At 61.9% G+C, this 57,451-nt stretch carries 55 protein-coding genes and 1 pseudogene (2 of these 56 cut by a window edge); 22 read left to right on the forward strand and 34 right to left on the reverse strand.

The window, feature by feature from the left end; translation table 11 throughout:
* The 3 genes from J2887_RS13015 to J2887_RS13025 all read right to left on the reverse strand — a co-directional run.
* A protein-coding gene (locus J2887_RS13015) for a histidine kinase (RefSeq protein ID WP_227171547.1) crosses the window boundary here: on the reverse strand, window positions 1-206 show its start. 682 nt of this gene lie to the left of the window's left edge; only the first 206 of its 888 coding nucleotides appear in the window; its start codon is at window positions 204-206; its stop codon lies beyond the left edge, outside the window.
* 4 nt (window positions 207-210) lie between these two features.
* Window positions 211-789: a 1,6-anhydro-N-acetylmuramyl-L-alanine amidase AmpD gene (gene ampD, locus J2887_RS13020; RefSeq protein WP_227171548.1), complete on the reverse strand. Its 579-nt coding sequence runs from the start codon at window positions 787-789 to the stop codon at window positions 211-213.
* Window positions 790-915: 126 nt separating this feature from the next.
* The gene (locus J2887_RS13025) at window positions 916-3,315 is read right to left on the reverse strand and encodes a DUF1631 domain-containing protein (protein ID WP_227171549.1); all 2,400 of its coding nucleotides are present in this window, start codon (window positions 3,313-3,315) and stop codon (window positions 916-918) included.
* Window positions 3,316-3,683: 368 nt separating this feature from the next.
* Here J2887_RS13025 and nadC point away from each other — a divergent pair, with 368 nt between their 5' ends.
* Both nadC and J2887_RS13035 read left to right on the forward strand, forming a co-directional pair.
* The gene (gene nadC / locus J2887_RS13030) at window positions 3,684-4,562 is read left to right on the forward strand and encodes a carboxylating nicotinate-nucleotide diphosphorylase (protein ID WP_227171550.1); all 879 of its coding nucleotides are present in this window, start codon (window positions 3,684-3,686) and stop codon (window positions 4,560-4,562) included.
* 106 nt (window positions 4,563-4,668) lie between these two features.
* Window positions 4,669-7,419: an EAL domain-containing protein gene (locus J2887_RS13035; protein WP_227171551.1), complete on the forward strand. Its 2,751-nt coding sequence runs from the start codon at window positions 4,669-4,671 to the stop codon at window positions 7,417-7,419.
* A 39-nt stretch (window positions 7,420-7,458) separates the two neighbouring features.
* Here the strand turns inward: J2887_RS13035 and J2887_RS13040 are convergent, their stop codons facing one another.
* From J2887_RS13040 to J2887_RS13060, 5 genes are all read right to left on the reverse strand, one after another.
* Window positions 7,459-7,788, reverse strand: a complete 330-nt coding sequence (locus J2887_RS13040) for a YqcC family protein (RefSeq protein ID WP_227171552.1) — start codon at window positions 7,786-7,788, stop codon at window positions 7,459-7,461.
* A gap of 52 nt (window positions 7,789-7,840) precedes the next feature.
* Entirely contained in the window at window positions 7,841-8,638 is a 798-nt protein-coding gene (locus tag J2887_RS13045; RefSeq protein ID WP_227171553.1) for a ParA family protein, read from the reverse strand.
* Between the two features lie 263 nt (window positions 8,639-8,901).
* A complete protein-coding gene (hda, locus tag J2887_RS13050) occupies window positions 8,902-9,624 on the reverse strand; it encodes a DnaA regulatory inactivator Hda (RefSeq protein ID WP_227171554.1) in 723 nt (240 codons plus the stop codon).
* Window positions 9,603-10,160, reverse strand: a complete 558-nt coding sequence (locus J2887_RS13055) for a CDP-alcohol phosphatidyltransferase family protein (protein WP_227171555.1) — start codon at window positions 10,158-10,160, stop codon at window positions 9,603-9,605. Before J2887_RS13055 ends, hda begins: the two co-directional genes overlap by 22 nt.
* A 30-nt stretch (window positions 10,161-10,190) precedes the next feature.
* Window positions 10,191-11,534 (reverse strand): DUF2066 domain-containing protein, encoded by a 1,344-nt coding sequence (locus J2887_RS13060; RefSeq protein WP_227171556.1) that lies wholly within the window; start codon window positions 11,532-11,534, stop codon window positions 10,191-10,193.
* Window positions 11,535-11,745: 211 nt separating this feature from the next.
* On the opposite strand from J2887_RS13060, the gene purM reads away from it, so the two are divergent.
* The 3 genes from purM to J2887_RS13075 all read left to right on the forward strand — a co-directional run bounded on the left by purM (window position 11,746) and on the right by J2887_RS13075 (window position 14,389).
* Window positions 11,746-12,810 carry a phosphoribosylformylglycinamidine cyclo-ligase gene (gene purM / locus J2887_RS13065; protein WP_227171557.1) on the forward strand — a complete coding sequence of 355 codons (1,065 nt, stop codon included), beginning with the start codon at window positions 11,746-11,748 and terminating at the stop codon, window positions 12,808-12,810.
* On the forward strand, window positions 12,807-13,475 hold the full coding sequence (gene purN, locus J2887_RS13070) for a phosphoribosylglycinamide formyltransferase (RefSeq protein WP_227171558.1): 669 nt from the start codon (window positions 12,807-12,809) through the stop codon (window positions 13,473-13,475). Before purM ends, purN begins: the two co-directional genes overlap by 4 nt.
* 143 nt (window positions 13,476-13,618) lie before the next feature.
* Window positions 13,619-14,389 carry a DUF3108 domain-containing protein gene (locus J2887_RS13075; RefSeq protein WP_227171559.1) on the forward strand — a complete coding sequence of 257 codons (771 nt, stop codon included), beginning with the start codon at window positions 13,619-13,621 and terminating at the stop codon, window positions 14,387-14,389.
* On the opposite strand, the gene J2887_RS13080 is transcribed toward J2887_RS13075, so the two are convergent.
* From J2887_RS13080 to apbC, 4 genes are all read right to left on the reverse strand, one after another.
* Window positions 14,364-15,626 carry a valine--pyruvate transaminase gene (locus J2887_RS13080; protein WP_227171560.1) on the reverse strand — a complete coding sequence of 421 codons (1,263 nt, stop codon included), beginning with the start codon at window positions 15,624-15,626 and terminating at the stop codon, window positions 14,364-14,366. The two genes, J2887_RS13075 and J2887_RS13080, sit on opposite strands and share 26 nt — an antisense overlap.
* 105 nt (window positions 15,627-15,731) lie before the next feature.
* Complete coding sequence (locus tag J2887_RS13085; protein ID WP_227171561.1) at window positions 15,732-16,331, reverse strand: YjaG family protein; 600 nt, start codon at window positions 16,329-16,331, stop codon at window positions 15,732-15,734.
* A gap of 46 nt (window positions 16,332-16,377) precedes the next feature.
* Complete coding sequence (gene dcd, locus J2887_RS13090) at window positions 16,378-16,944, reverse strand: dCTP deaminase (protein ID WP_227171562.1); 567 nt, start codon at window positions 16,942-16,944, stop codon at window positions 16,378-16,380.
* 129 nt (window positions 16,945-17,073) lie between these two features.
* Entirely contained in the window at window positions 17,074-18,174 is a 1,101-nt protein-coding gene (apbC, locus tag J2887_RS13095) for an iron-sulfur cluster carrier protein ApbC (RefSeq protein WP_227171563.1), read from the reverse strand.
* Between apbC and J2887_RS13100 the strand changes: the two genes are divergently transcribed.
* The 9 genes and pseudogenes from J2887_RS13100 (at window position 18,173) to nth (ending at window position 27,053) form a co-directional block, all read left to right on the forward strand.
* Entirely contained in the window at window positions 18,173-18,394 is a 222-nt protein-coding gene (locus J2887_RS13100) for a hypothetical protein (protein ID WP_227171564.1), read from the forward strand. The two genes, apbC and J2887_RS13100, sit on opposite strands and share 2 nt — an antisense overlap.
* Window position 18,395: 1 nt before the next feature.
* Window positions 18,396-20,429 carry a methionine--tRNA ligase gene (gene metG / locus J2887_RS13105; RefSeq protein WP_227171565.1) on the forward strand — a complete coding sequence of 678 codons (2,034 nt, stop codon included), beginning with the start codon at window positions 18,396-18,398 and terminating at the stop codon, window positions 20,427-20,429.
* A 21-nt stretch (window positions 20,430-20,450) separates the two neighbouring features.
* Window positions 20,451-21,032, forward strand: a complete 582-nt coding sequence (gene rsxA, locus J2887_RS13110; protein WP_227171566.1) for an electron transport complex subunit RsxA — start codon at window positions 20,451-20,453, stop codon at window positions 21,030-21,032.
* 21 nt (window positions 21,033-21,053) lie between these two features.
* Entirely contained in the window at window positions 21,054-21,629 is a 576-nt protein-coding gene (rsxB, locus tag J2887_RS13115) for an electron transport complex subunit RsxB (protein WP_228752880.1), read from the forward strand.
* A pseudogene (gene rsxC / locus J2887_RS13120) lies at window positions 21,629-23,443 on the forward strand (electron transport complex subunit RsxC); the annotation flags it as partial. The gene rsxB and the pseudogene rsxC, both read left to right, overlap by 1 nt.
* Window positions 23,444-23,974: 531 nt before the next feature.
* Window positions 23,975-25,027, forward strand: a complete 1,053-nt coding sequence (gene rsxD, locus J2887_RS13125) for an electron transport complex subunit RsxD (RefSeq protein WP_227171568.1) — start codon at window positions 23,975-23,977, stop codon at window positions 25,025-25,027.
* A gap of 1 nt (window position 25,028) precedes the next feature.
* Entirely contained in the window at window positions 25,029-25,679 is a 651-nt protein-coding gene (gene rsxG / locus J2887_RS13130; protein WP_227171569.1) for an electron transport complex subunit RsxG, read from the forward strand.
* Window positions 25,680-25,681: 2 nt separating this feature from the next.
* Window positions 25,682-26,398, forward strand: coding sequence for an electron transport complex subunit E (locus J2887_RS13135; protein ID WP_227171570.1), 717 nt, complete (start codon window positions 25,682-25,684; stop codon window positions 26,396-26,398).
* A gap of 16 nt (window positions 26,399-26,414) precedes the next feature.
* Window positions 26,415-27,053, forward strand: a complete 639-nt coding sequence (gene nth, locus J2887_RS13140; protein ID WP_227171571.1) for an endonuclease III — start codon at window positions 26,415-26,417, stop codon at window positions 27,051-27,053.
* Window positions 27,054-27,106: 53 nt separating this feature from the next.
* On the opposite strand, the gene J2887_RS13145 is transcribed toward nth, so the two are convergent.
* The 17 genes from J2887_RS13145 to J2887_RS13225 form a co-directional block, all read right to left on the reverse strand.
* Window positions 27,107-27,682 carry a chalcone isomerase family protein gene (locus J2887_RS13145; RefSeq protein ID WP_227171572.1) on the reverse strand — a complete coding sequence of 192 codons (576 nt, stop codon included), beginning with the start codon at window positions 27,680-27,682 and terminating at the stop codon, window positions 27,107-27,109.
* 232 nt (window positions 27,683-27,914) lie between these two features.
* A complete protein-coding gene (gene rpoS, locus J2887_RS13150) occupies window positions 27,915-28,916 on the reverse strand; it encodes an RNA polymerase sigma factor RpoS (RefSeq protein WP_227171573.1) in 1,002 nt (333 codons plus the stop codon).
* Between the two features lie 178 nt (window positions 28,917-29,094).
* Window positions 29,095-29,865, reverse strand: a complete 771-nt coding sequence (locus J2887_RS13155) for a peptidoglycan DD-metalloendopeptidase family protein (RefSeq protein ID WP_228752881.1) — start codon at window positions 29,863-29,865, stop codon at window positions 29,095-29,097.
* Between the two features lie 332 nt (window positions 29,866-30,197).
* On the reverse strand, window positions 30,198-31,160 hold the full coding sequence (locus tag J2887_RS13160) for a DUF368 domain-containing protein (RefSeq protein WP_227171575.1): 963 nt from the start codon (window positions 31,158-31,160) through the stop codon (window positions 30,198-30,200).
* Complete coding sequence (locus J2887_RS13165) at window positions 31,157-31,813, reverse strand: protein-L-isoaspartate(D-aspartate) O-methyltransferase (protein WP_227171576.1); 657 nt, start codon at window positions 31,811-31,813, stop codon at window positions 31,157-31,159. The genes J2887_RS13160 and J2887_RS13165 overlap by 4 nt, the downstream gene beginning before the upstream one ends.
* Window positions 31,810-32,562, reverse strand: coding sequence for a 5'/3'-nucleotidase SurE (surE, locus tag J2887_RS13170; RefSeq protein WP_227171577.1), 753 nt, complete (start codon window positions 32,560-32,562; stop codon window positions 31,810-31,812). The genes J2887_RS13165 and surE overlap by 4 nt, the downstream gene beginning before the upstream one ends.
* Window positions 32,563-32,707: 145 nt before the next feature.
* On the reverse strand, window positions 32,708-33,754 hold the full coding sequence (truD, locus tag J2887_RS13175) for a tRNA pseudouridine(13) synthase TruD (RefSeq protein WP_227171578.1): 1,047 nt from the start codon (window positions 33,752-33,754) through the stop codon (window positions 32,708-32,710).
* Window positions 33,744-34,229, reverse strand: a complete 486-nt coding sequence (gene ispF / locus J2887_RS13180; protein ID WP_227171579.1) for a 2-C-methyl-D-erythritol 2,4-cyclodiphosphate synthase — start codon at window positions 34,227-34,229, stop codon at window positions 33,744-33,746. The genes truD and ispF overlap by 11 nt, the downstream gene beginning before the upstream one ends.
* A gap of 15 nt (window positions 34,230-34,244) precedes the next feature.
* Window positions 34,245-34,961: a 2-C-methyl-D-erythritol 4-phosphate cytidylyltransferase gene (gene ispD / locus J2887_RS13185; RefSeq protein WP_227176123.1), complete on the reverse strand. Its 717-nt coding sequence runs from the start codon at window positions 34,959-34,961 to the stop codon at window positions 34,245-34,247.
* Window positions 34,962-35,001: 40 nt separating this feature from the next.
* Window positions 35,002-35,274 carry a septum formation initiator family protein gene (locus J2887_RS13190; RefSeq protein WP_227171580.1) on the reverse strand — a complete coding sequence of 91 codons (273 nt, stop codon included), beginning with the start codon at window positions 35,272-35,274 and terminating at the stop codon, window positions 35,002-35,004.
* A gap of 136 nt (window positions 35,275-35,410) precedes the next feature.
* Window positions 35,411-36,706 (reverse strand): phosphopyruvate hydratase, encoded by a 1,296-nt coding sequence (gene eno, locus J2887_RS13195; RefSeq protein WP_227171581.1) that lies wholly within the window; start codon window positions 36,704-36,706, stop codon window positions 35,411-35,413.
* Between the two features lie 110 nt (window positions 36,707-36,816).
* Window positions 36,817-37,662, reverse strand: a complete 846-nt coding sequence (gene kdsA / locus J2887_RS13200) for a 3-deoxy-8-phosphooctulonate synthase (protein WP_227171582.1) — start codon at window positions 37,660-37,662, stop codon at window positions 36,817-36,819.
* 92 nt (window positions 37,663-37,754) lie between these two features.
* Window positions 37,755-39,380 carry a CTP synthase gene (locus J2887_RS13205; RefSeq protein ID WP_227171583.1) on the reverse strand — a complete coding sequence of 542 codons (1,626 nt, stop codon included), beginning with the start codon at window positions 39,378-39,380 and terminating at the stop codon, window positions 37,755-37,757.
* Window positions 39,381-39,470: 90 nt separating this feature from the next.
* The gene (gene tilS, locus J2887_RS13210) at window positions 39,471-40,814 is read right to left on the reverse strand and encodes a tRNA lysidine(34) synthetase TilS (RefSeq protein WP_227171584.1); all 1,344 of its coding nucleotides are present in this window, start codon (window positions 40,812-40,814) and stop codon (window positions 39,471-39,473) included.
* The gene (accA, locus tag J2887_RS13215) at window positions 40,798-41,751 is read right to left on the reverse strand and encodes an acetyl-CoA carboxylase carboxyl transferase subunit alpha (protein WP_227171585.1); all 954 of its coding nucleotides are present in this window, start codon (window positions 41,749-41,751) and stop codon (window positions 40,798-40,800) included. Before accA ends, tilS begins: the two co-directional genes overlap by 17 nt.
* A gap of 150 nt (window positions 41,752-41,901) precedes the next feature.
* Entirely contained in the window at window positions 41,902-45,381 is a 3,480-nt protein-coding gene (gene dnaE / locus J2887_RS13220) for a DNA polymerase III subunit alpha (protein WP_228752816.1), read from the reverse strand.
* A 49-nt stretch (window positions 45,382-45,430) separates the two neighbouring features.
* Window positions 45,431-45,877 (reverse strand): TlpA family protein disulfide reductase, encoded by a 447-nt coding sequence (locus J2887_RS13225; protein ID WP_416381862.1) that lies wholly within the window; start codon window positions 45,875-45,877, stop codon window positions 45,431-45,433.
* Between the two features lie 132 nt (window positions 45,878-46,009).
* Between J2887_RS13225 and arsC the strand changes: the two genes are divergently transcribed.
* From arsC to dsbG, 6 genes are all read left to right on the forward strand, one after another.
* Window positions 46,010-46,363 carry an arsenate reductase (glutaredoxin) gene (arsC, locus tag J2887_RS13230; protein ID WP_227171587.1) on the forward strand — a complete coding sequence of 118 codons (354 nt, stop codon included), beginning with the start codon at window positions 46,010-46,012 and terminating at the stop codon, window positions 46,361-46,363.
* Window positions 46,364-46,396: 33 nt separating this feature from the next.
* The gene (wrbA, locus tag J2887_RS13235; protein WP_227171588.1) at window positions 46,397-47,032 is read left to right on the forward strand and encodes an NAD(P)H:quinone oxidoreductase; all 636 of its coding nucleotides are present in this window, start codon (window positions 46,397-46,399) and stop codon (window positions 47,030-47,032) included.
* A gap of 14 nt (window positions 47,033-47,046) precedes the next feature.
* Window positions 47,047-47,430: a DUF2069 domain-containing protein gene (locus J2887_RS13240; protein WP_227171589.1), complete on the forward strand. Its 384-nt coding sequence runs from the start codon at window positions 47,047-47,049 to the stop codon at window positions 47,428-47,430.
* Between the two features lie 20 nt (window positions 47,431-47,450).
* Window positions 47,451-49,229 carry a GspE/PulE family protein gene (locus tag J2887_RS13245; RefSeq protein WP_227171590.1) on the forward strand — a complete coding sequence of 593 codons (1,779 nt, stop codon included), beginning with the start codon at window positions 47,451-47,453 and terminating at the stop codon, window positions 49,227-49,229.
* Window positions 49,230-49,367: 138 nt separating this feature from the next.
* On the forward strand, window positions 49,368-50,180 hold the full coding sequence (locus J2887_RS13250) for a TlpA disulfide reductase family protein (RefSeq protein ID WP_227171591.1): 813 nt from the start codon (window positions 49,368-49,370) through the stop codon (window positions 50,178-50,180).
* Between the two features lie 23 nt (window positions 50,181-50,203).
* Window positions 50,204-51,010, forward strand: a complete 807-nt coding sequence (gene dsbG, locus J2887_RS13255) for a thiol:disulfide interchange protein DsbG (protein WP_227171592.1) — start codon at window positions 50,204-50,206, stop codon at window positions 51,008-51,010.
* 3 nt (window positions 51,011-51,013) lie between these two features.
* Here the strand turns inward: dsbG and J2887_RS13260 are convergent, their stop codons facing one another.
* From J2887_RS13260 to smrA, 5 genes are all read right to left on the reverse strand, one after another.
* Window positions 51,014-51,976 (reverse strand): DUF3080 family protein, encoded by a 963-nt coding sequence (locus J2887_RS13260; protein ID WP_227171593.1) that lies wholly within the window; start codon window positions 51,974-51,976, stop codon window positions 51,014-51,016.
* 121 nt (window positions 51,977-52,097) lie between these two features.
* Window positions 52,098-52,799, reverse strand: coding sequence for an acireductone synthase (gene mtnC, locus J2887_RS13265; RefSeq protein ID WP_227171594.1), 702 nt, complete (start codon window positions 52,797-52,799; stop codon window positions 52,098-52,100).
* Window positions 52,796-53,356, reverse strand: coding sequence for a 1,2-dihydroxy-3-keto-5-methylthiopentene dioxygenase (locus tag J2887_RS13270; RefSeq protein WP_227171595.1), 561 nt, complete (start codon window positions 53,354-53,356; stop codon window positions 52,796-52,798). The genes mtnC and J2887_RS13270 overlap by 4 nt, the downstream gene beginning before the upstream one ends.
* The gene (locus J2887_RS13275; protein ID WP_227171596.1) at window positions 53,353-53,994 is read right to left on the reverse strand and encodes a methylthioribulose 1-phosphate dehydratase; all 642 of its coding nucleotides are present in this window, start codon (window positions 53,992-53,994) and stop codon (window positions 53,353-53,355) included. Before J2887_RS13275 ends, J2887_RS13270 begins: the two co-directional genes overlap by 4 nt.
* A gap of 108 nt (window positions 53,995-54,102) precedes the next feature.
* The gene (gene smrA / locus J2887_RS13280; RefSeq protein ID WP_227171597.1) at window positions 54,103-54,684 is read right to left on the reverse strand and encodes a DNA endonuclease SmrA; all 582 of its coding nucleotides are present in this window, start codon (window positions 54,682-54,684) and stop codon (window positions 54,103-54,105) included.
* Window positions 54,685-54,890: 206 nt separating this feature from the next.
* Between smrA and J2887_RS13285 the strand changes: the two genes are divergently transcribed.
* A complete protein-coding gene (locus J2887_RS13285) occupies window positions 54,891-56,756 on the forward strand; it encodes a putative nucleotidyltransferase substrate binding domain-containing protein (protein WP_227176125.1) in 1,866 nt (621 codons plus the stop codon).
* A 21-nt stretch (window positions 56,757-56,777) separates the two neighbouring features.
* Window positions 56,778-57,451: the 5' portion of a PolC-type DNA polymerase III gene (locus J2887_RS13290; RefSeq protein WP_227171598.1), read on the forward strand. The gene runs 31 nt beyond the window's last position; the window shows 674 of its 705 coding nt (coding positions 1-674); it begins with the start codon at window positions 56,778-56,780; the stop codon falls past the right edge of the window.

Raw genomic sequence — 57,451 nt, forward strand, 5'->3', positions numbered from 1 at the left:
CAGGTGGCCATCCAGTCGAGATAGAACAGCAGCAGCGTCACCAGCGCCACCGCCAGCAATCCAGGCAGATAGTTGCCTGCCGCCGGATGCGCCTGCCCACCAAGGCGATGGCAGAGCTGAGAGAAACCCTGCTCACCGTCCAGGCGGCCCGTAATGTCCAGGCGTCGCCGGATCAGGTACGCCAAAAGGAAAATAACCAAAGGCATACGCTTACACTCCCCCATCCGTAGCCGACAGATCCGCCAGAAAACGCGGCCAGTCAAACGCGGGCCCTGGATCGGTCTTGCGTCCCGGCGCCACATCACAATGACCGGCGATGCGTTCGGTGGTGATTGCCGGCCAGGCGGTCATGATTTGGCGGGCCACCATTGCCAGGCGTTGATACTGGGCGGCGGTATAGGGCAACTCATCGGTGCCCTCCAACTCAATACCGATGGAAAAATCATTGCATTCCTGTTGCCCCTGGAAGCTGGAACGCCCGGCGTGCCAAGCCCGCTCCAGCAGGCTGACAAACTGCACCAGCTCACCATCCCGGCGAATCAGCGCGTGAGCCGATACCTTCAGGTCAGCAATGGTTTCGAAATAGGGATGCTCGCCCGGGTCCAGCTGATTGCAGAAGAACTGCTCGATGGCGTTGCCGCCGAACTGCCCCGGAGGAAGGCTGATGTTATGGACAACCAGCAGGGAGATAGCCGCACCATCTGGGCGCGGACCAAAGTTGGGAGACGGGCACCAACGTGCCCCGGGGAGTCGACCGGTGGACCGCAGGTGAAGGCAGTCGTCCGGCATATCTTGGGTTATCGCGTTCAAGGCTGGTCCACGGTCAGTATCAGGGGCGGATCAGTCTTGATTGAAGCACAAAGGCGCAACCGCTGTCACATGCCAGATGTCACGGACAGCGGACGAAAACCACCGTTAATCCCGGCGGTTAGTGCGCAGGTTGTCAATAATGGACTCAAGGGCGCGGTCAAAGATCAGGCCATCGTCCAGCATGGTGATCTCTTTGCTGGCCAGTGCGCGGGCCAGCTCTTCACGCTGCAGTTCAGCGACTTTCGCGCCGTTGCGATTGACGAAGATAAACTTGCCGGTGACTTTGATGTACGCCGCCAGCTTACAGCGGATGCGGCTTTCCTGACTCAGCAGTTCAACCCAGGACCCCACCGGCAGGTGATCCGCCTTGGCCAGCCATTCTTCGGCAATGGCGGGTTCAGTGCTCTCGGTGGCAGTCGCCACAGCAGGCGAAGCCTCTGCCACCGGTTCTGCGCTCGCCGTCACCTCTGGTACGACCGCCTCAGCGACGTCGTCGACTTCCGGAACGTCATCATCAATTAACGGGACATCATCCAGCAGATCCACCACCGCGTCTGCAGTCTCGGCGGGCAGGTCTGGCGCGGCAGCTTTCGCTTCAGGCGCTTCGACCTCCGGCTCCGGCTCAGCGGCCACCGGGGCTTCCGGCTCGCTTTCCACAACCGGCGCTTCCCGCTGAGTCACCAGGCGCTGGAATACATCCACATGGGCCAGCTCCAGATCCCGCACCGCATTGTCGGTGGCAAATGGGTCCCAGGAGATGGTCTGGAGACCGTCACGCAGGCCGTCCACGATGGTGGGAATGGTCGCCAGCAGTTCGCTGCGGGTGTTTTCGTCAATGGGCTCCGGATCAACACTCCAGACCAGCTGACGGGTCAGCGTCACCGCACGGTGCCAGACCTCGCTCTCACTGCCTTCACGCAACACCAGCCACTGCAGGTATTTGCACCAGGGTTGCTGCAGCAGGTCCACCACCGGCTGGGGCAGTTCGCGACCGGACAACGTATCGGCCAGCAATTGGTCAACCGTCTGCCGGGCGCGTTCCTGAATCGCGCGGCCTTCTTCGGCGTCTCGCAGGCGCTGTTCGATCAGGGCCCGCCGGCGGCGGTCCAGATCCATGAATCGGGAGAAGTCATCCAGCAGTGACTCGAGTTCATCCGGCTGCTCCAGGGACGTTTCAGCCAACTGATCCACCACCGATTCAATCTTGTCCCGCAGCGGGTCGCGCTGACCGGGCGATTTTTCAACCCAGCCGATGCCGGCCATGGCCAGTTCGTTCAACAGCTTGCGAGCCGGATGCCCGCCCCGGTTAAAGAAACTCTGATCGGTCAGGGCGACCTTGAGCACCGGGATCTGCAGACGGCCAAGCAGGGATTTGATCGGCGACGGCAGTTGGTGATCTTCCAGTATGAAATCAAACAGCATTGACACCAGATTGATGACATCGCTGTCCACCTGGCGCAGGGAATAGGAAGGACCAGAGGCCGGACGGATCAGCGACTGCAGCTGATCAGACAGAGACGTCACCGGCTCGTTGTCATCCACAATCATCGGCGGCTGCAACTGGGCCAACATGCCCATCAATGCCTGGGTGTCCAATGGACGACTATCGGCTGCCGAAACTTGACCTGTCACCAGCCCTCCCTCTCGTAGTAGTTCAGACAATTCAGAGAACGTCGCCGAACTGTGACCGCCGGAGATCAGCGACTGCTGTTCATACGTCGGCGCTGCCGGCGGCGGAACCGCACCACGGGCACTTGGCGGTGGTGGCGCCCGGCGTCCCTGCTTGGCGGGTCGACCGGCGCGACGCAGACGGGCGTCAGTATCCGTCAGTTCCGGCAGGATGCCCTGAATGACCAACAGTTCGTTGGCTTCCCGGTAGAGTTCGTCCAGCTTGCTGATCAGCAACTGGTCGAACAGCTTGAGCACAATCAGTTTGGCGCGGATATCAATTTCAAGATCACCACAGGCCTCCGCCAGACCGGTACACAACACCTCCGGACTCAACGGCATCTGCCGGTCCTTGAGATCAATGTTCGGTACCAGATGGGCAACCCGGGCCGCCAGCAGTTGAACGGCCTGTTCATGGCGGTTACGCAGCTTGGTGATCAAACCGTCGATGGCCAGCTTCTGTTCCATGTCGTCGTGATCCAGCAACGACAGGGAGTCCTGGTCAACCTGATCCAGCCCGGACGAGTTGGGAACCGGATCGAAAGTGCCCAGTTCGTTGAAAGCCTGACTGACCCATTGCAGCATCGAGGACGTCATGTTCTTGCGCCGCAGGCGCAGCTCGCGCATGGCATCGAAGTAGGCCGTCTGGTCCTGATTGGAGCCGGCCTTTTCCGCCATTCCAAACAGTACGTCGTCAGCACTGTCGAAAAAGTCGGACAACACACTGCGCAGTCGCAGACCCGATACGTCCCGCAACCGCATCAGTACTGGCGGCAGACTGAATCGGTCTACCAACCCCTGACTCTTCAAACTGACTACTTTTCGGTCCTGTGTCATCGGACTACTCCGGATCGATGCCCTATATTCGAGTGGTGAGAAAACACGTTTAACAATGATTTACACCGCATTACACATGATATGCCTTCACCCCGTCACCTTGTGTCAGGTTTTGTCACCTTTTGTGAAGAGCGGAACCTGATCACACTCTGAGCGGAAATAAGTCGACAACCCGCTCAACCACGGGGCATGAAAGCGCCCGTTTTTACGACACATCAAGCGCTGACTGACAAATTTCGTCACCCGCGCTCTGGTCGCCCGGTAACCAGCCAGCGTTACCATTCGCTCATGTCACAGACTGTCGCTGACGGTGATGAGGCAGTAGAATCTGGCGCCTCACTCGAACCACGGACCACGGACCCGCAACCATGTCATCAGCCTACAGCTCCGCCCTCACTCCCGATATGCTCCGCCAGGCCCGAATCGAAGCCGTGGCTCACAGCCTTCGCGAAGACGTGGGCAGCGGGGATATCACCGCGGCACTGATTCCCGCCGACCGCCACACCCGTGGTCGCGTGATCACTCGCGAAGCGGCGGTGATTGCCGGTCAGGCCTGGGTGGATGAGGTGTTTCGCCAGGTGGACCCGACGGTGACCATCAACTGGCAGGTGCGCGATGGGGACCGGGTGCAGCCGGATCAGACCCTGTTCACCTGCGAGGGTGCGGCCCGCAGTCTGCTGACGGCGGAACGGGCCGCCCTCAACTGGCTGCAGTCACTGTCCGGTGTGGCCACCAGCTGTCAACGCTATGCCGACCTCGTGGCACACACCGGCGTGCGGCTGCTTGATACCCGCAAAACCCTGCCGGGACTGCGCCTGGCGCAGAAGTACGCGGTCACCTGCGGCGGCTGCCACAACCACCGTATCGGCCTGTGGGACGCATTCTTGATCAAGGAGAACCACATTGCGGCCTGCGGCTCCATCGCCAACGCGGTTCAGAGCGCCCGCCAACTGGCCCCCGGCCGACCGGTGGAAGTGGAAACCGAGTCTCTGGAAGAACTCGACCAGGCCCTGGCCGCTGGCGCCGACATCGTAATGCTGGATGAATTCTCGCTTGATGACATGCGCACCGCAGTTGCCAAGGCCGCTGGACAGACTAAACTGGAAGCATCCGGCGGTATCAGCAGCGACACGCTGGCAGCGGTGGCGGAGACCGGCGTCGACTACATTTCCATTGGCGCCCTCACCAAGGACATCAAGGCCATCGACCTGTCCATGCGACTGGCACCTTTTAACACACCCAGTTGAGGACTGGTCGCCGGATTCGGGGTTAGCCGCCCGATATACTGGTGTAAAGCTCCCTGTTCACCGAGGTGAATGCCGGGGCAATCAGCACTGAGCAGGTAGGGATACCGTGAACAACGACACAGACACCAACCGACCAACAGGCGGATTACGGCTGATTGCCGATATCGCTGCCTTTCTGTGCCTGGCACTTGCCAGCCTGCTGCTGCTCGATACCTCCCTGCAATCACCCGCCGCCTGGCTGCCCACCGGCTACGCCATCGGCCTGCTCTTCACCCACGGGCGTCAGGCGCTGCCATCGGTGGTGTCCGGCACCTTGCTGGCCGCCCTGATACCGGCACTGCTCGGGGCCAAAGACTGGGTCCAGGGAATGGAATGGTGGCTGGCGGTCAGCCTCTACACCCTGATCGCGGCGCTGGTCACCTGGCAGGGCTACCGGCGGGTCATGGCCCGGCAATTCCCGCTGGTCCATTACACCGCCTTCCTCTGGTTTCTCGGCACTCTGACCCTGGCAGGCTTCGTTGCCACCCTGCCGTTCCTGGGAATTGGCTACCTCAACGGCGGCACCAGCCTGCCGGATCTCCAGCAGGCCATCCTGCAACCCTGGTTCGCCGGCTTCCTTGGGGCGGTCCTGATTGCACCGCTGGTGATGGGCATTCGCCATCGCGGGCTGTTGCTGCGAGCCCTGCGCCGCCATCTTTTCGAGAGCATGGCCTGGTTCGCCAGCCTCGGTTTTATTCTGCTGGTGGTGTGGTACGACCCGCTACAGAACCTCTATCTGATGTTTCCGGTCACCATCTGGGCGGCAACCCGCTTCTCACTGCAAGACGCCATGCTGGCAATTTCCTGTGCAGGCCTGGCGGCCCTGGCCAGTGCCATTGCCGGCCTCCAGCACGGCCACAACGTGCTGGAGGCCTACCTGGTGATCGAGGGACTGACCGCCATGATTGTCGCGGCATCCTTTTACGTACGGGTGCTGCTGAAAGACCGCGAACGGATTGAGTACGGCCTGGAAGACGTGGTGGAACAGCGCACCCGTGAACTGCAGATCGCCAACTTCGAGCTCAAGGATGAAATCTTCGTTCGCCAGCAGGCCGAGAAGTCGTTCCGACGCTCGTCCCAGCATTTCCGGGCTCTGTTCGAGACTGCCAGCAACCCGATCATTGTGGTGGACGACCAGATTGTCATTCGCCAATGGAACGGTGCGTCGGAGCAACTGTTCGGCTACAGCCGCGATGAGGCCATCGGCCGCAACCTCAGCACCACGTTCATTCCCGCCGAGCAGCAGGACGAGCTGTCCTGGAAAATCCTCAAGCTGTTCAGCAGCGGCCTGACCCAGGAAACACTGGAAACCGAGATCCACGGCTTCAACGGCAGCCGCCACTTTATCCTCTGGAACCTGAGCCGCCTGAACGACGAGGACGACCCTGGCCAGAGACGGCTGATCCTCATCGGCCAGGACATCACCGAGATCCGCCAGTCCCAGAGTCAGCTGCATTACCTGGCTCACTACGACGTGCTTACCAACACCGCCAACCGGCGATTGTTTGAGGATCGCTGCAAACAGGCCATCAGCAGCGCCATTCGCCACCGTCACAGCTGCGCGCTGATCTGCCTGGACGTGGACCACTTCAAACGCATCAACGACACCCTCGGTCACGATGCCGGCGACCGCCTGCTGCAGGAACTGTCCAACCGGTTGCACACCTGCGTGCGGGAAGAAGACACCATCGGCCGCTTGGGTGGTGATGAATTCGCGGTGTTGCTGACCCGGGTGAACGGCGCCGAGGGCTGCGAGAAGGTTGCCCGCTCCATCCTCGAGGCCATCGTACAACCCATCACCGTGCCTGGTGGCGAGCTGGTGATCACCTCCAGCATCGGCATTACCCTGGCCCCCGGTGACGCCCGCAGTTACGAGCAGTTGCTGAAGAATGCCGATATGGCCATGTACCGCGCCAAGAACGCCGGCCGCAACAACATCCAGTTCTTCAGCGCCGACATGAACGAGGAGATGCAGCGCCAGATCACCCTGGAACGGGAACTGCGCTACGGCATCAACAACGGCCAGCTTGATCTCCACTACCAGCCGGTGTTCCAGGTGCGGGACGGTAAAATCATCGGCCTGGAAGCGCTGTTGCGCTGGCATCATCCCAGTCGCGGCGTACTGGCTCCGGGGGAATTCCTCGATGTCGCCGAACAGACCGGGCTATTGCAGCCCCTCGGGGAATGGATCTGCCACAATGCCTGCCTGCAGGCCCGTGCCATCCAGGCGATGAGCGGCTATCCGGTGAGCATTCGCATCAACCTGTCGTCACGGCAGTACAATCACCCCAGGCTGGCGGAGCAGGTCGATCGCATTATCCGGGACACCCGGCTGGACCCGGCGCTGATGCTGGTGGAGATCGACGAACGCATCCTCAATGATCGCCTGGAGGAAACCGCCTGCACCCTGCATCGGCTGAAAGAAATCGGCGTGGGTCTGGTGCTGGACCGCTATGGCAGTGGCCTGTCTACGCTCAAGCTGTTGCGGGACCTGCCGTTTGACCAGGTCAAAATCGATCAGCACCTGCTGCACCTGGCGCCCAGTGACGAGAACACCCAGGCGATCATCCATACCCTGATCAACCTGGCCCGCCAGCTTTCTCTGACGGTGGCTGCCGCCGGAGTGGAAACCGAAGAGCAGGATCTGTTCCTACGAACCGCCGGCTGTCATCTGCTACAGGGCCACCGGTTCTGCTCGCCGGTGGCCAGTGGGGAGTTGCCGGACCTGTTCGCCCAGGCCCGGCAGAATGGGCCGATCCTGCCGGAAAACCAGATCCGCATGCCCTTCGGTGAGGCTCACACCCGACGGGAACCCTGAAGCCAACTCACGGCGCCATGGTACCTGCAGGGACCGGCATCATTTCGACAGCAGCCGGTCCATCGCCTCCAGTTCCCGGATCAACGCCAGGCCGGATTCCTCCCGGGCCCGGAAGTACTCTTCCGCCATCGGCGCCATGCCAGATACCGATGGCAGCGTCTGCCCCTGCCCCACCAGCCACTTCATCCGCTCCAGGAAAATAAACTGCAACCATTCGGTAAACTCCAGCGTGTCCACGGCGAATGGCTGGGTACTTTGCAGCGCCTGCTCCGACGGGCGCTGGTCTGACCAGGCGTCCAGCCGGCGCAGTTCCATTTCGATTCGTAACAGGCAGTCCGCCACCTCGGTGACGTTGGGCTGATGGCTCACAGTCTCTCTCTCTCTTGCTCGACGCGTGTCTGACTCGACTTCGGCCCGGCCGTCAGTCGGCCAGAGGCTCCAGTTCCACCTGCTCGCCGTTGAGCACGCTGAACAGGCGCTCAAACTGCTGAGTCAGGGCGTGTTTGGGAGCCATATGAATCAATGGTTCCCGGCTCTGGTGGGACTCTTTCATTTTGACGGAGCTGGACAGCCGCACCGGTAACACCGGCAACCCCTCTTCCAGCAATTCCGCCACCAGTTTTTTGGGCAGACTGGCGCGGGGCTGGAACTGGTTGGCGACGATGCCTTCGACCACCAGCTCGTCGTTGTGATCTTCCTGCAGATCACGGATTTCATTAAGAATGTTGTACAACGCCTGGCGCGAGAAGTCGTCGCAGTCAAACGGGATCAGGCAACGCTGGGCGGCGATCAGAGCCGAGCGGGTGTAGAAATTCAGCGCCGGCGCGGTGTCGATGTAGATGGCGTCGAACTGCTCACCGAGCTTTTTCAGCGCCTCCCTCAGCTTGTAGATCTTGTGCTTGGCCTCCAGCTTGCGCTCAAGGAAGTCCAGCTCCGGGCTGGAGGGCATGACAAACAGGTTGGGAAACGGGCTGGCGTGAACAAATTCGTCGGGACGACGGTTGAACATGGTGAACGCCACGGTCTGCTCCAGCAGATCCGCCACCGTATCCCGGAGTTCCGCCGCAGGTTTGCCCAGCAGGTAATGGGTGGAGTTGCCCTGGGGGTCCAGATCCACCACCAGCGTACGCTTGCCACGGGCAGCGCTGATGGCCGCCAGGTTACAGGTGATGCTGGATTTGCCAACACCCCCTTTCTGATTGAATACGACTCTTCTCATACTGTCCCCTGGATGTGTGCGTGGGGACCGACTGTCGGCCGGGCGACGGTCTGGCACAGGCGTGCTGACCACACACTCCGGACAGTGACACACTGGCGGTCCCTGAGGTTGTCCAGGCCTGTCACGTGCCTGAGTTGTTCCTTGAGTATTCTGGAGCCGTTTGCCCGGCTCTCTTGGTTATCTAAAACGGCGTTAGCCAATCCAACTGAGTTATCTGAACTGAGCTTGTCCGGCCTTAACCCGCTATTATCCGGTCCGGACGCTTACCAGCCCATGACCGACTTGACGAAGGGTATCGTCAGTTTTCGCTGGGCCCGCAGGGAATTTTCGTCCAGCCTGTCCAGAATGGCCAGCAGGTCCGCCAGTTTTCTCGGCGCCCGTCGCATGATGAAGCCCGCAACATCATCCGCCAGTACCAATCCCCGCTGCTCGGCGCGGGTTCGAAGAATGGTCAGCCGATCATCGTCCCGGTAGATACCCACCTGGATCACCAGCCCATGCTGCAACCGCGACAGCAGGTCCCGCAAACCAAATGACACCACACTGGGGGGCGCCGACAGACTCACCATCAACCGGCGTCCCCGGTCGAGGATGCGGTTATAGAGGTGAAACACCGCCTCCTCCCAGTCCGCCTTGCCGGCGATCAGGTCCAGGTCGTCCAGGCAGATCAGATCCAGTTGCTCCAAGCCAGCGAGTGCGCCAGGACCAAAGGGCAGCACTTCCTCCATGCTGATGCAGACGGTCCGCTCTGAACGTCCCTCCGCCTGGTGACAGGCAGCCTGCAACAGGTGGCTCTTGCCGGTGTCGGAATCCCCGCACAGCACCACCACCTGCAACCCGCTGCCACCGCCGGCATCCACCAGCTGCTTGAGGCGGTTGGCCGCGGACGCGTTGCGCTCGCCATGAAAGTTGTCGAATCTGGCATCATCCCTGAGCTTCACGCCCAGGGTCAGCTGAGGACCACTCAATGCCTCTTTGCCCTCCACGCCCGCATACTCCACACCACTACGTAATGAATACCGCTGATGATCGTCGACAGTGCCACCAGCACAATCCCCGCTTCCTTCACCCAGGACTGGAGCGGGACTCCGGCCAGCATCATGATGATTACCAGAACCACCAGAATCTGCACCAGGGTATTGAACTTGCCCAGAAAACTGGGCTGCATCTCAAAACGGCCGATACCGTAATGGAACGCGAGGCCGCCGGCAACGATCAATAGATCCCGCCCCAATACCAGCAAGAACAGCCACATGGGCAGAACCCCGGTGAGCGACAGCATGAGATAGGAGGTAATCAGCAAGGCCTTGTCGGCCAGGGGGTCCGCCACAGCCCCAATACGGCTGCGCCAGTCAAACTGCCTGGCCAGAAACCCGTCGAAGGCGTCGGTAACCGCGGCCAACAGAAAAATCACCAACGCTGGCCGGTAGTTACCTTCCCAAAGCGCAATAGCGAACGGCAGGATCAGGAACGCCCGAAGAAACGTCAGCGCATTGGGGATCCAGCGCCAGCTGTGGGTCATCCGTCGACTCCGTTTCGCCAGACGGCCAGCCTAGGGCTGGCCGGCATCGCCACCAGCGGAGGGAGCCCGCTGCCAGCGATAGTGAAGAATGGGGTACAGCGACTCGAAAGCCTGTTCACTGTCCTCGGGATTCAGCGCCGATGACTGGTAACGAAACACCGGCGGCGCAACCTCACCCTCACCCGCCGCTGCCTGTCCGTCAACGTCGCCACCGGCAGTTTCTGTGGATTGCCCGCCGGCAGTCTGTGCCACATCGTCGGCGGCGGCAATGCCTTCTGCTGCATTGTCCTCTGCAGCCATCACTGTCGCTTCCTCGGAGACAAAGCGCGGGTCCAGCGCCATGTACTCCCGCAACTGGGCCAGCTCACCCGAGAATGCCACCCGCAGCACCACCCGGGTTGGCGTCACCCGTACCGGGCCAACTTTCAGCACTGGCGTCAAACCATCCAGCGCCGCCTTGGCCGCTGCGTAATCGGTCATCCGCTCAACATTGTCCAGTACGATGTCGACCTGTGGGGAATCGGCAATTTCACCGGCTGCGACCGCGTAACGGGACGCCAGCAGATCAGCCCAATGGCTCACCATACGCTCTGCGAGAGCCTCTGGCGAGCCGGCCTCAATAGCGCGGTCCGATTCTTCCAGTCCGCGGCCGTCCAGCACCCAGGCACCCTGCCAGCCGCCACCGGAACGACTGATCCGTACCGACGCCAGCAAATCGTGACTGAGGTCTTCCGACGCCGAGCGGAGCTCACCCAGGAACTGCCCCCACACTTCCGACAGCAGCTCCCGATCTCCGGCCCAGGCCTGGGGTGGAAATGCCAGCGGCAGTCCCCGCCGGGCCGCTGCCGCCTGGAAAGCCCGATACCAGCGACCGCCAGAAGCGGCTTCACCGTCGTCATTGATCCGGGGCTGAGTCACCAGCTCCCGGCTGGCACCCTGCTGCACCGCCACCCAGGCCAGCGCCAGAGGGCGGTTGGCGCCCCACACCGGCGCATCAATCGACGACAGCGCCTGGTTTACCCCAACGGCACCAAACGTCATTCGCAGGCGATAGCCACGACCACCACCCCGCAGAAACTGATAGGTTTGCAGCAGCGATTCCGACTGCTCCAGTACCGGTGCCAGCTCTTCCCGCTGGAGGATGCTGGAATGGCCCGACACCCGCAGCAGCACCTGTTTGAGCCCCTCTCGGGCCCCGGCCTCCAACTGGCTCTGGCCAGATCCGGCGACGGGCACCTCAACGGCATAAAGCCCTTCCACCGTAACCGCCGACGCTGACGACCACACCAGAGCCAGCAACAGCGGCACCAGGCGCCTGAGCCAGCGGGCGTTGGGGAAGGTTGTCGTTTTGTGCGTAAGACCGTGTCCTGGCATGAATCACCCTGCATTCCGTTTTGTGGCGCATAGGATACACCAAGGCCCCAACGCTGAGTAGCAACCCGGCCGCGCTGCCACGGCAAAAAAACGGCCATACGGAGCGATGGGCCCCGCGGCTGGAGGACGTCAGGGGAAATGCGGTTGGAGCGCCCCCTCGCAACTGGTAAAATCCCGCGCCTATCCTTCGGCCAAAACGGTTTTCACTACCATGAGCGAACGCAAGCCCTCCCTCACCTACCGCGACGCGGGTGTCGACATTGACGCCGGCAATGACCTGGTCCATCGCATCAAGGATACCGCGGCCCGCACCCGACGCCCGGAAGTCCTCGGCGGTCTGGGTGGTTTTGGCGCCACGGTGGCCATCCCCGCCGGCTACAAAGAGCCAGTGCTGGTATCCGGTACCGACGGAGTGGGCACCAAGCTTCGCCTGGCCATGCAACTGAACAAGCACGACAGCATCGGTATCGACCTGGTTGCCATGTGCGTCAACGATCTGGTGGTTGGCGGTGCCGAGCCACTGTTCTTCCTGGACTACTACGCCACCGGCAAGCTCAACGTTGATGTGGCCGCCCAGGTGGTGGAAGGCATCGGCACCGGTTGCGAGCTCTCCGGCTGCGCCCTGGTGGGTGGTGAGACTGCCGAAATGCCCGGCATGTACGAAGGCGACGACTACGACCTGGCCGGTTTCTGTGTTGGCGTGGTCGAGCGCGGCGAGATCATCGACGGCTCCCAGGTCCAGGAAGGCGACGCCCTTATCGCCCTGGGCTCCTCCGGCCCCCACTCCAACGGTTACTCACTGATTCGCAAGATCATCGAAGTCAGCGACGCTGACCTGCAGCAGGACCTGGCAGGTCAAACCCTGGCCGATGCGCTGATGGCGCCGACACGCATCTACGTCAAAAACCTGCTGCAACTGCGCTGCGAAGTCGAGATCCGGGCCATGTCCCACATCACCGGCGGCGGCCTGCCGGAGAACATTCCCCGCGTGCTTCCCAAGGGAACCGTGGCCGCCATCGACACCAACAGCTGGCAACTGCCACCCGTCTTCCAGTGGTTGCAGGACAACGGCAACGTGGCCATTGAAGAGATGTACCGCACCTTCAACTGCGGCGTGGGCATGATCATCTGCGTACCGGCCAACCAGAAACAGCTGGCCCTGGACGCCCTGCAATCCATGGGCGAGCAGGCCTGGGAAATCGGCACCATCGAGCGCCAGGACGATCGTGACGCCGACGCAGCGGTTCGCTACGCGCCAGGACTGCTGAACGCATGATGAACCAGGAACTGACCGATCCCCGCATCCTGGTGCTGGTATCCGGCAGCGGCAGCAATCTGCAGGCACTGATCGAAGCCACCCGGGAGCGGGACTACCCGGGGCAGATCGTCGCTGTCGGCAGCAATCGGCCGGACGTCCTGGCCCTGGAACGCGCCAAACGGGCCGGCATCGAGACCTTCACCGTGGACCACCAGAAATTCGGCTCCCGCGATGAGTTCGACACCGCCCTGAAAGCGGAGATTGAGCGCCACAGCCCCGACGTGGTGGTGCTTGCCGGATTCATGCGCATTCTCACACCCGGATTCGTCAACGCCTTCCGCGGCCGGATGCTGAACATCCATCCGTCGCTGCTGCCGAAATACACTGGCCTCAACACCCACCAGCGCGCTCTCGATGCCGGCGACCAACGCCACGGCGTGTCAATCCACTTCGTCACCGAAGACCTGGATGGCGGCCCGGTGATCGCCCAGGCCGAGGTCGCCGTGGCTGCTGATGATGACGCCCAGAGCCTCGCTGCCCGGGTGCAACAACAGGAGCACGTACTGTACCCCATCGTACTGCGCTGGTTCTGCGAAGGCCGGGTTCAGCTGGATGACGAACACGCCACCTTTGACGGCGCCCCGCTGACCCAGCCCCTGGTGCTGCCGGCCGAGGAAGCCTGAAAACGCCCGGCCAAGGAGGCCGGGTTAACGCCCTGTCATTCCAGAGACTTTCCCTTCGGGCTACACTGTGAGCGAGCCAGGGCGATATTCTCACCCTGGCTGCAATCCCGCACTCATCACGACGTTGCCCGGAGAGCCCGTCCATGCCCACCTCGGTCCTGCACCGACTGTTCTCGACCGCCATGATCGGCGCCTTACTGTTCCTGACCAGCACAGTCAGTCTGGCATCCACCACGCCTTCCGAGACGACTTCGCCACTCTCGCTGACGCCCTACGAAGCCAGTTTCAGCGCTTCGCTGGACAAAGGCGTGGCGATTGATGGCGGCGCCACCCGCACGCTGCGACAACTGGACAGTGGCCTGTGGCACTACGATTTCAGGGTATCGTCATTCATTGCCAACATCACCGAGTCGGTCATCTTCCGCTGGCAGGATCATTGCGTGATCCCTCTGCGCTATCGCTACCACCTGTCCGGCATGCTGATCCGTGACCGCGAGCGGCTGATTGACTTCAACTGGCAGGATGGTGTGGTGTCCGGTCGCTATGAGGGTAAGACCTTCGAGTTGCCGCTCCGGCCCGGCAGCCTGGACCCGCTGGGCTACCAACTGCAGCTCCATCAGGACCTGCGGGCGGGATTGACCGATGTGACCTATCAGGTGGTGGACAAGGGGCGCTACGACGAAGACCGTTTCCAGGTCATTCGCCAGGAGCCTCTGCAGACGGAGCTGGGTGAAGTGGAGACCCTGGTGGTAGAGAAAGTCCGCGGGGAAGGCAGCGGGCGCGAAACGCTGATGTGGTTCGCGCCCCAATGGCAACACCTGCTGGTACGGCTGACCCAGAAAGAACCGGATGGCAGCCGATACCAGATTCACCTGGAAGACATGGACCTCAGTGAGCGGCCCACACCGCCTTGACCTCGTCGGCGATGATACGCAACCCTTCGGCTACCTGAGCATCGTCCTGGGAATAGGTCACCCGCAGGCACTCATGGCGGTGACGCCAGTCATCCTCCGGCAGGCCCGGGAAGAAGTAATGGCCGGACACCACCAACACCCCTCGCTCCTTGAGGCGCTGGTACAGTTCCAGGCTGGAAATCGGCAGGCCCGGGAACCACAGCCACAGGAACATTGCGCCCTCCGGCTTGTGCACATACCAGCGAATACCCTCCCCCATAGCCTGGGTAAAGGCCGCGACCGCCCGCTCCATCTTGCCACGATAGAACGGACACACCACTTCCCGGCTGAGGGACAAAATCTCGCCGCTGCGCACCAGAGGCTCCGCCAGCATCGCACCAAAACTGCCGGTGGCCAGGTTCATGATGGCGTTGACCCCGGATAGCGCTGAAATGATGCGCTCATCCGCAATCACAATACCGGTTCGCGCCGCCGGCAAACCCAACTTGGACAGGCTCAGGCACAGCACTATCTGCTCATTCCAGGTCGGCGTTGCCTCCACGAACAGCAGGCTCGGGAACGGCGTACCGTAAGCGCCATCGACAATCAGCGGCACATCATGACGCCGGGCCAGCGCCTCGAGGCGCGCCAGTTCCTCATCCGTGACCACATTGCCAGTGGGATTGGTCGGCCGTGACACGCAGATGGCGCCGGTGTCTGCCGTCACCTCCACCGCATCAAAATCGACCCGATACTTGAACTCGTGGGCGTCGGTGAAGGTGATCTCCGGCTTCACCGCCTTGAACAGCTCCGGCGCAATCCCGGCGTCGGCATAACCGATGTACTCCGGCGCCATCGGCAGCAGGATGTGCCTGCGGTGGCCGTCTTCGTAGTCGCCACCGAACATGTTGAACAGCATGAAGAATGCCGCCTGACTGCCATTGGTCAGAGCCACGTTCTCCGACGCCAGGTTCCAGCCGTATTCCGCGTTCAGCAGATCCACCAGCGCCGCGATGAAGCGTTTCTCGCCCTGGGGCGGATCGTAAATCCCCACCACGCGGCGTACCGCATCGGGATCGGCGGCCAGATCGCCCAACACCTCGGTCAGTCGGGCTTGCACTTCGGGGATGTGGCCTGGGTTACCACCACCCATCATGATCATGTCGTCGCCGGATGCCAGGGCGTTGCCCAGATCCTCCATCAACGACGTGATACCGGCGCCGGCGGTGAACTTGCGGCCGAAAGAAGACAGTTTCATGGTGTGATCGTCCAAGTCGTCCAAGAATCGCCATCCATCGCGATAGCCATTCAGAAAACCCGGGGAGCCCCCGGGACCAGGACCCGACGCCTGTACCCGGCGTACTCAGTCCTGCAGTGATATGCCGATATTGCTGATGCCGTCGTTCGCCGCCATGTCACGCAGCTCGTCGACAAAACGCTCCAGTGGTGTGCGCTGACGCTTCAGGGCCAACACCAGGTCACGCTGGAACGCCTTGTCCGCCTTCATCAGCGGATGCTGATCAAGCAGGCGCACCAACTCATCCTCGTCCAGCGCCTCGCCGTCAGACACTTCAACGAAGTCCACTACGGTGGCCGTTGCCCACTGGGAGGCTTCGGTGGCCCGGTGCCGATCCGGATTGAGCCGGCACAACAGGGCCTGCTCCAGCAGGCGGCAGAAATCAAACGCCGGGTAAACGCCATACGCGTCGTAGGCGTTTACATCCGGTGACAACGCCTCCTGTTTCGTCAGCAACTGCGGGATAGCCGATTCCGACGGCTCCTGCTGCAGCATCTCCCAGGTGACGTCGAGAAGCTGGCGCATCTTGGCGCCGGTCTTCAGGCCCACCGCATCGGCAAACAGGGCGTAGTTTGGAAAGCCGCGCTCGGCCAGAGCCACAATGAAGGCGAACTCTCGCCAGCCATGGAGCTGCTCGACCGCTTTCAGGAACTGGTTGGCATTCATAGCGCTGTCGCCTTGAAGATCGGGAGGGTCAGACGGTCGCGACACCTCATGTTTTTGGCAGGGTCACGCCGGTCTGGCCCAGGTACTTGCCGCCGCGGTCCTTGTAGCTGGTCTCACAGACTTCATCCGACTCGAAGAACAGCATCTGCGCCACCCCTTCGTTGGCGTAGATTTTCGCCGGCAGGTTGGTGGTGTTGGAAAACTCCAGAGTCACCTGCCCTTCCCATTCCGGCTCCAACGGGGTGACGTTGACGATGATGCCGCAACGAGCGTATGTGGATTTGCCCAGGCAGATGGTCAGCACGTTGCGCGGAATGCGGAAGTACTCCACGGTGCGCGCCAGGGCGAAAGAGTTGGGCGGAATGATGCAGACGTCGCTGGTCACGTTGACGAAGCTGTTGTCGTCAAAGTTCTTCGGGTCCACCGTGGCCGAATGCACATTGGTGAAGATCTTGAACTCATTGCTGCACCGCACGTCGTAGCCGTAGCTGGACGTACCGTAGGAGATGACCCGGCCCTTCCCGGACTCACGCACCTGGCCAGGCTCGAACGGTTCAATCATGCCGGCCTCTTCGGACATGCGGCGGATCCACTTGTCGGACTTTATACTCATCAGTTCAATCTCACGGTGAATTCGGACAATGTGCGGACGGGAGTGGTCAAGCCCGCTCCCGTAAACCGGCTATTGTAACCACCCACGCCCACCAACGCCAAAGCCGGCGGAGGTCGCTGCGGAAATCCCTCAGTCGTCGCTGATGGAAATGCTGGGAATGGGCGAACTCAGGTTACGCTGTCGCTGGGACAACAGGGCGCTCAGCCGGCGGGCGATATCGCGGTAGCGACGGGCCACTTCCGAGTCCGGTTCCGCCACCACCGACGGCGTGCCACCATCGGTCTGCTCGCGGATGGTCATGTGCAGCGGCAGCTGACCCAGCAGCGGTGTGTCGTACTCTTCGGATACCCGCTCGCCGCCGCCATGGCCGAACAGCGCCTCTTCGTGGCCACAGTGGCTGCAGATATGCACGCTCATGTTTTCCACCACGCCCAGCACCGGAATGTCGACCTTGCGGAACATTTCAATGCCTTTCTTGCAGTCCAGCAGGGCAATGTCCTGAGGGGTGGTAACCACCACCGCGCCGGTCACCGGCACTTTCTGCGCCAGGGTCAGCTGGATATCGCCGGTGCCCGGAGGCATGTCCACCACCAGATAGTCCAGCTCGTCCCACAAGGTCTGGGTCAGCAGCTGCTGCACCGCACCGCTGACCATCGGGCCACGCCACACCATCGGTGTCTTGTCAGTCACCAGGAAGGCCATCGAGATGGCCTGCATACCATGCGCCTTCAGCGGCAGGAAGTATTTGTTCTCTTTGGTGTCGGGGCGCGTGCCTTCGGCAATGCCCAGCATCATGCCAACGCTGGGGCCGTAGATATCCGCATCCAGGATACCCACCCGCGCACCTTCCTGACTCAGCGCCAGCGCCAGGTTCACCGATGTGGTCGACTTGCCAACCCCACCCTTGCCGGACGCAACCGCGATGATGTTCTTGACCCCGGCGATGGATTTCAGGTCACGCTGGGCCTGGTGGGCATGGATACGCTGATTCACTGTGACCGAAACCGACGCCACGCCAGGCACATTCTCCAGCGCCGAACTCACCAACTGCCGCAGGGCGCCAGTGATGCCCTCAGCGGCGTAAGGCAGCTCAACCACTAGCGACACCTCGCCGGCGTCGTCGATGGTCAGCGACTTCACCGCATCCAGCTGGAACAGATCACATTCGAGATAGGGGTCTTGGTATTGGCGCACGGCGGCTTCAAGAGCCTGCCGGGAAACGTCGGTCATGCCGTTCTCCAGAAAGTGGGGGCGCCACCAGAATGCCAGGCACACCGGCAGCAGCGATGTCGAAAGCCAGCCGCCCCGTCAGTCACCGCTGGCAGGACGCCAGCACCCGGCGCTCGGGGCAACAAAAACGGGCTATCTGGATGAAAAATTACCGGCCGGAAGGTATCATCTGTGCCCGCTTCTGACCACATCCATTATTGATCAAGGTTCGGACACTTAACATGACGCAAGCAAGCGAACAGAAACAGCGCGACATTCTGGTTACCAGCGCCCTGCCCTACGCCAACGGCCCGATTCACCTGGGACACCTGTTGGAGTATATCCAGACTGATATCTGGGCCCGGTACCAGCGAATGCGTGGCCAAAACTGTTACTACGTTTGCGCAGACGATGCCCACGGCACCGCCATTATGCTCCGTGCCGAGCGCGAAGGCATCACCTCCGAGGCCCTGATTGACCGTATCCGTCAGGAGCATCAGGAGGATTTTGCCGGTTTCAACATCCACTTCGACAACTACCACTCCACCCACTCGGAGGAGAACCGGTCGTTCTCGGAGTACATCTACCGGCGTCTGAGTGAGAACGATCACATCGCCACCCGCAAGATCACCCAGGCCTACGACCCGGAAAAAGAGATGTTCCTGGCGGACCGCTTCATCAAGGGCACCTGTCCGAAGTGCAAGTCCGAGGACCAGTACGGTGACAACTGTGAAGTCTGTGGTGCCACCTACACCCCGGCGGAGCTGATCAACCCGACCTCCGCAGTGTCCGGCGCCACGCCGATTGAGAAAGAATCGGAGCATTACTTCTTCCGTCTGCCGGAGTTCACCGACTTCCTGCAGCAGTGGACCCGCAGTGGCGCCCTCCAGCCCCAGATCGCCAACAAGCTGTCGGAGTGGCTGGACGCCGGCCTGCAGGAGTGGGACATCAGCCGTGATGCGCCCTACTTCGGGTTTGAGATTCCTGACGCACCGGGCAAGTACTTCTATGTCTGGCTGGACGCACCCATTGGCTACCTGGCCAGCTTCAAGAACCTGTGTGATCGCGAAGGCATCGATTTCGACCATTTCTGGAACGCCGATTCCGACGCCGAGGTCTACCACTTCATCGGCAAGGACATCATCAACTTTCACGCCCTGTTCTGGCCGTCCATGCTGCACAGTGCCGGCTACCGGACCCCGAGCGCGGTCTGGGCCCACGGTTTCATCACCGTCAATGGCAAGAAGATGTCAAAGTCCCGGGGCACCTTCATCATGGCCCGCACCTACCTGGATCACCTCAATCCGGAGTATCTGCGCTACTACTTCGCGGCCAAGCTCGGCAGCGGTGTCGACGACATGGACCTGAACCTGGAGGACTTTGCCTCCCGGGTGAACTCCGATCTGGTGGGCAAGGTGGTGAACATCGCCAGCCGCAGCGCCGGCTTCATCACCAAGCGGTTTGATGGCCAGCTTGGCACCGTGACCGAGCAGGACAAGCTGAACACCTTTATCGACGCCGGCCAGGAGATTGCCGAGCACTATGAGGGACGTGAGTTTGGCCGTGCGATGCGCCGGATCATGGAGCTGGCCGACATTGCCAACCAGTATGTCAACGACGAGCAGCCCTGGGTGATCGCCAAGCAGGAAGGCCAGGACGCCGCCCTGCAGGCGATCTGCACCAACGCCATCAATATGTTCCGCCTGCTGATGACCTACCTTGCGCCGGTGCTGCCGAAAACCGCCGAAGCCGCCGCCGAGTTCCTCAACAGCCCGCTGAACTGGAACGACCGTGGCGAGCTGCTGCAGAACCACGGCATCAACAAGTTCAAGCCACTGATGAACCGGGTCGACATGGCCCAGATCGAGAAAATGCTGGAGGCGTCCCGCGAATCGGTATCCGCCGAGCCCGCAAAACCGGCCGCCGCAGCCAATCTGGAACCGGTTGCCGATGAGATAGAATTCGCCGACTTTGCCAAGGTCGATCTGCGGGTGGCCAGGATTGTAAAAGCGGAGCATGTGGAAGGTGCTGACAAGCTGTTGCGCCTGACCCTTGATATAGGTCACGGCGAGCGCAACGTGTTTGCTGGTATCAAGTCCGCCTACAACCCGAAAGATCTGGAAGGCCGGCTGACCGTCATGGTCGCCAACCTGAAACCACGGAAGATGAAATTCGGCCTGTCGGAAGGCATGGTGCTGGCGGCAGGCCCGGGTGGTAAGGACATCCACATCCTGTCGCCGGACTCCGGCGCCACCCCCGGCATGCGGATCATGTAGTCTCCGCGGGAGCCTGTTGCAATGTCAGAGTACCTGCTGATTCTGGTCAGCACGATCCTGGTGAACAACTTTGTGTTGGTCCAGTTTCTCGGCCTGTGCCCGTTCATGGGCGTGTCCGGGAAACTGGAGACCGCCATGGGCATGTCCCTGGCCACCACCTTTGTCCTGACCCTGGCCTCGGTCTGTAGTTACCTGGCCTACACCTATTTGCTGGCTCCGCTGGATCTGGCATTTCTCAAGACCATCACCTTCATCCTGGTGATCGCGGTGGTGGTCCAGTTCACCGAGATGGTGGTCCGCAAGACCAGCCCTCTGCTATACCGGGTATTGGGGATCTTCCTGCCACTGATCACCACCAACTGCGCGGTGCTCGGGGTTGCCCTGCTGAATCTCAACAAGCAGAACAACTTCGTGGAATCGGTGCTCTACGGCTTTGGCGCCGCCGCCGGCTTCTCGCTGGTGCTGGTGCTGTTCGCCGCCATGCGTGAGCGCATTGCCGTCTCCGACGTTCCCGTCGCCTTCCAGGGCGCCGCCATCGGCATGATCACCGCAGGACTGATGGCCTTGGCGTTCTTGGGCTTTACCGGCCTTGTCGGCGTCTGACCAGCGGGGTTTATTGCCATGATGACCAGCGTATTGATCGCCGTTGCCGTTCTTCTGCTACTGGCCCTGGCCTTTGGCGGGCTACTGGGCTTTGCCGCCGAACGCTTCCGGGTGGAAGGCAACCCACTGGTGGAACAGATTGACGCAATTCTGCCCCAGACCCAGTGCGGCCAGTGCGGCTTTCCCGGCTGCCGGCCCTACGCCGAATCCATTGCCAATGGCGACGCCATCAACAAATGCCCACCGGGTGGCGAAACCACCATCAAGGCCCTGGCAGACTTGCTGGACGTTGAACCCCAGCCACTGGACGCCGAACACGGCGTCGAGCAGGCCAAACGGGTCGCGGTGATCCGTGAGGATGAGTGCATCGGCTGCACCAAGTGCATCCAGGCCTGCCCGGTAGACGCCATCCTCGGTGCCGCCAAACACATGCACACGGTCATCGCCAGCGAGTGCACCGGCTGCGATCTGTGTGTCGATCCCTGCCCGGTGGACTGTATTGACATGGTCACGGTCGAAGCGGATATCCGCACCTGGACCTGGAACCCGCCTGCCAGCAACCTTATAGCGACGGATCGCCAGGGAGTCGTTGCCTGATGACCAAACTCTGGGATTTCCCCGGCGGCATACACCCGGTGGAAAATAAAGACCTCTCCACCACCCGCCAGATCGAGCCTGCCGGCCTGCCGGATCGTCTGATCCTGCCGCTGCAGCAACACATCGGCGCGCCCGCCGTGCCCGTCGTGGAGGTGGGCGAGCAGGTCCTCAAAGGGCAGCCCCTGGCCACGGTGGACGGTCCGGTCGGGGTACCGGTCCATGCCCCTACTTCCGGCACCATCGAAGCGATTGGCCCGCATCCGGTGCCTCACCCCTCAGGTATGGACGATGTCTGCATTTTCCTGCGCCCGGACGGCGACGACCGCTGGTGTGATCGTCAGCCGGTGGCGGATTTCCACCAGTTAGAGCGCACCGATGTCCTGGATCGTATTCGCCAGGCCGGCATTGCGGGCATGGGCGGGGCCGGTTTCCCCACCAATATCAAGCTGCAGCCTCCCACCGACCGTAAAGTGGAGACACTGATCCTTAACGGTGCCGAGTGCGAGCCCTACATCACCGCAGACGATATGGCGATGCGGGAGCGAGCGGACCAGGTGGCGGCCGGGCTGCGAATTATGGCCTGGATACTTCGCCCCCAGCGCTGCGTGATCGCCATTGAAGACAACAAGCCGGCGGCCATCGCTGCCATCCGGGCCGCCTGTCAGGGCACCCAGGTGGAAGTCTGCGTGATACCCACCAAGTACCCGTCTGGTGGTGAGAAGCAACTGGTACAGATTCTCACTGGGCTGGAAGTGCCCCACGGCGGCATTCCGGCCGACATCGGGGTGATGTGCCAGAATATCGGCACTGCGATTGCCGTCCATCGCGCCATCGATCTGGGCGAGCCGCTGATCTCGAGAATCACCACCGTGACCGGCGAGGCCGTCGCCAACCCGGGCAACTTCGATACGCTGCTGGGCACCCCTATTGACCACCTGCTGACCCAGGCCGGAGTGCAGTCTGAGCGACTCAGCCGGCTGGTACTGGGCGGCCCGATGATGGGCTACACCCTGCAGACCACCGCGATTCCGGTGATCAAGACCACCAACTGCGTCATTGCCGCCACCGCTGCGGAGCTGCCTGAGCCGCCGCCGGAACAGCCCTGCATCCGCTGCGGCGCGTGCGCCGAAGTGTGCCCGATGGACCTGCTGCCACAACAGCTGTTCTGGTACGCCAAAGCCAACGAGTTCGACAAGGCCGAACACCAGAACCTGTTCGACTGCATCGAATGCGGTGCCTGCACCTACGTCTGCCCGAGTGCCATCCCGCTGGTCCAGTACTACCGATACGCCAAGGGCGAAATCCGTACCCAGCAGGCGGAACAGGCCAAGGCCGATCGCGCCCGCGAGCGTTTTGAAGCGCGCCAGGCAAGACTGGAACGGGAACAGGCGGAAAAAGAAGCCAAACGCAAAGAACGGGCGCGCGCCGCCGCTGAAGCCCAGGCCCGCAAGCAAGCGGAAGCCGAACAGGCCCAGAAGACAGAAGCCGACGCCAGCGAGGCTCCGGCAGCCGATGAACGGGCAGCCAAGGCAGCGATGGTGCAACAGGCCCTGGCCCGCAAGAAAGCCAACAGTCAGGGCAACGCCGAAGCAGCGCCCACGCCGGCACCGGTGGATCGGGAGACGCTGGAGAAGCAGCGTGACCAGGCCCGCGACAAGCTTGCCAAGATGCAGGACATGCTGACAGAAGCCCGCAGCAACAATGACGGCACTGTCGACAAGCTGGAGCGGGCGGTCGCCAAGAATGAGGACCGCCTCAAACGCGCCGAAGAGGCCCTGGCCCAGGCGAGCGAACCGTCGCCCTCCGAAGCCACTGTGGAGGCGCAGCCAGCGCCCGTACAAGCCCCAGCGAGTGCCGAAGAAATCGACAGCCTGAAGACCCAGCTTGAGAAAGCCCGAGGCAAACTGAGCAACATGCAGACGCTGTTGGACGAGGCCCGGGCGGACAATGCCGACACCGTGGAGAAACTGGAGCGGGCGGTGGCGAAAAACCAAGACCGGGTGAAACGGGCGGAGGAAGCCCTTGCCCAGGCGCAGACCAGCGAACCGGAACCGGTGGCTGAGGAAGTACCGCAAGCGCCCTCCCCGGAGCCATCACCGCCCGACCTGAATGTCCTCACGGAGCAGCTCGACAAGGCCCAGGCCAAACTGGAGACCATGCAGGGGCTGCTGGACGAGGCCCGCAGCAACAATGGCGACAATGTCGACAAACTGCTGCGCGCGGTGGCCAAGAACGAGGATCGGGTTCAGCGGGCGCGACAGGCCCTGAGCGAGGCCAAAGCCCAGCTGACCACCCAGGACGCCGACTGAGCACCCCAACAGCAATTACCATCAGGCACCGAGCACATGGCACTAAGGCAACAATCCTCTCCCCACGCACGCGGCGCCCGGCCCACGTCCCGGGTCATGCTGTGGGTGATTCTGGCGACGATTCCCGGGCTGCTGGCGCAGACCGTGTTCTTCGGCTGGGGCAACCTGATCAACGTCATCTGGTGTGTGATGCTGGCCGTTGCCGCCGAGGCGGTGATGCTCAAGCTGCGGCAACGGCCGGTGGCGCTCTTCCTGAAAGACAACACCGCAGCGGTCACCGGCCTGCTGCTGGGTCTTTCCCTGCCGCCACTCGCCCCCTGGTGGGTGTCGATGGTGGCAGTGTTGGCGGCCATCATTCTGGCGAAGCAGCTCTACGGCGGTCTCGGCGCCAACCCGTTCAATCCCGCCATGGTGGGTTACGCCCTGGTTTTGGTGTCGTTTCCGGTGGCGATGACCACCAACTGGGCCCAGCCCGGCCTGCTCTGGCAGGACGCCCCGTCACTGGCCGATACCCTGGCCACGATAACCTCCGGACAGCAGACGGCGGTCGACGCCTTCACCATGGCCACACCACTGGATGAGTACAAACACCAGATTGCGACCCATACCGCCGCCGAAGTGCTGCAGCACCCCACCTTTGGTGACGGTATTGCCCGCGGCTGGGAATGGGTCAATGGTGCCTTCCTGGCCGGCGGTCTGCTACTGCTGGCGCTGCGAATCATCACCTGGCACATACCACTCAGCCTGCTCGGTGGCCTGGCCCTGATGAGCCTGGCCTTCGGCAGCAATGAGGACCTCTACGCGCCACTAACCCTCCACTTGCTGGCCGGCGCCACTATGCTGGGGGCGTTCTTTATCGCCACCGACCCGGTGTCCGCCGCCACCAGCCACCAGGGCAAACTGATCTACGGGGCAGGCATCGGTATTCTGGTGTACATCATCCGCACCTGGGGCAACTACCCGGATGCCATCGCCTTTAGCGTACTGTTGATGAACTTTGCCGTTCCCTTCATCGATCACTACACCCCTCCGCGCACCTATGGCCATCACAAGCCACGGCGTGGACTGGCCGGCAAGGAGGCAGGTTAAGATGTCGGCATTAACCCAATCCATCCGGCGTAGCGCTATCGGCCTGGGCCTGTTTGCGGTGATCACCGGCGGTACCATCGCCGTCACCCAGGCCCTGACCAAGGATCGTATTGAAGAACAGGCAGCCCGGGCGGAAGCGCGCGCCCTGTTCGAGATCATTCCCGAGCAGCAGCATGACAACAACCTGCTGGAAGACACCGTCACCCTGCCTGCTGACGATCGTTTCGGTGTCCTGCAGCCAGTGCAGGCCTGGGTAGCCCGCGATGCCGGCGAAGCCGTAGGCCTGATTCTGCCCGCGGTGGCGCCGAACGGCTATTCCGGAAATATCCGCCTGTTGGTGGGCGTTGCCAGCAATGGCGAGGTTCTTGGGGTACGGGTCACCAGTCACAAGGAAACCCCGGGACTGGGAGACAAGGTAGAGCGCAAGAAATCCGATTGGGTACTGTCGTTCAATGGCCGCTCGCTCACCAATCCCGCCCCCTCGGGTTGGGCAGTGGTAAAGGATGGCGGCGTGTTTGACCAGTTCACCGGCGCCACCATCACCCCACGGGCCGTCACCGGTTCGGTCTATCGCAGCCTGCGCTACCTTGCAGCCCATCAGGAGCTGCTACCACCAAACTTCGACCTGCCCTCGCCACAGGAGTCCCGCTGACCATGGCCACCAAGAGCAACGCCGAGATTATTCGCGACGGCCTCTGGAGCAACAACCCGGCACTGGTTCAGGTGTTGGGATTGTGCCCCCTGCTGGCCGTGACCAGCACTGTGGTCAACGCCATTGGCCTGGGCCTGGCCACCCTGCTGGTGCTGATGGGCTCCAATCTGGCAGTGTCGCTGATTCGCAACTTCGTCTCCGATTCGGTACGGCTGCCCGCTTTTGTGATGATCATTGCGTCATTCGTTACCTGCGCCGAACTGCTGATGCAGGCGTTCACCTACGAGCTGTACCAGATTCTGGGCATCTTCATCCCGCTGATCGTCACCAACTGCGCCATACTGGGCCGGGCCGATGCCTTTGCCAGCAAGAACCCTCCCCTGCCGGCCCTGCTGGATGGGGCCATGATGGGGCTTGGGTTCCTCGCGGTGCTGGTGATTCTTGGTGGCTTCCGGGAGCTGGTGGGACAGGGCACCCTGTTCACCGACATGGACCTGTTGCTCGGGCCAATGGCCGCGGACTGGGGTTTCCGCCCCCTGGCCAACTACCCGGACGTGCTGTTCATGATCCTGCCGCCGGGGGCGTTCATCGGGTTGGGCCTGCTGATCGCCATCAAGAACGGCATCGACAACCGCCTCAAAGCTCGTCAGGCGCAGGTCCCCAAGGAGCCGGCAACCACGGGCAGCAAACGGGTCCGGGTCACCGGACAGGTATCCTGAGCACTGAACTTTTGTTATGAACAAGCAAAAACGTACTGAAATCTTTACCCGGTTGCGGGATGCCAACCCCAATCCCACCACCGAGCTGAACTACAGCAGCCCGTTTGAGCTGCTGATCGCCGTCATCCTGTCGGCGCAGGCCACCGATGTCGGGGTCAACAAGGCCACGGCCAAGCTTTACCCGGTGGCCAATACCCCGGAGGCAATTCTGGCCCTGGGGGTGGATGGGCTCAAGGAATACATCAAGACCATCGGGCTGTTCAACAGCAAGGCCGAGAACGTCATCAAGACCTGCCGCATGCTTTTGGAGAAGCATCAGGGTGAAGTGCCGGACAACCGCGAGGCGCTGGAAGCGCTGCCCGGTGTTGGCCGCAAGACCGCCAACGTGGTGCTGAACACCGCCTTCGGTCAGCCTGCCATGGCGGTTGATACTCATATATTCCGAGTCTCAAACCGTACCGGTATAGCGCCGGGCAAGAACGTGCTGGAAGTGGAGAAACGCCTGGTCCGGCTGGTGCCCAAAGAGTTCCTGCTGGATGCTCACCACTGGCTGATCCTCCATGGCCGCTACACCTGTACCGCCCGCAAACCGAAGTGCGGCATCTGCATGATCGAGGATCTGTGTGAGTTCAAGGACAAGCGGGATTACCTGTAGCTGGTAATCGTGCGCAGGCTGACCACGGCCGCGGTCAGCCCGGGGGCTTTAGCTTAACGCTGGCCCAGCATTTTCTGTTTGAGGTCTTCCTGAGCAGGCTCGTCGGACAACCAGATACCGAACAGCGCCTTCTTGAATTCCAGGCCGCCGACTGTGGCGCGAGCGTCACCATTCTTCAGCACCCGAACCCCTTCCCCTGGCAGATAGACCAGATCGAAGACATCGCCTTCCTTGATTTCCTCGGAGAAGACATCCAGAAACGCGTTGACGTCGCTCTGGATCGGCGCAAGGTTGCCACCGGTGGCACTTTCAAAGCCTTCCAGGGTCGCGGATGTCATCTTCTCGCTGGTGATCAGCCCGGAGATGATATGCAGGGTGATCGCCTGGGGCTCATCGGCATTGATCACCGCAGCTGCGTCACTGGCCTTCTGCGGGGTGTATAGACCACCGACGTACAGATCCATAAACCACTTGGAACGGGTGCCAGCGCCGTTGAGGGTCAGTTCAGACTGCTGGGCGGTATAGGTGTCTGGTACATCGACGCCTTCCACGGTCAACGCCATGGCAGGTGTCGACAGGGCTGCGGACAGCACCCAACCGGAAATCAGTGTTGATAGGGCCTTGTTCATCGTCCTTTCCTTTATGTTGTTATGGTTGCGTATTGGTTCGTAGCTCATCATTACGACTCAACATGACGCTCGCCGATTGTAACAAGGCGCTTCAGACACGAGACGTAACCTGGTTCTCATTTGCGCGCCATAAAAAAACCGACCACAGAGGGTCGGTTTCCGGGTTGCGGCGAACGCAACCAACGACGAGCAAGCCTGGGATGATTCCCCCAGGCTTGCTACCCGAAAGCGTTTACATGAACAGCATGTTACCGGAAAGGCCTTCTTTTTCAAGGATTTCCCGAAGCCGGCGCAACGCTTCGACCTGGATCTGGCGAACCCGTTCACGGGTCAGGCCAATTTCCTGGCCAACTTCTTCCAACGTGCTGGTAGGATAACCACGCAGCCCGAAACGCCGTGACAACACTTCCTGCTGCTTGTCGCTGAGCTGGTCCAGCCAGTTCTCGATGCAGCTGCACATGTTGTTGTCCTGCAAAAGATCCGCCGGATCGGACGCGCCCTCATCGGCAACGGTATCCAGCAGAGACTTCTCACCGCTGCTGCCGATCGGGGTGTCCACCGAGGCGACCCGTTCGTTCAGACCCAGCATGCGTTTGACGTCTGCCACCGGCTTGTCCACCACCTTGGCGATCTCTTCCGCCGACGGTTCGTGGTCCAGTTTCTGGGTCAGTTCACGAGCCGCCCGCAGGTACAGGTTGAGCTCCTTGACCACATGAATCGGCAGCCGGATGGTCCGGGTCTGATTCATGATGGCGCGTTCAATGGTTTGACGAATCCACCAGGTGGCGTAGGTAGAGAAGCGGAACCCGCGCTCGGGATCAAACTTCTCAACTGCCCGAATCAGCCCCAGGTTGCCTTCCTCGATCAGATCCAGCAGGGTCAGGCCGCGATTGACGTACCGACGGGCAATTTTCACCACCAGCCTCAGGTTGCTTTCGATCATCCGCTTGCGACCGGCTTCCTCACCTTTTCGGGCCAGTCGTGCGAAATAGACCTCTTCCTCCGGCGTCAGCAGTGGAGAGAAGCCTATCTCATTGAGATAGAGCTGGGTGGCATCCAGTTGTTTCTGGCTGCCGAAATAGCGTCCCTGGGGGGGTATGTCTTCCTTGGTGGGGGAGCCGTCCTGCTCCTGAGCCGATCTCTTGTCTTCAAGGGAAACGGCCTCGACTTCATCGTCGGCTTCGTCAACAGTGGTTTCACGTTCGATGATGAGTTCTTCATGTTCTACTGACATATGCTAATCCCGCCTTTGAATGACCCGGTTTATCCGTCTGCCTGTTTTGTAGTTGTCGCAGACGCCTGCTGTTTCGTTCGTTGTTGTTTGTTCAGGGCATTGTTGCCGCCGTCTCGCATTTCAGGCCTGCGATCGACGTGACGTATTGTTATATGCGGTTTTGCTGTGGCGCCGGATGTCAGCGAGGAGGCAGGTAGCGTGAGGGATCGACTGGGTTGCCGTTCTTACGAATTTCAAAGTGCAACTTGGGTCTATCCGCTCCGCTGTTTCCCAGCTCTGCGATGACTTGCCCGGCTTGGACGTCCTCCCCTTCTTGCACGAGTATGCTCCGGTTATGGGCATACGCACTCAGGTAGTGCTCGTTATGGTTCACAATGATCAGGTTGCCGTAACCGAGCAACCCACTTCCGGCATAGACAACATTACCAGCGGCTGCCGCCCTGATCTGGTCACCGGTATTGCCTGCAATATCGAGACCTTTGTTGATCTTGCCAGTTGTTGAAAATCCTGCAATTACGGTGCCAGCATGAGGCCAGCGCCACTCGATGCTGGAAACGGTCTGGGTGCGGTTGGTATCCACCCGGCCAGACTGACGACTCGCCTGTTGACCGTTGCGTGAACTGGATGCGGATGCCCTCGAGGACGCCCGGCTTGTGGTGGATGCAGAGCTGCTACGGGAGGCCGACGGGGTCCGACTGGCCACAGTCTGGCGGGATGAGGTTACAGTTCCACGACGGTCGAGATGCAGAACCTGCCCCGCCTGGATGTGGTACGGCGGATCAATGCCGTTGGCGTTACCCAGTTCTCGGTAATCGCGGCCATAGCGCCAGGCGATGCTGTAAAGGGTCTCGCCACGCTTGACCACATGCTGACCCCAGTACACCGGGGGGTTGTAGGAATCGTCGCTGTAGATTGACTGGGAGTTACAACCGGCCAGCCACAGCAACATCGCCACCAGCAGCAGGCTGCGGCGGCGGCGGGCACGGAGGGCGACGTTGCGCCCTTGCCCCTGCGCGCCCTGACGGGCGCTATTGGAAGGGGAAGCAGGAGTCACGGTGCGAGTCGGCCGATAGTTGAGCTTTGTTAGAATAAAAACGTCTTAGCCATTCGAAATCAATATAAAAAACCGGAGGCGATCTAAACTGTTATCACTAACTCGCTAATATATTGCACATTTTCTGTGCAGTTCCAAGTTACCGCCTCTTGGTATTTGTTACTGGCGGAAACAGATTAAAGCTCGGATAGGTAACACTTTGCAAAAACAACTAAACGAACACAGTGTCATGTTTTTGCTGCCGCTTTTGGCAGTCGACGCTGCCCCAGCCACTCCACCAACAGCACGGCCGCAAAGCCCGCAACGGCTAACCCCAGGGCCAGCGCCCACTGTGACGGCTCACCGGTGAGCTCGCTAAACCGGCCCGGCGACACACTAACCTGACTCAACGGAACCTGCTCGCCGGCACTGTTGGTGCGCCAGCTCAGGGTCTCTTTCCAGGGCCAGACCTTGTTCAACGCACCAATCATGAAGCCAGTCAGTAGTGCCATTACGGCATCGTGATAGCGGTGAATCGCCCAGGTCAGCAGTCGGGCGATCGACAGCAGGCCCACCAGACAGCCAGCGGCAAACAGCCCCAGGGTGGCAAACTGGGCACCCTTGATGGCTGCCAGTACCGGCGCATACATCCCCAGAATCACCAGGATGAAGCTGCCAGAAATACCCGGCAGTATCATGGCACAGATGGCCAGCGCCCCGGCGCCGAAAAGCACCAGCCCGGACGGTGACACCTGTCCGACCGGCAGGGTGGTTACCCACCAGGCAAACACCACACCCAACGCCAGGGGCGCCAGCAATGGCCAGTCGGGCCGCTGCAGTTGCCTCAGCACGTGCCACACCGACGCCAGAATCAGGCCAAAGAAGAAACTCCACAACAGGATCGGATAAGCCTGCAGCAGGTAGCTGATCATGGAGGCCATGGTCACGATGCTGACCAGAATACCTGCCAGCAATAGTGTCAGAAAGGTGCCGTCGCACCGCACCCAGAAGGCTTTGACGCGTCCTTTGAGCAGCTCTCCCAACACCGCCGAGGGTACGGCGTTCACCGCCGCCAGCAGACGAAAGTAGATACCGGTAATGAACGCGATGGTGCCACCGGAAACGCCGGGAACGATGTCGGCTGCGCCCATCGCCAGCCCCCGCAGCGCGATGCCCAGAGCGCTATGGCTGCGATCGTCCGCCTGACTCATCGAACCACCCCGCCCAGCAGGGGCACAAAACGCACCGGTTCCAGTTCGGTCTGCACGAATTCGTCGCCCTGGCGTACGGTCTGCACCAGCATCTGGGTGGTCTCGCCGACCGGCGCGATCAACACACCACCGTCGGCCAGCTGGGAAAGTAACTCGGAAGGCAGCACCTTGGGTGCGGCGGTGACAATAATGCCATCGAAGGGCCCCTTCTCAGGCCAGCCAATACCGCCATCCGCATGGCGCAACACCACATTCCTCACCCCGAGAGTACGCAAGCGATCACGGGCCCTGTCCTGCAACGGTTTGATACGCTCAACACTGAAGACTTCATCCACCAGCCTGGCGAGGATGGCGGTCTGGTAACCAGAGCCGGTTCCCAGCTCCAACACCCGGGAGGGACTATGGGCCATCAGCGCGGAGGTCATTCGGGCAACAATGTAGGGTTGTGACAGGGTTTGGCCATGGCCAATCGGCAGCGCGGTGTCCTCATAAGCACGGTGAGCCAGCGCCTCGTCCAGGAAGATGTGGCGTGGTACGTCCGCCATCACATCCAGCACCTGCTCGTTGTCGATGCCATGCTCCCTCAAGCGCTGGATCAGTCGCATCCGCGTGCGCCGGGAGGTCATGCCTATGCCCTGAAGTTCACTGCTCATTGATTCGCGCCCTCCAGCCACTGTGCCAGCGAGCCCAGCGCTTCGTGCCGCGTCATGTCCACCTGGACCGGCGTCACCGATACGAAACCGGCGCGAATGGCGGCAAAGTCGGTACCCGGACCATCATCGCCCCCATCCCCGGCGGCGCCAATCCAGTAGCGCGCCCGCCCGCGGGGACAGGTGACTGGCACCGCCCCTTCGGCACGCCCGCGGTGGCCAAGCCGGGTCACCTGGAATCCGGCCAGCTCCTGCCAGGGACGGTCTGGCACGTTGACGTTGAGGATGCAGCGCGGCCCCAGGGACAGCGGACGCCGCCACTCCAGCAGGAAGCGGGCAACCCGGGCGGCGGTATCGAAATGGCCCCGCCCCTCGCTGGCCAGCGACATGGCAATCGCCGGCAAGCCCAGGTGGCGGCCTTCGGTGGCAGCGGCAACGGTGCCGGAGTAAATGACGTCGTCGCCGAGGTTGGCGTGGGTATTGATACCGGAGATCACCCGGTCGAAAGGCGCGTCAAACAGGCCGTTAACCGCCAAATGAACGCAATCGGTAGGGGTGCCATCCACCGACTGGAAGCCGTTGGGGTGACGTTCCACCGTCAATGGACGGTTCAGGGTCAGGGCGTTACTGGCCCCACTGTGATCCCGGTCGGGAGCCACCACTTCCAGCTCCGCCAGACCACTCAGCTCGTCATGCAGGGCCACCAGCCCCGGAGAATGGACACCATCATCATTGGACAACAGAATACGCACAATCATCTCCACGGGCCCCGACCCTCCCGGCGATCCCTGCGCCGTGGCAATCATGTCCGTGGGGTGTAGCCCTTTCGTTATTTTACCAAGTCCCTGCCAGAGCCGACGCTGCAACCCTGACAGTCAGCCCACTAATATGCCCGCTTTAGCCGCTGGCTGCGAGTCCACTGGCATCCTGAAGCTCGAAAACGTTGCCAATCAGCGCCGTGGCGTATTGTCCTGCCTGCAGATGAAACGTGAGTGTCAGCTCGGACACTGATGGCCACTGCCACTCCAGTTGCCCGGGTAACAGCACCAGCGGACGCCGCTCGGGCGACATGCGGGAAGCGGCAAACACCGCCTCCAGCTCCGGCATCGCCGCGACGACCTGCCGCTCCAGGGTTTCCTGAACCTCAGTGGCGCGGGTACCGCCATCCCCCCACAGAGGGCCCGTGGGCCGCTCCGGGTCAGGCTCGCCCGGCAAACGCTGATGCCAATTGCCCTGTCGAACCCGCTCTGCCAGCACCGCGTTGAACAGCCAGGAACGGGCAGCAGAGAGGTAGAGGCCGGCCTTCTGGCGATTGCCATGACCACGGCGACGCTGGGGTCGATGGCCTTTTTTGGCGTCGGCAATGGCCCGGTCAAGGTTACCACCGTTGTGGCCAAAGCGCTGGCGGCCAAAGTAGTTGGGGCAGCCTTCCCGGGCCACCAGGTTCAGAGCCGATTCGATGGCAGCCCGGTCGCCTTCCACCGCCACCAGGGTAATGCGGAAGCGATTGCCGCGATGGTCTCCCCGCCGCAGTTTGCGGTTGAAACGGTGACAGGCCAGCACCGGCCAGCGTTCGGCCACCGTCGCCACGAAGTCAACATCCTCGGCTTCCCGGCCAGGTCGCTGGATGCTGAACCACTGCCGGGTCACCGCATGGCGATCCTTGAGGCCACAGACGCCCACTTCATGGGCCCGGCAACCGGCGAGATCGGCCAGCTGGCGGGCCACATAATCAGTGTTGTCGCCACACTTCTCGAGCCGCAGACACAGGTGCTCACCTCCCCCCTGGCGCTGATCGGCACCGCATTCCTCGGGAAACCCGGGCAGCCCCAGATCCTCGTCGACAAAGAAGGTTTCCGGAGATACCTTGAGCACTGCCCGGCCAACCCGGCCTTCACCGGATACGGGCCAGTCCAGACACCAGGGTGATGGATCAGCGGTCATGGTCAGCAGCCTCCAGCAGACAGACCGCCTGGCAGGCTATGCCCTCACGACGGCCGGTGAACCCGAGTTTTTCGGTGGTCGTCGCCTTGACGCTGACGCAGTCCACCGCCACGTTCAGGTCTTCCGCGATGTTCCGCCGCATGGCGTCAATGTGGGGAGCCATCTTCGGTGCCTGGGCAATCACCGTGGTGTCGACATTGACCACCCGGTAGCCCCGCTGGTGCACCTCCGCCATCACCCGCCGCAACAGGTCGCGGCTGTCCGCCCCCGCCCACTGGTCACTGGTATCCGGAAAGAAGTGACCAATGTCCCCCAGTGCCAGGGCACCGAGCAGGGCGTCGGCCAGGGCGTGCAACAGCACATCACCGTCGGAATGGGCCTTGAGTCCCTGACTGTGGGGAATACTCACACCGCCCAGTATCACCCGGTCGCCGTCACAAAACGCGTGGACATCGAAGCCTTGGCCTATCCGCATGGGGTTCTCCTGCTCTTACTGCTGATCGCGGGCGGTGGATTGCCCGAGAATGAATTCTGCCAGGGCCAAGTCCGCCGGCACGGTAATCTTGAGGTTGTCTGGACGCCCCTCGACCACCCGAGGTATCAGGCCTGCCAGTTCAATGGCGGATGCCTCATCGGTGATCGGCTGTCCAGCCTGCAACCCCTGAGTCAACGCCGCGCAGAGCGTCCGGTAGCGGAACATCTGCGGTGTCAGCGCCCGCCACAGGAGGCTGCGGTCTTCGGTGGCCGTGACCTGGTCACGGCCTTTGGGCACACGTTTGATGGTATCGCTCACAGGCGCTGCCAGCAGGCCACCCACCTCATCCGCTGCCAGCCGCTCCAACAGTCGGGTGAGGTCTTCCGCCATCAGGCAGGGCCGGGCAACATCGTGTACCAGCACCCAGTCGTCGTCTGCCGCCCGGGCGTCCAGTGCCTGCAAGGCAGCCAGCACTGAGTCCGCCCGCTCCTGGCCCCCGGCACAGGTCTGAATTCGGGGGTCTTTGCTGGCATCGGTCTCAGACCAGTAACCATCTTCGGGGTTCAATGCCACCACGCAGCCGGCAAACGGTGCAAAGTCCAGCACCCGGGACAGAGTAATGTCCAACACGTAGCGATTGTGGATACGGAGATACTGCTTGGGACAATCGGCGGCCATGCGCCGACCCACCCCAGCGGCCGGGATTACCAGCCAGAGACGGGGACTGTTCATCATTGCTGTCAGACTCAGGGGTTGCCGGCCTATGGCAGGTTCAGGGCTCAACCACCAGGAAGAAGGTCTCGTCCTGGCGAATCAGCCCCAGATTCATCCGCGCGCGCTCTTCGATCGCCCCCTGCTGATGACGCAGGTTACGAACTTCAGCGTAAAGCCGCTGGTTACGGGCGGCGAGGGTGGCATTCTCTGCCTGTTGCGCCGCAATGGATTCCTGCAGGCTCCAGACCTGGGCAAAACTGCCCTCCCCCACCCACAACCGCAGTTGCAGCAGGAGAATGATGATAATCATCACCGACCATAAAACCTTCATTTGAGCGCTCGACTTGTCCTATGGGGACGGGTTGCCAGAAACATAAAAGCTGCCGAATCCGTAGGTTACACCCTAAAGATAATCGGCAGCCTTAAGAGTTTAGCCGAACCTAACCGGTTAGGCCACGTTTACGGTATCAGCCCTGGCCTTTGATCTCGGTCAGACCACGATACGGCGCCCGTTCAGCCAGTTCGCCCTCAATCCGCAGCAGCTGGTTGTACTTGGCAACCCGGTCTGAACGGCACAGCGAACCCGTCTTGATCTGGCCGGCACAGGTGGCCACCGCCAGATCAGCGATGGTGGTGTCCTCGGTTTCACCGGAACGGTGGGAAATAACCGCAGTGTAGCCAGCGTCCTGGGCCATCTTGATGGCGTCCAGGGTTTCGCTCAGGCTGCCGATCTGGTTGAACTTGATCAGGATCGAGTTGGCGATGTCCTTGTCGATGCCCTGTTTGAGGATCTTGGTATTGGTGACAAACAGGTCGTCACCCACCAGCTGCACCTTGTCCCCCAGCTTCTCGGTCAGCACCTTCCAGCCGTCCCAGTCGCTCTCGTCCATGCCATCTTCGATGGACACAATGGGGAAGCGCTCGCAAAGACCGGCCAGGTAGTCGGCAAAGCCGGCGGAATCGAAGGACTTGCCTTCACCGGAGAGTTGGTACTGGCCATCCTTGAAGAACTCGGAGGACGCGCAGTCGAGGGCCAGGGTCACATCCTTGCCCAACTCGTACCCGGCGTTCTCCACCGCTTCCTGGATAGCTGCCAGAGCCGCTTCGTTGGATGGCAGGTTCGGAGCAAAACCGCCCTCATCGCCCACCGCGGTGTTCAGACCCTGAGCCTTCAGTACCTTTTTCAGGCTGTGGAAGATCTCGGCGCCGATACGCAGAGCTTCAGCAAAGCTCTTGGCCGCCACCGGCTGAACCATGAACTCCTGGATATCCACGTTGTTGTCGGCGTGTTCGCCGCCGTTGAGGATATTCATCATCGGGACCGGCATGCTGAACTGGCCGGAGGTGCCGTTGATGTCAGCGATGTGCTCATACAGCGGCTTGCCCAGGGAAGCAGCCGCCGCCTTCGCAGCCGCCAGGGACACCGCGAGGATGGCGTTGGCGCCGAGCTTGGCCTTGTTTTCGGTGCCGTCCAGCTCCAGCATGATGTTGTCCAGACCGCGCTGATCGGCCGCATCTTTGCCCAGCAGTGCGTCATGGATCGCTCCGTTCACCGCAGCCACCGCCTTGGTGACACCCTTGCCCAGGTAGCGACTGGCGTCCTGATCGCGCAGCTCCAGCGCCTCGCGGGAACCGGTGGAGGCACCGGACGGCGCACAGGCCCGGCCGACGGTACCGTCTTCCAGGATCACATCGGCTTCTACAGTGGGGTTACCACGGGAATCCAGCACTTCACGGGCTTTGATGTTGGCAATTGTGGTCATGCGTTTTTTTCTCCAACGTTCTGTAATCAGATCAACGTTATGGGTTCAGTACGAATGCGGATATCGGGACGCCCGGTTCGGGACGCCCGGCTCGAGGCGCCTGATGCAGATCAGGCGGTGTCGATCGCCTCAAATGACTTCACCAGCTCATCCATCGCCTTGGCCTGGCGCAGAAACGGCTCCAACTGGCTCAGCCGCAACGCGCAGGGGCCGTCACACTTGGCCTGATTCGGGTCCGGATGAGCCTCCAGAAACAGTCCGGCCAGCCCCTGGGACATGCCCGCACGGGCCAGATCGCAGACCTGGGCACGACGACCGCCCGCGGAGTCAGCACGGCCACCCGGCATCTGCAGGGCGTGGGTGACGTCAAAAAACACCGGTACCTGCAGCGACTTCATGATGCCGAAACCGAGCATGTCCACCACCAGGTTGTTGTAACCAAAGCTGGTGCCACGCTCGCACAGAATAATGCGATCGTTACCGGCTTCCTCGCATTTGCGGATGATGTGCTGCATCTCCTGCGGGGCCAGAAACTGGGCTTTCTTGATGTTGATGGCGGCACCGGTTTTGGCCATGGCCACCACCAGGTCGGTCTGCCGGCTGAGGAAGGCTGGCAGCTGGATCACGTCGCAGACTTCCGCGACGGGCTGGGCCTGGTGCGGCTCGTGCACGTCGGTAATCACCGGAACGTTGAAGCGTTCCTTGATGTCGGCCAGCAACTGCACCCCCTGCTCCAGGCCGGGGCCACGGAATGAACTGACTGACGAGCGATTGGCCTTGTCGAACGAGGCCTTGAACACATAGGGAATGCCAAGCTTGCGGGTGACTTCAACGTAGGCTTCTGCTACCTCGAAAGCCATGTCCCGGGATTCCAGCACGTTCATACCGCCGAAAAGAACGAACGGCTGATCGTTGGCAATGGGGATGTCGGCAACGGTAACTTGGGACTGGGCCATGACGGTCGTGTTCCTGTCCGGTGCCGGCACGGGGCCGGCAAATCAAAACGCCGGTGCGGAAGACCGCACCGGCGTCGGTGTCAAAAAAGGTGTTACCCCTGGTGTCGAGCCAGGGCGGCTTCCACAAAGCCCTGGAACAGCGGATGGCCATCCCGTGGGGTCGACGTGAACTCCGGATGGAACTGACAGGCCACAAACCAGGGATGGTCGGCCACTTCCACCACTTCCACCAACGCGCCGTCGGTGGAACGCCCGGAAATGCGAAGCCCGGCCTCCTCAAGCTGCGAGACGAAGTGATTGTTGACTTCGTAACGGTGGCGATGACGTTCGCGAATCACCTTCTTGCCGTAGCAATCGGCAATGGTGGAGCCTTCGGTCAGCGCGCAGTCCTGGGCGCCCAGGCGCATGGTGCCACCCAGGTCGGAGTCGCTGGTGCGCTCTTCGCGCTCGCCGCTGGCATCCAGCCACTCGGTGATCAGGCCCACCACCGGCGACGGCGTGTGTTCACGGAACTCGGTGCTGTGGGCATCCGCAAGACCGGCAACGTGGCGGGCATATTCGATCACCGCCACCTGCATGCCCAGACAGATCCCGAGATACGGCACCTTGTTCTCGCGGGCATACTGTACGGTGCGGATCTTGCCTTCCACGCCGCGCTCACCGAAGCCACCGGGCACCAGAATGGCGTCGGCGGATTCCAGCGCCGCCGTGCCTTCGCGCTCAATGTCTTCAGAGTCGATGTAATTGATATTGACCTTGGTACGGGTCTTGATGCCGGCATGGAGCAGGGATTCGATCAGCGACTTGTAGGCGTCGAGCAGCTCCATGTACTTGCCGACCATGGCGATGGTGACTTCGTTGTCCGGGTTAAGCTGGGAATCCACCACGGCGTCCCACTCACCCAGATCCACATCGCCGGCTTCCAGGTTGAAGCGGTCGATGATCAACTGGTCCAGACCATGCTCGTTCAGCATCCGCGGGATGGCATAGATGGTTTTGGCATCCTGCAACGGAATCACCGCGCGCTCTTCAACGTTGGTGAACAGCGCAATCTTACGGCGGGAGCTGACATCCACTTCGTGCTCGGAGCGGCACAGCAGGATGTCCGGCTGCAGACCGATGGAGCGCATTTCCTTCACCGAGTGCTGGGTCGGCTTGGTTTTCACTTCGCCGGCCGTAGCAATGTACGGTACCAGGGTCAGGTGCATGAACAGCGCACGCTGCGGGCCCACTTCCACCTTGAGCTGGCGGGTGGCTTCCAGGAACGGTAGCGATTCGATGTCACCCACGGTGCCGCCGATCTCCACCAGCGCCACGTCGGCACCGGCAGCGCCTTCAATGACCCGGCGTTTGATCTCGTCGGTGATGTGAGGAATCACCTGCACCGTGCCCCCGAGGTAATCACCCCGGCGCTCTTTGCGGATGACTTCTTCATACACCCGACCGGTGGTGAAGTTGTTGCGGCGCGTCATGGGCGTGCGGATGAACCGCTCATAATGGCCCAGATCAAGATCCGTCTCGGCGCCGTCCTCCGTCACGAACACTTCGCCGTGCTGGAAGGGGCTCATCGTGCCCGGGTCGACGTTAATGTAGGGGTCCAGCTTGAGGATGGTGACCTTCAGGCCGCGTGCCTCCAGGATCGCTGCCAGAGAGGCGGAAGCGATACCTTTCCCCAAGGAGGACACGACACCGCCGGTGACGAAAATATAACGCGTCATGCAGATTCCGTGTGATTTATCTGATTCGGTGAAGGAGGGAGATTGTCATCTCAAGATGGGACGCCAGACTACCAGAACCGCCCCACCTTCTCAATCACAATACCGCTCCACAACAATCCGCCAGCCGCGCTCTGGCGCCGCTCCGGCGTACTTCGGCGAGATCCAGAAATCGCCGACGGCGACCACCTCGCCAAGCTCCGTCAGAACCGGTAACCGCGCCCGTTCCCAAGGCGGAACGGCCTGTTCCTGCAACCAGGTTTTCAGGGCCCGGGAGGGCCCGCCGGGGTCGGGTCTGAGACGCTCCCCCCCCTGTCGGGTCGACAGTCGGATTTTCGGTATTTGCGTACTCGGCGCCACCACCGGCTCCAGAGTCAGGCGCCAGTCGCCCCATCGGGTCGGCCGTCCCGGCTCCAGCCAACAAGGTTGGGGCAGCGGCTGCTCCGACGAGACCAGATAGAGGGTGCCGCGGTAGCGCCGAAGCACAAAGCCCTGCCCGACCAGTTCGGGTTGACGATCCTCGCCCGCGTCGGTGAGCTCGGCCAGGGACGCGCGCCAGTCCTGACGTTCCGGCACTGGCAGCCCCCGCTGGCCTATCCACCAGCGTAGCAGGTTTTTCTGCTCTGGCCCGGTAAGTCGGGCCAGCTCAGCCACCCGCAGGCCGCCGTCACAGGAGGCCACCTGTTGATGGTGCAGGCGCGCCAGCGACGACGCCAGCTGAGCCCCCTCGTCACAGGCCTCAGCACTGCGCTGCAGTCGTTTAAGCACCGTCGGCCAACGCTGTTTCAGCAGCGGCAGGACACGGTGGCGGAGGAAGTTGCGATCAAACCCGGTGTCCTGATTGCTGGGGTCTTCCACCCAGCGATAACCCGCGCTGTCGGCCCAACCCTGCAATTGCTGTCGTGAGAGCTCCAGGAACGGCCGTACCAGCCGGCCACCGCCCAACGGTCGCTGTCGGGGCATGCCCGCCAACCCCGCCGGACCAGAGCCCCGCAGCAGCCGGAACAGCACCGTTTCAGCCTGGTCATCCTGGTGGTGCGCCATCAGCAGGTTGCCGCCCTGGGCGAGCGCCGCTTCAAATGCCTGATAACGGGCCTCCCGGGCCGCGGCTTCCAGTCCACCGCGACCACCGGTCGCTCCCTGCGGCACCGTGACCCGTGTCACCTGACAGGCCACCCCCAGGGAGGCACACAGCTCACGACAGAACGCTTCGCAGTCGTCAGCGTTGGGCTGGAGCTGATGGTTGATGTGGAGGGCGGCAAGACCACCGGGGCGTTCAGCCAGGCAATGGACCGCGGCGTGCAACAACACCACCGAGTCCATGCCACCACTGAGGGCAATCAGGAGAGGGCCGTCATCCGGCAGCGCCCGCAGAGGTGCGAGCAGGGAATCAGGCCAGGATGACGCAGCGGGACGGCGTTTACCGTCCGTTGTCATACCGGGTCAGACGCTCATAGCGACGGGACAGCAGCTCGTCTTCCGGCAGCCGCTGAAGTTCTTCCAGCTCATCGATCAGTGCCGCCTTGAGGGATGCCGACATGGCCTCGGGGTCACGGTGGGCACCACCCAAGGGTTCATCGATCAGGCGATCCGCCACGCCCAGTTCTTTCAGCCGGTCGGCGGTTACGCCCATGGCCTCAGCCGCCTGGGCGGCGTACTCGGCGCTCTTCCACAGGATCGACGCACACCCTTCCGGAGAAATCACCCCGTAGGTCGAATACTGCAGCATCAGCAGGCGATCGCAGACACCAATGGCCAGGGCGCCACCGGAACCACCTTCGCCAATCACGGTGGAGATCACCGGCGTCTTCAGACGGGACATCACCGCCAGGTTGTGGGCGATGGCCTCGCTCTGGCCACGCTCCTCGGCACCGATACCGGGGTAGGCTCCCTGGGTATCGATAAAGGTCAGCACCGGCAGTTTGAAACGCTCGGCCATTTCCATCAACCGGACGGCCTTGCGGTAACCTTCCGGACGCGGCATGCCGAAGTTGCGGCGAACCTTGTCACGCACTTCCCGGCCCTTCTGGTGGCCGATGATCATCACCGGTTTACCGTCCAGGCGGGCGGTGCCGCCGACAATGGCCTGATCATCGGCGTAGGCGCGGTCACCGTGGAACTCATCGAAGTCGTCAAACATGGTCTCGATGTAGTCCAGGGTATAGGGCCGGCGTGGGTGCCGGGCCAGACGGGCGATATCCCACGACTTGAGGTCGGAAAAGATCGACTCAGTCAGGCTCACGCTTTTGCTGCGCAGGCGGTTGATTTCATCGCTGATGTTGATGTCGGTATCGTTGCCCACCATGCGAAGCTCTTCGATCTTGGCTTCCAGGTCGGCGATCGGCTGTTCAAAGTCCAGGTAATTGGGATTCATGATGTTCCGTCAATCAGGTTGCTGGGCGAGGCTCGCCCTCACCAGTCGAATTTCTGCCAACAATTTCGGCAAACAATAACAGCGCTAAACGGGTCGCTGAAGCGGACCTTGGTATAAGGTGCGACCAATGGCTACAGCGTCCGCCCGCCCTCAATCATAGACCAGTTCCACCCCCCGGTCGCCCACCAGGTGCTTGAGTTCCCAGAGCAATTCATCATTGGGCTCAACCCGCCAGCTGTCGCCCAGTTCTATCCGGGTGGCCGCATCCTGGCTCTGGTAATCCACCCACACCGGGCTGCCGTCACAGCGGCATGGTCGCAGCAGGCCGTCCAGCCTGTCGAGCAGACCATTTTGTAGTTGGTCGGCATGCAACGACAGTTTCAGCCCGCGACTGAACCGCTGACGCGCCGTGGCGACGTCCATCACGGTACTGACCCGCATTTTCATCTGGCCGGAGTAATCGTCGTGACTGACCTGCCCTTCCACCACGATAACCTGATCCGATCCCAGCAGCTCACGATTCTCAATAAAGGCCTCGGAGAACAGGGTGGCTTCGATGCGGGCACTGCGGTCGTCCAGGGTGATGAAGCACATGGTGGACCCGGTCTTGGTCTTCATGGTGCGCTGGGCCACCACCAGTCCGGCGACCCGCTGTGGCGATTTGTTGGGCTTGAGGTCGGCAATGGCGCAGCGGACAAACCGACGCACTTCTTTCTCATACTCATCAAACGGATGACCGGTGAGGTACAACCCGAGGGTGTCTTTCTCACCTTTCAGGCGCTCCTTCTCCGGCCACTCCCGTACACCGGTGACGTCCTCGTAGGGGTTGCCGCCGTCACCGCCGGCCAGCATGTCGCCAAACATATCCACCATGCCCGCCGATTCGTTGCGGGACTGCTGGTTGGCCTGCTGCAGGGCCTTGTCGATACTGGCCATCAACTGGGCACGGCTGGCTCCCAGCTTGTCCATGGCGCCGGAGCGGATCAGCGCCTCCAGGGCCCGCTTGTTGATCTTCTTGAGATCGACCCGGGCGCAGAAATCAAACAGGTCCTGATAGGGACCATCGGTGCGGCCTTCCACCACGCTCTGGATCGGGCCTTCCCCGAGCCCCTTGATGGCCCCGAGGCCATAGACAATCTGGCCGTTGTCGTTAACCGTGAAGGTGTACTCGGAGCGACTGACATCCGGCACCAGCAGGTCGAGCTTCATGTTGCGACACTCTTCCACCAGCGTCACCACCTTGTCGGTGTTCTGCATATCGGCAGTGAGTACCGCGGCCATGAATTCGGCGGGATAATGCGCCTTCAGCCACAGGGTCTGGTAGGACACCAGGGCGTACGCCGCGGAGTGGGATTTGTTGAAGCCGTAGCCGGCGAACTTTTCCACCAGGTCAAAGATGTTCTCCGCCAGGGTCTTGTCGATGCCGTTGTTCTCACAGCCATCCAGGAAGATGGCCTTCTGTTTGGCCATCTCCTCCGGCTTTTTCTTACCCATTGCCCGCCGCAGCATGTCGGCGCCCCCCAGGGTATAGCCAGCCATCACCTGGGCAATCTGCATGACCTGTTCCTGGTAGAGGATGACCCCATAGGTCGGCTCCAGCACTGGTTGCAGGCCTTGATACTGGTAATCCGGGTGAGGATAGGACATCGGCTGGCGGCCGTGCTTACGGTCGATGAAGTCGTCCACCATGCCAGACTGCAGCGGCCCCGGACGGAACAGCGCCACCAGGGCGATCATATCTTCCAGGGAGTCCGGTTGCAGGCGGCGGATCAGGTCCTTCATGCCCCGGGATTCCAGCTGGAATACCGCGGTGGTCTCAGCTCGCTTGAGCATCTCGAACGACGGCTTGTCATCCAGTGGAATGGCACTGATGTCCAGCTCGTCTTCCCCACGCGTGGAACGGCGCGGGTTGATCATGTTCAACGCCCACTTGATGATGGTCAGCGTCCGCAGACCGAGGAAGTCGAACTTCACCAGACCGGCGTCTTCCACGTCCCCCTTGTCGAACTGGGTGACCAGGCTGCCGCCCTCATCATCACAGTACAGGGCGGAAAAGTCGGTGATCTTGGTGGGTGCGATGACCACCCCACCGGCGTGCTTACCGGCGTTCCGGCAGACCCCCTCGAGCTTGAGGGCCATCTCCCAGATTTCCTGGGCTTCTTCGTCCTGCTCCAGGAATTCCTTGAGCTGCGGCTCCTCCGCGATCGCACGCTCAAGCGTCATCCCCGGCTCGAAGGGGATCAGCTTGGACAGCTTGTCCGCCAGTCCGTATGACTTGCCCTGAACCCGGGCAACGTCGCGCACCACCGCCTTCGCGGCCATGGTTCCGAAGGTGATGATCTGGGACACCGCCTCACGACCGTACTTCTCGGCGGTGTAGTCAATGACCCGGTCCCGCCCTTCCATACAGAAGTCGACGTCAAAGTCAGGCATGGAGACCCGTTCCGGGTTGAGGAATCGCTCGAACAGCAGGTCGTATTCCAGCGGGTCCAGATCGGTGATCAGCAGCGCATAGGCCACCAGGGAGCCGGCACCGGAGCCTCGCCCCGGGCCAACGGGCACGCCGTTGTTCTTGGCCCACTTGATGAAGTCCATAACGATCAGAAAGTAGCCCGGGAACCCCATCTGGATGATGATGTCCAGCTCGAAGTTGAGCCGCTTGTAGTAGGCCGCACGCTTGTCGTCGTACGCCGGGTCGTCCTTGCTGAGAATGGTCTCCAGGCGCCCTTCCAGCCCCTCTTCCGACACCTGGCGGAAGTAGTCATCCATGGTCATGCCGTCAGGGATCGGGTAGTTGGGCAGGAAGTACTCCCCCATCCGCACTTTCACCGAACAGCGGCGGGCAATCTCCACCGTGTTCTCGACCGCTTCGGGGATGTCAGAGAATAACTCGATCATCTCCTCCGCGCTGCGCAGGTACTGCTGGTCGCTGAATCGGCGATCCCGGCGCGGATCATCCAGGGTTCGGCTCTCACCGATACAGACCCGGGCCTCGTGGGCCTCGAAATCCTCCGGCGCCAGGAAGTGAACGTCATTGGTGGCCACCACCGGGCAGCCCAACTCAGCGGCCAGGGCCACGCTGTGATGCAGACAGTCCTCATCCCCCGGTCGCCCGGTACGCTGCAGCTCCAGATAAAACGCCTGCGGATAGAGCGACATCCAGTACCGCGCCCGCTCCCGGGCCAGGTCGGTCTTGCCCGCCAGCAGGGCCTTGCCAACGTCCCCCATCTTGGCGCCGGACAGGGCGATCAGCCCGGCCGCTTTCTCCTCCAGCCAGGCACGCTGGATGATGGGTTTGCCGTAGCGCTGGCCTTCGGTGTAACCACGGGAAATGATCTCGGTGAGATGGAGGTAACCGGTCTGGTTGCGGGCCAACAGGGTCAGACGGAACGGCACTTCCGGATCATCCGGGTTCTCCACCCAGAGATCGGCGCCGATGATGGGCTTCACCCCGGCACCCACAGCGGCCTTGTAGAAACGCACCAGGGAACACAGGTTTGATTGCTCGGTCAGGCCCACAGCGGGCATGCCCATGTCCGCGACGCGGCCTATCAGCGGTTTGACCCGGACCAGGCCGTCCACCATGGAGTACTCGGAGTGGACACGGAGGTGTACAAAGGTATCAGGCAAGGTTGATTCCATCTAAATTGCAAAAAGATTGGCGCACAGCGTCTGTGCGCTACAGCCCCATGGCGTCCAGCAACTGGCGCTCGGTCTGGGGCCCAAAACGGGCCTCGTGAAGCTCGCCGTCGGGCGACACGATAAAGGTGGCCGGCAACGCCACGGGCAACTGCCAGCCGAACTCAGGTCCGGGATCTGTGGTCAGCATGGCGTAGCGGATTCCCATGGTGTCACCCAGCGCGACCAGGTCGTCACCACCAACACCATCAAAGTTCACGCCCAGAACCGTGACAGCCGGCTGCTCATCAAGGGCGTTGAGTTCCGGTATTTCCTCCAGACAGGGTTTGCACCACTCTGCCCAGTAGTTCACCACCACCCACTGGCCTCGCATCGACTGCCATTCCAGCACGTCGCCTTCAGCGGTGGGCAGCTCGACCCGGTTGCACCCTGCCAGCGCCGCCATGGCCAGCAGTAATGGCGCCGTCCGGCGCGAGTGCCGGGTCAAACGCCGGAATAATAGGATTGCAGAGGGCAAAAAAGCTGCGGGGTATTGCACGACCGGGCCTCCTGTTAGACTAGCTGCCCCGATTAAGCAGGCCAGACAAGGCCCGAACCGGCTCAGGAAAGACACAGAACGATGACAGAACCGACCCGAATTTTCCACAATCCGCGCTGTTCAAAATCCCGCCAGACCCTGGCTCTGCTGGAAGAACGAGGCATCCAGCCGGAGATTATACGCTACCTGGAAACCCCTCCGACAGAGGCGGAACTGGAGCAGATTCTCGACCTGCTGGGTCTGGAGCCACGCCAGCTGATGCGTACCAAGGAAACCCTGTACAAGGAACTGGCACTCGACAATCCGGAACTTGATCGCCCGGCCCTGGTCAAGGCCATGGTTGAGCACCCCAAACTGATCGAACGTCCGATCGTGCTCCACAATGGCAAGGCCGCCCTCGGCCGCCCGCCCGAGCAGGTGCTGGACCTGTTCTGAGCCGGCCCGACGGCAATCACCCGGAGCTTTTTCATGTCCCAAGAGCAACCTTACGTCCTGGTGCTTTACTACAGCCGGTCTGGACAGACCGCTGAGATGGCTCGCCAGGTCGCCCGCGGCGTGGCACGGCGGAGCGGAATCGAAGCCCGCCTGCGCACCGTACCACCGGTGTCGCCGGACACCGAAGCCTCGCTGCCGCCGGTACCCGACGACGGTGCCCCCTACGCCAGCAAGGACGATCTGCGCCACTGCGCCGGCCTGGCGATTGGCAGCCCCACCCGGTTTGGCAATATGGCGGCACCGCTAAAGCACTTTCTCGACGGTACCGGCGATCTCTGGCTTAACGGTACCCTCGCCGGCAAGCCGGCCGGTGCCTTTACCTCCACCGGCAGTCTTCACGGTGGCCAGGAAACCACCCTGCTGACGATGATGATTCCACTGCTGCACCACGGCATGGTGCTGTGCGGCGTCCCTTACTCCGAATCCGCGCTGAGTGACACCCGCAGCGGCGGCACCCCCTATGGCCCGTCGCACTGGGCCGGCACTGGGGAGCAGCAACCGCTGTCCGAGCACGAGAAGACCATCTGCCAGGCCCTGGGAGAACGCCTGGCCGGGCTGGCGCTGACCCTCGCCACCGGCGCCTCCGACAGCCACCGAACACTGACATGAGTGAGGACACCACCATGAACGATCACATCCGCGCACCCAGGGCGCGACTGACCGCCCGCCTGACCAGCGCAATCTACTTCGCGCTGCTGGCGAGCCTGGTCATCACCACTTTCTACCCGGCACCGGTCGAGGACGTCTCGATTGCCCTGATCCTCGGGGTCAAACTGCTGCCGCTGGTGTTCTTTGCCGTTCACGTCGTACGCGGCCACAACCGCGCCTACATCTGGCTCAGCTTTGTGGTGCTGTTCTACTTCACCAGCTTTGTCGTCCGGGCCTGGCTCACGGAAGGCGCCTTTGCGCCCATGCTATTGACGACACTGACCTTTTTACTGTTCACTCTGGCCATGGTTCACCTCAAGGTTAACCGCCACACCATAACCGCCAGCGATGCCCAGTAACGCCGATACAGAAGGATCTTATGGCTGACCTACGCCCCCGGGTTCCCCACCGTTCCACGCTCACACTGCGGGATATCTGCACCGCACTGATCACCAGTGGGGAGGTCAGCCAGGACGAGGCCGAGCGGGTGCTGTCTGCCAACCTGGGCAGCGACAACTCGGATCGCCACCCGCTGGAGCTGGTGGCCATTGCCGGCCTCAAGAGTGAGAAAAACGGTCAGACCCTGACCCTGGAGCGGCTGACCCAATGGTTGGGCAACTGGGCGGACCAGCCCTATTTTCACATTGACCCGCTCAAGATCGACACCCCGGCCATTGCCCGGGTCATGTCCTACGGCTTTGCCCAGCGTCACGGCATCCTGGCGGTAGAGATCGGCGCCAACGAAGTCACCATCGCCAGCGCTGAGCCGTTCAAGGAAGACTGGATCGCCAACCTGCGGCACGTGCTACAGAAAGACATCCGCCGGGTGGTGGCCAACCCGGAGGATATCCGCCGCTACACCGTCGAGTTCTATCAGCTTGCCAACTCAGTCAGTAAAGCCAATGGCGGCCAGGGCTCGGTTGGCAACACCCAGAACTTCGAACAGCTTCTGGAGCTGGGCAACAAAGAAAATCCGGACGCCAATGACCAGCACGTGGTCAAGATTGTTGACTGGCTGTTGCAGTACGCCTTCGAGCAGCGCGCCAGCGATATTCACATCGAGCCCCGTCGCGGCGTCACCCAGATCCGCTTTCGCATCGACGGCGTGCTCCACCATGTTTACGAATTCCCTGACCAGGTCGGCATTGCCGTCACCAGCCGGCTGAAAATCCTCGGCCGCCTCAACGTCGCCGAAAAACGGCGTCCGCAGGACGGCCGGATCAAAACCCGCAATCCGGACAACAACGAGATTGAGCTGCGCCTGGCCACCATGCCCACCGCCTTTGGTGAAAAAATGGTGCTACGGATCTTCGATCCCGACGTACTGCTGCAGACCATGGAGCAACTGGGTTTCTCCCGGGAGGACCGGGAGCGCTGGCAGGAGATGACCCACCGGCCCCATGGCATCGTACTGGTGACCGGGCCCACCGGCTCGGGCAAGACCACAACGCTGTACTCCTCGCTGAAACAGCTGGCGTCACCGGAGGTCAACATCTGCACCATTGAAGATCCCATCGAGATGGTGGAGCCGGCCTTCAACCAGATGCAGGTGCAAGCCAACATCGACCTGACCTTCGCCGCCGGTGTCCGGTCGCTGCTGCGGCAAGACCCCGACATCATCATGATCGGTGAGATTCGCGATCTGGAGACCGCCGAGATGGCGGTCCAGGCAGCGCTGACAGGCCACCTGGTGCTCTCCACCCTGCACACCAACGACGCCCCAAGCGCCATCACCCGGCTGCTGGAGCTGGGCATTCCGCCTTACCTGATTCGCGCCACCGTTCTCGGCGTCATGGCCCAGCGTCTGGTCCGCACCCTGTGCCCTCACTGCAAGAGTGCCGCACCACTGGACGAACGCGCCTGGGCCGGCCTTACCCGTCCCTGGAAGGCCACCCCGCCGAGCCAGACCTTCGAGCCTGTTGGCTGCCTGGAGTGCCGCAATACCGGCTACATGGGCCGCGCCGGGGTCTACGAAATTATGACCCTGTCCAACCGCCTGACCAACCAGATCGACGATCGCTGCGAACTGGAGCAGTTGCGCCGGGACGCTTACCGGGAAGGCATGAAATCCCTGCGACTCAGCGGCGCCCAGAAAGTCGCCGCCGGCCAGACCACCATTGCCGAAGTGCTGCGGGTCACGCCCGAAAGCCAACGCTGATCACTCGCCTGCTGGCCCGCATTGCCAAAATGTCACCCCCGGCCGGAAACTTTTAGCCCGCCTCCCAGTCATCCCCTGAACATCAGAGGCTCCTTAGCGATAGCCTTGCAATGTATTTGATTTCTGGAAGGATTCAGCATGCTATCCGTTTCATTGGGGCCGTTCGCTCTGGCGCTCAGCCAACTGCTCCTGCTGGCCGCATTCGCCCTCGCCCTGCTGGTGGGCACTCTGGTTGGGCGCAAGCACAAGGTACCGGTCGCCGGTACACTGATGGACCTGCTGCTGATCGCGCTGGTGTCTGCCCGGGTCGGTTTCGTTGCGCTCTACTTTTCCCACTACCAGGAAGCGCCCTGGCAGATATTCGATATTCGCGACGGCGGCTTTCATCCGCTCAGTGGCCTGATCGGTGCACTGGTCTACGCACTCTGGCGTTGCTGGCGCGCCCCCGCCCTGCGTCGACCACTGGCCAGCGCCACACTCGCCGGCGGCCTGCTCTGGGGCGGGCTGAGCAGCCTGTCGCTGCTGATGCACGCCCAGGCCAACCGTATTCCCGAAACAGCCGTGACGACCCTGGCCGGCGAATCCCGTCAGCTGTCGGAGCTGGCAGACGGAAAACCGATGGTGGTGAACCTGTGGGCCACCTGGTGTCCGCCCTGCATCCGTGAGATGCCGGTGCTGGACGCGGCCCAGACGCAATACCCCGATGTCACCTTCGTATTCGCCAACCAGGGCGAGCCGGAGGAAACCATTCGCCAGTTCCTGGCGCGCCACCAGCTGGATCTCACCCACGTTGTCAGTGACCAGTCCGGCGCCCTCGGTCGCACGGTTGGCAGCCAGGCGCTGCCGACCACGCTGTTCTTCGACGCCAAGGGCCGCCAGGTGGACGCTCATCTGGGTGAACTGTCCCAGGCATCCCTGGCCCACCGGTTGTCACCACTGCTGGCCAAGTAACCTTACCCCCCATGGAGAAACCTATGCTGTCCCGTCGACGTTCCGTTCCGCTGTCCCTGCTGCTGGCGGCAGGCCTGTCATCGCCTGCCTTTTCTTCACCCAAGCAGTCATCACCCACTCAGGCAGATCCCCACCCCGCGGCGGTACAGCGCCTGCTGGATCGCGGCGTTGACCTGGCCGGCACGTTCGAGGCTCCCGGTGGTCTGACCGGCTACGCGGGCAGCATGCAGGGCCAGCCGGTGGCGTTCTATCTGACCCCGGACGGCGATCACGTGATTGTCGGCCCGATGCTGGACGCCGACGGCAATAACCTCACCGACGACAAGGTTCAGCAACTGGTGATTGAACCAATGAACCAGAACGCCTGGTCCCGCCTGGCCGACAGCCATTGGGTTGGCGACGGCGATCCGGATGCGGAGACCATTGTCTACACCTTCACCGATCCCAACTGCCCCTACTGTCACCGTTTCCGCCAGGCCGCCCAACCCTGGATCGATGCGGGCCGGGTGCAGCTGCGTCACGTCATGGTTGGCATCATCCGGCCGGACAGCATGCCCAAGGCCGCCACCATTCTGGGGGCAGAGTCTCCGGAGAGCGCCTTGATGGCGAACCACCAGAGCTACCAGGAGGGTGGTATTGAAGTGGATCGGGAGAGTGTCAGCGCCTACCGGGCCAAGGTCACGGCCAACAACGAACTGATGTCCAGTCTGGGGCTGAGTGCGACTCCATCAACCTACTACCTGAACGCCGACGGTGACGTGGAGATGAAACGGGGCCTGCCACGGCCAGAGGAAATGCCTGCCATGATGGGCAGTGAACGGCCGCAGTAACCCTCAGCCCGGCGCCAGCCCGCACTGCTCCAGCAATCGCTGCCAACTGCGGGCATGCTCGACGATGGCCTGGTCAAAGGCCCGCCAGAGCCCATCGGGATGCTGGGGATCGAGCACCCTCTGGTGCCATTGCCGGAACGCGGGCGGCATCACCGCGGACTGCAGCGTCGCCATTTGTGCCAGCGGCTCTAGCAGTTGATCCCGGCGCTGACGCACCTGCGCCAGGTAGGGCTGGACCTCGCCGGCAAACACCGTCACCAGCAGTCCTTCGGCATTGCGCGCCTTGGGATTGACCTTGCCGTCCAGGCATAATGGCCGGCCATCAATGCGCTGTTGCAGGAGCCGGGTTGCGTCGTCGAGCCGCGTGGTCACCAGTAACGCGCTGCGAATCAGTTGCCCGGCGGCGTGGTTGGATTGCCAGCGCTGCTGCATTTCACTGGCCGGCTGCAGTGATACGTTCAGATCACCAGCGAGCAACGCCGCCAGGATCGCGTTCCACTGGTTCAGATCAGCCGCCAGCTGCGCCACTTCCGGCCCGGACCCGGTGAGGGGCAGCGGGCCCTTGGCCTGGGTCAGCAACGGCTCAATCGCCTCGCCACCCCAGGTCGCATTCCAGGCCGCGATGCCGAGTGAGTCGGTCTTGCCATCAATGGCCTGCTGCACCGCCTGCTTCAGATCGTCCCGCTCCAATTGCGGCAGGCAGGCCTTCGCGGCGCGCAGAAACCGTTGCTCGTAGCGCAACTGATTCAGCGGCTGCATCATCCGCCCCATGATCGAGTTGCGCTCGCCCACCACTACCTGCAGTTCGCAGCCATAGAGTGACAGGAAATCCAGCATGCCGATGTCCAACTCCGGCAGCTCCAGGAGACGGGCCCGCCGCCGGGGCATGGGACCGACAGCGGGCAACGGGGTGTAGACCGGCTCCTGCTCCATCACCCGGGCAACCCGCTCGACGTATTCGTCCATCAGCGATCGCGGTTGGGAAAAAGGATCACAGCCAGTCAATCCGGATAACAGCAGCAGACATCCCAGCCCACAGACGATCCGCCAGCCCCACTGCATTGCCTGCCCTCCGGGTTGGGGCAAATCAGCTCAGGGTACGATCCCGGATCAGCTGATCCACCGCTTCAAAGTCCGCCATTGCCAGTCGATGGGTATGGGGGGGATCGGATTCCCGGACCAGCCAGGCAGTGTGCATGCCTGCGGCTTCCGCCGCTTCCAGTTCGGCCTCCACGTCGGACAGAAACAGTACCGTATGCGCTTCCACGCCAAGCTCGTCCAGAATGGCCTGGTAGGAAGCCTGCTCCCGTTTGCCACCAACCCGGGTGTCAAAGTAGCCGCTGAAAAACGGCGTCAGATCACCGCAGTTGCTGAACCCAAATATCATCTGCTGGGCGCGGACCGAACCAGAGGAATATACGTACAATCGCAATCCGCGATCATGCCAGAGCTGCAGGTAGTGGGCGGCATCCTCGTAGACATGGCCCTTGAAGTCGCCACGCTCGTACCCCTGCTCCCACAACATGCCCTGCAGGGCTTTCAGCGGGGTCGCCTTGCGGTCTTCACGAATCCACTGCTGGAGCACGTCAATCAGCGCCTCGAGATCGCCCCGGTCGGCGCCGCTCTCCCTGGCGACCTCGTCCAGCTGGGCACGGATTTCCAGATCATCCGCCTCGTGATCACGAACAAACTCCGCCATATGTTCCGCCGAGTAGGGAAACAGCACTTCGTGGACGAAACGGATGGAGCTGGTGGTCCCCTCAATGTCGGTCAATACAACCCGTATCATGATGCAGCTCCCGCCAGTTGCTCGTACCTGGGCAGCTCGGTGGCAATGCCGGAGCCCGTGAACTGGGCAACCCAGCCATCCGGATTACTGAACAGTCGAATGCAGGTGAATTCCGGCTCCGGTCCCATATCAAACCAGTGCCGGGTGCCGTCCGGCACGCTGATCAGGTCATTCTGCTGGCACAGTACCGCATAGACCTGGTCGTCAAAATGCAGGTAGAACAGCCCTTCGCCACGGACAAAGAAGCGGACCTCGTCCTCGCTGTGGGTATGCTCGTCAAGGAACTTCTGGCGGAACGCTGCCCTGTCGGGGTGATCGGCACTGAGGCTGACCACATCCGCGGTCTGGAAGCCGCACTCCGCCTTCAGGCGTGACACCTCGTCAGCGTAGGCAGACAGGATCTGTTGCTGATCGGCATCCTGTGGCAACGCCTGGGTCGGCCACTGCTCAAACCGCACCCCCTGCTCAGACAGGCGCTGGCGAATCTCCGCCGGGTCCCGGGTCACGGTGTGGGGTGTTTCAGGGTCTTGTTGGTCAAAGATGCTCAAGGTGGTCATCGCAGGACTCTCATCATTTCCAGTTCACATTCAAGCAGAAATTCGAAGGCTTCGACATGGCGTAAACAGTCATCCATGGTGTCGCCCCAGGTGTAGAGGCCATGACCCCGGATCAAATACCCCGGCTGGCCGGGATTGTGGGCCAGCCAGGCCGCGCTCTCGGCCGCCAGCGCGGGGATATCCTGGGTGTTGTCGAACACCGGGATGTCGAGGGTGCTGTCGTGACTGTCGTAACCCGGAAAGGCCTTCTGGAGTTCATAGCCCTGAAGCGTCAGGGCCTGCCCGGCCGGAATCAGTCGGCTCAGTACCGTGGCTTTCACCGAGTGGGTGTGCAGCACCGCACCGATCGTTGGCAACTGCCGGTACACCACCGTGTGCAGCAGGGTTTCCGCCGACGAGCGGCAATGGCTCTGGACCGGATTGCCGTCCAGGTCCACCACCATCACATCGTCCTGGCGCAGCTGCCCCTTGTGGCGCCCGGAGACGGTAATCGCCAGGTGCTCGGCATCAATTCGTGCCGAGTAGTTGCTGCTGGTCGCGGGCGACCAGCCCTGACCATAGAGAAACCGTCCGGCGTCGATAATCGACTGGGCGGCAGCGGCATAACGAGTGACATCGAACCGGGAAAGATCAGTCAACGGGCATCCCCTGGCAGGTTGGGTGGTGTGTTGCGGCCATTATAGGTGGATGTGGGGCGGTGGAAAACGAGCCTTTTCATCAGCGCCTCCCCGGGCGCATCGCGGCGGCTACCGGCCGCTGTTGCGGTCACGGTTCTCCTGCTTCTGACGCTCGCCCTTGCGCACCATGACATAGGCCGCGCCCGTCCCCCCATGGTGCTTCTGGGCGGAATGAAACGCCAGCACGTCGTCCAGCTCCGGCAACCACTTTGCCAGGTAACTCTTGAGCCAGGCCACACCGTCAACGTTGCGTTCGCCCTTGCCATGGGTGATCAGGGCTGACCGGACACCATAACGCACGCAGTCCTGAATAAATCGAAACACTTCGCGCCGGGCTTCCTCCACCGTCATCCGATGCAGGTCCAGCCGCGCCTCAATCGGATACTGACCCAGCCTCAGCTTTCGGAACACGCCATGCTGAATCCCGGGACGCTGCCAGTTCAGCACGTCATGGCTGGTGAGTGGGTCGACATCATCCGCCGTCAGCGGGTTGCGATCCACCACCGGCTTGGCCATGGCAGCGCGCTGACGCTCCAGGTGGCCCGGAGTCAGATCCCTGGGCTTCTTGACGTCGGCGCGGTTGGGTTGGCGAATACGGCGGACGCCTTCCATTTCCTCCAGGAAACTCATCCGCTCTTCTTTGGTGGTCATAGTGCGCTGTGCAAAGCCCCGTGTATCTTGTTCATGATTGCACTTTACCACCCGCTGCCGGGGCCATAAAGAATCCTCCTACGACCAAAGGTCAGGGTTCATCGACCGCCAGCTCGGCTAAACTGCAGGCACGACCAAGAACAAGAAGGGATGCCACCGTGACCTCCTCGCCGGACAACCAGCGCCCGCAGAATATCCGCGCCATCATGACCTTTTTGCGGGAACATGCGCCGTTCTCCAACATGGACGATGCCCACCTGGCACATTTCGCAGAGCACGCCACCCTGCAGTTCTTTGCCGACCAGGACGTGGTGATCGCCCCCGACGACGAAGTCATCCGCCAGTTCCATGTGGTCAAACAGGGCCGCATCCGCGGCGAGCGTGAGAACCCGGACACCGGTGAGACCGAAACCACGTTCGAAATCAGCCAGGGCGAGTGCTTCCCCCTGGCGGCACTTATTGGAGAGCGCCCCACCCGGACCCTGCACCGGGCTAGTGGCGACACCTTCTGCCTGACCCTCGATCACGACAACTTCGTGACGCTGTTTGCCGACAGTGATCCGTTCCGGGATTTCTGTCTGCGGGGGGTCAGCAGTCTGCTGGATCTGGTCAACCAGCGCATTCAGACCGGCGCCATGGCTTCCATAGGCCCCAGTCACTCGCTGGACACGCCGCTGGAACGCTTTGCCATTCGCAACCCCATCGTCTGCTCTCCCGATATGCCACTGCGTCGCGCTGTGGCGCGGATGCACGAGAACAGTGTCGGCAGCATCGTGATCACCGACGACGCCCGCAAGCCGGTGGGCATTTTCACCCTGCGGGACCTGCGCACAGTGGTGGCGGAGGGTACGACGTCCCTGGACACACCCATTGGCCAGGTGATGACCCAGAATCCCTGCTGCCTGCCAGCACAGGCGGATGCCTTTGAAGCGGCGATGCTGATGGCGGAGCACCACTTTGCCCACATCTGCGTCAAGGATGAGGACAATGCGCTGATCGGTGTGGTCTCGGAGCGGGACCTTTTCTCTTTGCAACGGGTCGACCTGGTCAACCTGGCCCGCACCATCGGTACCGCCAGTCACCTGCGCACCCTGGTCAGCCTGCGTTCCGAAGTTTCACGCCTGGTCGACACCATGCTGGCCCACGGCGCCGATTCCGGCCAGGTGGTGAAGATCATCACCACCCTCAACGACGTTACCGTGCGACGGGTGCTGGAGCTCAACCTGAAACGGCACGACCCCGGCATCCCGTTTACCTGGCTGACTTTCGGCAGTGAGGGCCGCCAGGAACAGACCCTGCTCACCGATCAGGACAACGGCATCCTGTTCCAGACCCCGGAGGGCATGACCGAAGACCAGGTCCGCGACGTGCTGCTGCCCTTCGCCGAGACCGTCAATCAGGAACTGGCGGAGTGTGGTTTCACCCTGTGCAAGGGCAACATCATGGCCAGCAATCCCAAACTCTGCCTCAGCGGGCAGGAGTGGGATGACTGGTTTATCCGCTTTATCGACGCCTCCACCCCCCAGAACCTGGTGTACTCCTCGATCTTTCTCGACATGCGGGCGGTATTTGGTCCCCGCGAGCCTTTGCACCAGTTATTGGACAAGGTTCTTGGACGCATCCGCGGCAACGCGCTGTTCCAGAAGATGCTCGCCGAGAACGCCCTCAACCGGCGACCGCCGTTGAACATGTTCCGTGGCTTTCGCTACGCACCGGACGGGGATCGTCACACCATCGACCTGAAGCGCCAGGGCCTGTCGCCATTTGTAGAATCGGTCCGGGTCTTTGCCCTCGCCCACGGCGTGGAGGCCGCCAACACCCTGGAGCGGATGCAGCAACTGGCCCGCAAAGGTGTGTTCGACGACAAGGATGCCAACGCCTGGCAGGAGGCCTACAGCCTGATCCAGGCAATCCGGATGCGGGCGCACCAGCAGCAGCTGGATCAGCAACAACCGTTGTCGAACTACATCAACCCGGACCACCTCAACCCGCTGGACCGGCGCATCCTGCGGGAGTCGTTCCGTCAGGCCCAGCGCCTGCAGCAAAAACTGGAAGTGACCTATCAGCTGTGACTGTACTGAGTGAGCTGCACCATGCTGGATGACTTCAAAGACTGGTTGAGCCGCACCCTGAACCGTGAGGGCCACCTCAGCCTGCCTCATCTGCCGCCACCGGAACTGCTGGCCGAACAGCCACTGGACGCCACCCGTCTGGTGGTGGTGGATCTGGAAACCACCGGCCTCAACCCCGCCAAGGACCAGGTGATTGCCATCGGTGGCGTAGCCATTGCCGGCGGCGCCATACCGCTGGGCGACCAGTTTGATCTGATCCTGCGGCGTCCGGAACTGGATATCAGCGAAACCGTGCTGATCCACGGCATCGGTAACGAAGCGCTGACCCAGGGCCATGAAACCGAAGACGCGCTCATCCACCTGCTGGAATGGCTTCAGGGTGCGCCGCTGATGGCCTACCACGCAGCCTTCGACAAACGCTTTCTGGAGAAGGCGCTGAAACAGACCCTGGGCTATACCCGGGCCCATGCCTGGCTGGATGTGGCGGAGCTGCTGCCAGCCCTGTTTCCGGAGCTGCGCGGCCGCCACAAGAGCCTGGATGACTGGTCCGAACAGTTTGGCCTGTTCGCCAGCGCCCGCCACCATGCCGCCGCCGATGCCATGGTGACCGCAGAACTCGCCCTTGTCGCCTTCAACAAGGCCCGCAAGGACGGCCTCACCACTCTGGGCGAGCTGCAGGACAAGGTGCGCACCTA

The sequence above is a fragment of the Marinobacter sp. CA1 genome (assembly GCF_020546665.1).
Classification (GTDB): Bacteria; Pseudomonadota; Gammaproteobacteria; order Pseudomonadales; family Oleiphilaceae; genus Marinobacter; species Marinobacter xestospongiae.

Coding starts and splice junctions, on each gene's coding strand:
- J2887_RS13250 (WP_227171591.1), top strand. CDS start 49,368: ATGCTATCCGTTTCATTGGGGCCGTTCGCTCTGGCGCTCAGCCAACTG.
- eno (WP_227171581.1), bottom strand. CDS start 36,706: ATGACCACAATTGCCAACATCAAAGCCCGTGAAGTGCTGGATTCCCGT.
- metG (WP_227171565.1), top strand. CDS start 18,396: ATGACGCAAGCAAGCGAACAGAAACAGCGCGACATTCTGGTTACCAGC.
- smrA (WP_227171597.1), bottom strand. CDS start 54,684: ATGACCACCAAAGAAGAGCGGATGAGTTTCCTGGAGGAAATGGAAGGC.
- nadC (WP_227171550.1), top strand. CDS start 3,684: ATGTCATCAGCCTACAGCTCCGCCCTCACTCCCGATATGCTCCGCCAG.
- J2887_RS13190 (WP_227171580.1), bottom strand. CDS start 35,274: ATGAAGGTTTTATGGTCGGTGATGATTATCATCATTCTCCTGCTGCAA.
- wrbA (WP_227171588.1), top strand. CDS start 46,397: ATGTCCCAAGAGCAACCTTACGTCCTGGTGCTTTACTACAGCCGGTCT.
- dsbG (WP_227171592.1), top strand. CDS start 50,204: ATGCTGTCCCGTCGACGTTCCGTTCCGCTGTCCCTGCTGCTGGCGGCA.
- ispD (WP_227176123.1), bottom strand. CDS start 34,961: ATGAACAGTCCCCGTCTCTGGCTGGTAATCCCGGCCGCTGGGGTGGGT.
- kdsA (WP_227171582.1), bottom strand. CDS start 37,662: ATGGCCCAGTCCCAAGTTACCGTTGCCGACATCCCCATTGCCAACGAT.
- J2887_RS13055 (WP_227171555.1), bottom strand. CDS start 10,160: ATGACCCACAGCTGGCGCTGGATCCCCAATGCGCTGACGTTTCTTCGG.
- J2887_RS13240 (WP_227171589.1), top strand. CDS start 47,047: ATGAACGATCACATCCGCGCACCCAGGGCGCGACTGACCGCCCGCCTG.
- J2887_RS13085 (WP_227171561.1), bottom strand. CDS start 16,331: ATGAATGCCAACCAGTTCCTGAAAGCGGTCGAGCAGCTCCATGGCTGG.
- rsxA (WP_227171566.1), top strand. CDS start 20,451: ATGTCAGAGTACCTGCTGATTCTGGTCAGCACGATCCTGGTGAACAAC.
- J2887_RS13080 (WP_227171560.1), bottom strand. CDS start 15,626: ATGAAACTGTCTTCTTTCGGCCGCAAGTTCACCGCCGGCGCCGGTATC.
- truD (WP_227171578.1), bottom strand. CDS start 33,754: ATGACCGCTGATCCATCACCCTGGTGTCTGGACTGGCCCGTATCCGGT.
- J2887_RS13245 (WP_227171590.1), top strand. CDS start 47,451: ATGGCTGACCTACGCCCCCGGGTTCCCCACCGTTCCACGCTCACACTG.
- J2887_RS13135 (WP_227171570.1), top strand. CDS start 25,682: ATGGCCACCAAGAGCAACGCCGAGATTATTCGCGACGGCCTCTGGAGC.
- ispF (WP_227171579.1), bottom strand. CDS start 34,229: ATGCGGATAGGCCAAGGCTTCGATGTCCACGCGTTTTGTGACGGCGAC.
- nth (WP_227171571.1), top strand. CDS start 26,415: ATGAACAAGCAAAAACGTACTGAAATCTTTACCCGGTTGCGGGATGCC.
- apbC (WP_227171563.1), bottom strand. CDS start 18,174: ATGACCGACGTTTCCCGGCAGGCTCTTGAAGCCGCCGTGCGCCAATAC.
- J2887_RS13025 (WP_227171549.1), bottom strand. CDS start 3,315: ATGACACAGGACCGAAAAGTAGTCAGTTTGAAGAGTCAGGGGTTGGTA.
- J2887_RS13060 (WP_227171556.1), bottom strand. CDS start 11,534: ATGCCAGGACACGGTCTTACGCACAAAACGACAACCTTCCCCAACGCC.
- J2887_RS13160 (WP_227171575.1), bottom strand. CDS start 31,160: ATGAGTCAGGCGGACGATCGCAGCCATAGCGCTCTGGGCATCGCGCTG.
- accA (WP_227171585.1), bottom strand. CDS start 41,751: ATGAATCCCAATTACCTGGACTTTGAACAGCCGATCGCCGACCTGGAA.
- J2887_RS13270 (WP_227171595.1), bottom strand. CDS start 53,356: ATGACCACCTTGAGCATCTTTGACCAACAAGACCCTGAAACACCCCAC.
- purN (WP_227171558.1), top strand. CDS start 12,807: ATGATGAACCAGGAACTGACCGATCCCCGCATCCTGGTGCTGGTATCC.
- J2887_RS13145 (WP_227171572.1), bottom strand. CDS start 27,682: ATGAACAAGGCCCTATCAACACTGATTTCCGGTTGGGTGCTGTCCGCA.
- J2887_RS13260 (WP_227171593.1), bottom strand. CDS start 51,976: ATGGACGAATACGTCGAGCGGGTTGCCCGGGTGATGGAGCAGGAGCCG.
- tilS (WP_227171584.1), bottom strand. CDS start 40,814: ATGACAACGGACGGTAAACGCCGTCCCGCTGCGTCATCCTGGCCTGAT.
- rsxD (WP_227171568.1), top strand. CDS start 23,975: ATGGCACTAAGGCAACAATCCTCTCCCCACGCACGCGGCGCCCGGCCC.
- dcd (WP_227171562.1), bottom strand. CDS start 16,944: ATGAGTATAAAGTCCGACAAGTGGATCCGCCGCATGTCCGAAGAGGCC.
- J2887_RS13285 (WP_227176125.1), top strand. CDS start 54,891: ATGACCTTTTTGCGGGAACATGCGCCGTTCTCCAACATGGACGATGCC.
- arsC (WP_227171587.1), top strand. CDS start 46,010: ATGACAGAACCGACCCGAATTTTCCACAATCCGCGCTGTTCAAAATCC.
- J2887_RS13045 (WP_227171553.1), bottom strand. CDS start 8,638: ATGAGAAGAGTCGTATTCAATCAGAAAGGGGGTGTTGGCAAATCCAGC.
- ampD (WP_227171548.1), bottom strand. CDS start 789: ATGCCGGACGACTGCCTTCACCTGCGGTCCACCGGTCGACTCCCCGGG.
- J2887_RS13165 (WP_227171576.1), bottom strand. CDS start 31,813: ATGAGCAGTGAACTTCAGGGCATAGGCATGACCTCCCGGCGCACGCGG.
- J2887_RS13155 (WP_228752881.1), bottom strand. CDS start 29,865: ATGTTGCTGTGGCTGGCCGGTTGTAACTCCCAGTCAATCTACAGCGAC.
- rsxG (WP_227171569.1), top strand. CDS start 25,029: ATGTCGGCATTAACCCAATCCATCCGGCGTAGCGCTATCGGCCTGGGC.
- rpoS (WP_227171573.1), bottom strand. CDS start 28,916: ATGTCAGTAGAACATGAAGAACTCATCATCGAACGTGAAACCACTGTT.
- mtnC (WP_227171594.1), bottom strand. CDS start 52,799: ATGATACGGGTTGTATTGACCGACATTGAGGGGACCACCAGCTCCATC.
- J2887_RS13075 (WP_227171559.1), top strand. CDS start 13,619: ATGCCCACCTCGGTCCTGCACCGACTGTTCTCGACCGCCATGATCGGC.
- rsxB (WP_228752880.1), top strand. CDS start 21,054: ATGACCAGCGTATTGATCGCCGTTGCCGTTCTTCTGCTACTGGCCCTG.
- J2887_RS13205 (WP_227171583.1), bottom strand. CDS start 39,380: ATGACGCGTTATATTTTCGTCACCGGCGGTGTCGTGTCCTCCTTGGGG.
- purM (WP_227171557.1), top strand. CDS start 11,746: ATGAGCGAACGCAAGCCCTCCCTCACCTACCGCGACGCGGGTGTCGAC.
- J2887_RS13100 (WP_227171564.1), top strand. CDS start 18,173: ATGCCGTTCTCCAGAAAGTGGGGGCGCCACCAGAATGCCAGGCACACC.